This window comes from Dolichospermum heterosporum TAC447 (assembly GCF_024584745.1).
Taxonomy (GTDB): domain Bacteria; phylum Cyanobacteriota; class Cyanobacteriia; order Cyanobacteriales; family Nostocaceae; genus Dolichospermum; species Dolichospermum heterosporum.
The window spans coordinates 5,661,094-5,718,764 of sequence record NZ_CP099464.1 but is presented as its reverse complement, the minus strand read 5'-3'; the positions used below and the strand labels follow the sequence as shown (position 1 = coordinate 5,718,764).

The window sequence follows — 57,671 nt, the reverse complement described above, 5'->3', positions numbered from 1 at the left end:
CATTTGTATTGCTGATAAGCTGTTGTGCATTTAGTTTGTATAATTCTAGCGGGCAAGATGCCCGCACTACAAAGTTCAAGTAAATTATGGTTATCAAATTTAGCTGCGTAACAGCTTATTATATTGCACTTATGGAAAAACTGACAGTAAAAAACTTTTTAAATATCAAAGATATTGAATTTAATTTATCCAAGATAAATATTATTATTGGACAGCAAGCTAGTGGTAAAAGCATACTTGCTAAATTAGTTTATTTCTTTAAAGATTTTTTCATTAAATATCGTTCTTCCATCCAGAATAAGCAGAAAAAAGCAGAATTTGATAAAAGTATAATTACAACGTTTAAAATTATATTCCCTGAATATTCTTGGAAAAATCAGGAGTTTCAAATTTTATATGAGTTTGATAGTTATTCCGTAGCTTTAAATAACCAAAAATCAGATGACAATAAGTCTAAATTATCTTTGATATATTCTGAATATTTAGTTAAAGTTCGCAGAAAAATCTTAAGCGAATACAACAAAAAAACTCTTGAATATGCAGAAAATAATCCTGAAAAAATAGAAGAATATTACAATACAATTTTCACTGAACATATTCTGAAAGATAATCACTTTAATAGTCTTGAATTGATAACTTTTATTCCTGCTGGGAGGTCGTTTTTTGCTAACTTACAAAATAATATTTTTTCTTTTTTATCAGGAAATATAGTTATAGATTATTTTCTACAGGAATTTGGTTCAGCTTATGAAAGAGTAAAAAATATTTATCAACTTAGAAAATTGATTCATGCGTTAAATCTAAATGATTCAATTGATGAATTAATTAATCAGATAATAGTTGGTAATTATTCCTATGAAAAAGATCAGGACTGGATATTATACACTAATGAAACAAACAAAAATAGAAGGACTAATTTATCACATTCATCCTCTGGACAGCAGGAGGCTCTACCTATGACACTTATATTAGCTATTTTGCCTTTTATTAGCTCAACAACACGCCTTTTTATTATAGAAGAACCAGAAGCACATTTATTTCCTACATCACAAAAACATATTGTAAGTTTAATCAGCCAGGTTTTTAATACAACTGAAAAAAAGCATAAATTTTTTATTACGACTCATAGTCCTTACATACTAACAGCTTTTAATAACCTAATTCAAGCAGGTAACACTCTGAAAGCATTAAGAGAGAAACCTGAACAAAATGATTTACTAGAAGCTTTATTCAAAATAGTTCCAGAAAATCAAACATTAGATATTAATGATGTTGCTGCTTACACCATCAAAAATGGTATGATTGAGAGTTTGATCAATGAAGATAATAACTTGATTGATACAAATATCATTGATGAAGTATCCAACGAATTTAGTCAAGTGTTTGAAAAATTAATAGAACTTGAATTTGGAGAATAACATCTGTGGATTTAGATAAATGTTCCGAAAAAATAAGCCATAAAAATATATTAATAGAAGAAAAGAAAAGTAGTATAATAGTCTTTATAAATGAAAATTCAATAGAACTGACTAAAGTTCAAGTAGATGGCTGTTTAGATATTCAAGGAGTTAAATGTGATTGGTTACTAATTATCAATGAACCTTATATTGAAATTTATATAGAATTAAAAGGTTCTGATGTAGAACACGCTTTTGATCAAATTGAAAATACTATTAAAATTGTCTCCAAAAATTATAAAACAGTCCTCAAGTATTGCTATATAATCACAACTAGATGCCCTATAACATCAACACAAATCCAAGTTAGAGCAAAATCATTCAAAAAGAATTATAATGCAGTGCTAAAGGTTAAAAAAACAGGATCTAATGAAAGTTTTAATACGTTCATTGTAGATAAATAAATGTATTATTTATGATATTGTATACTATCACATGGAAATCTAGGATTTAGATTTCAAGAGATTAATAATTGAAACGAAGTAAAATAATCAATATAAAATAAACCCTAACCTTCACCCTATGCCCACTGAAACAGTAACTCTCCAAATTCCAGAAATTATCTATCAGCGATTAGTTAATACTGCTAATGCTACTCAACGTCCCTTAGAAGAAGTAATGCTTCATGCTTTGCAAGTTGGTAGTCCACCCGCTTGGGATGATGTCCCAGAGGAATTTCAAGCTGGAATTGCCGCATTAGATAAGCTAGATGACAATACTCTCTGGCAAATTGCCAATAGTCGAAAAACAGCAGATGATATGGACAGATATAACATCCTGCTTGATCATAACTCTAGGGGTATACTTACAGAAGTAGAACAATTAGAGTTGATGTCACTTCGACATGAGGCTGATTTATTTATGTTATGTAAAGCCCAAGCAGCAGTATTACTCAGTTGGCGAGGGTATAGTTTATCAAATTCTTAAATTGTTGTGTCTACATATATTTCTGAAAGTTTAAGACAAAAAATCATAGAGAGGGATAAATCACGCTGCTGTTATTGCTTGACATCTGAAGCAAATAGCGGTATTCCTATGACTTATGATCATATTCACCCAGTTTCTAAGGGTGGAGAAACAACTTTTGAAAATCTTTGTTTAGCTTGTCGTTCATGCAACGAATTCAAAAGTGATGCAGTTGAATCTATAGATCCTTTGAGTGGTGAAACTATACAACTTTTTAACCCTCGCCAACAGAAATGGACTGACCATTTTGGATGGAGTGCTGATGGTAGAAGATTAGAAGGTATAAATGCTATTGGTCGGACTACAATAGTTAAGCTACGAATCAATAATCCAGTAATTCTGATTGCTCGAAAGCGTTGGGTAATTAGTGGTTGGCATCCTCCTCTTGATTGATAGCATATAAACAAATAACTTATAAAGCATCTCATTTATTATAAAGACCAACACTTTTGCCTATATTCCTACTGACTACCGTTTCTGTAACCCGATAAATTCTGCTTCATAAATAGTCCTAAAAAAGTAGTACATTAAAAAGTGCATCTAGTAACATTAAAATTTTGATTAAATCACCTGTGCGGAAAATCGTTATTGCTGGTAACTGGAAAATGTTCAAAACCCAGGCAGAATCCGCAGAATTTTTAAGCGGATTTTTGCCTCACCTGGAGGAAACCCCCTCAGAACGAGAAGTGGTATTATTTCCCCCCTTCACCGACCTAAGCCTGGTGTCTAAATCTTTGCATGGTAGCCGTGTAAATTTGGGCGCACAAAACGTCCATTGGGAAGAAAGTGGAGCATATACAGGCGAAATCGCCGCCTCTATGCTAACAGAAATCGGTGTACGTTTTGTCATTGTGGGACATAGTGAAAGACGGCAATTCTTCGGAGAAACAGATGTAACTGTCAATCTCCGTCTTAAAGCTGCTCAAAAGCATGGACTCACACCCATTCTCTGTGTTGGGGAAACTAAACAACAGCGAGATACGGGGGAAACAGAATCAATAATTAGCGCCCAGTTAAAAAAAGACTTGGTAGATATTGATCAAACTAACTTGATCATTGCCTATGAGCCAATCTGGGCTATTGGTACCGGTGATACCTGTGAATCGAAGGAAGCAAATCGGGTAATTGGCTTGATTCGTAATGAATTGACTAATCCCCTCGTTCCTATCCAATATGGCGGTTCAGTCAACCCGAATAATATTGATGAAATTATGGCACAACCAGAAATTGATGGCGCTCTCGTTGGTGGCGCTAGTCTAAAAGCTGATAGTTTTGCCAGAATTGTCAATTATCAATAATGGGGATTGGGGATTGGGGATTGGGGAATAAATCAATTAGAAATTAAAAGTTCAAAAATTTCATGTCTAACAACTTAACTATCCGAAGTCATTGTTTTGATTGGGGAAAGCGGACTTATCTCATGGGAATTTTGAATGTCACCCCGGATAGCTTTAGTGATGGTGGTAAATTTAACACCACCTCAGCCGCTTTAACCCAGGCACAAGCAATGGTGGCGGCTGGTGCTGATATTATTGATATTGGTGGACAATCAACTCGTCCAGGGGCGGAGCAAATATCCCTAGAAGCAGAACTGGAGAGGGTGCTGTCTGTTTTGGAATTGCTACGTCCAGTCGTTGATGTCCCTATTTCTGTAGATACAACTAGAGCAGAGGTAGCCAAAGCAGCAATTATTGCTGGAGCAGATATAGTTAATGATATTTCAGCGGGGACATTTGACCCCCAAATGTTGCCAACTGTTGCTAGTTTAAATGTGCCGATTGTGTTAATGCACATCAAGGGAACTCCCCAAACTATGCAAAAATGTACTGATTATGAGGATTTAATTGCTGATATTTATAAATTTTTATTTGAGCAAATTACAAATGCTAGGCTTTTAGGAATTGATCAAAATAAAATAATTATTGATCCTGGTATTGGTTTTGCTAAAAACCATCAACAGAATTTAGAAATTTTTCGCTGTTTAGAATCACTAAAAACTCTTAATTCTCCCATTTTAGTGGGAGCATCTCGTAAAAGTTTTATCGGTAATATTCTTAATCAACCAGATCCAACATTACGGGTTTGGGGAACAGCCGCAGCTTGTTGTGCGGCTATTTTTAATGGTGCGGATATTCTCCGAGTCCACGATGTTCGAGAAATGCAAGAAGTTACTCTAGTCGCAGATGCTATTTTTCGTGATAGCGCAGCGTGGCGTTAGCCATAGGTTAGGAGGTAGGGGCCCGCGCCCAGTTAATGGTAAGTAGTGAGACAGAATTAATTACACAATGTCATTGCGTTAGCGCAGCGTGGCGTAGCCATATGGAACAAAGTGAAATCAAGCAATCGCCAGGGTTGTGATTGCTTCCCTTCGCTCGCAATGACTGTAAATATTTTTGTCCAATTACTTATCAAGCTCTAATTAGATCCATTCCCATTACCTTTACCATTACCCTTTCCATTAGTGGGATTTTTACCATGATTTTCTTGTACTGAATCAGAAATCAATTCCTGAAACATTTCTGTTGAGTTAGCAGGATCTACAAATACAATTTTGGCATTATTGCTTTCACCAAGTTTCTGACTAGCATCTACGTAATCCTGGGCAACAAGATACCTTAAGATATCCTTACTTTCAGGGTGAGAACGCAAGGCTTCAGAAATTATTTCTATTGATGTTTTAGTTCCTTCAGCCCGTTTAACTGCTGCTTGTCGCTCTCCTTCTGCTGCTTCTATTGCTGCCTTTTTTTTAATTTGTGCTGTTTGTTGTTCTTGCATTGACTTGCGTACAGCTTCTGGTGGGGTGATACTTTGAATATCTAAACGGATAATTTCAATTCCCCATGCGGATGTAATTGGATTTAATACACCTAATATGCTTCCGTCCATCTCGTCTCTGGACATATTAGTATCCTCTAAGGAATTTTGAGCAATATTTTCCCGAAGGGTGGTTGTGGCTAAGTTAGCTAAAGCTGTTTCTAAGTCATCAATAGCATAAAAGCTTTTTTCAATGTCTTTGATCCGCCAGTAAAGAATTGCATCAACTTCTAAGTAAACTCCGTCTTTAGTAATTACATTTTGCGGTTTTATATCTAATAACTGCTCTCTGGTTGTATCCTCCATCACAATTTGATCAAGAATGGGAACTATGAAACTTAGTCCAGGATTTAGTTTGCGATGATACCGCCCCAAGCGTTCAACTAAGGCGACATTTCCTTGATTTACCATCTTTGCAGATGCGAAGGCATAACCTACTAGAGCTAAAAATATGATAAAAATTATTGGGTCCATTCAGTTATTCTCCTCTTTCGGCTTTGGGCAGAATTGATTGTTAGGGTTATGGCTGGCATTAACTGTAAATTAAAATGGGTTAATTGCGTAATTTCCCGATTGTTAACTATAAAAATGATAAACCTGCGATCGCATTATAGGCGATCGCTACACCTCTAATCATGAGTTGCCGAAAAAAATAACCTAAGATGTATAATAATTATGTTTTGGGTCTAGATTTTTTGAGTGGAAACCTAGAAAACCAACCTTTCAACTTAAACTAAAATCCAGTAGTAAATAGTCTGATAATCCCCAAGATAGTACCTAAAGGACCGGCTACAGTATTAACTCTATCACCAGTTTTAGCTAACCCATTGCGATCAACTACGACAACATCATTGTTACGAAGGATCGGATTGGTTTCCTCATTAATTCCCTTAGATAAATCCACTTTAATTGGACGTTTAGTAACTGTACCATTGGTATTGAGGCGAATTAATTCTACAGTTCCTTTACTGGCTCTACTATCATTAAAACCACCAGCGGCTAATAATGCCTGATTTAAAGAGCTATTTGGTTGTAATCTTACCGCCCCTGCTCTTTTGACTTCACCCACTACACCCACTTCAATAGTATTTGGGGACAAAGTTGTTGTTGCTAATTGGGTAGATTCGGCGGCACTAATATCCGTAGCTGTAGGAATGATGATAGTATCGCCATCTTGCACCACTATGTCTTGATTGATATCACCGCTTTGTAGTAATTCCCATAGGTTAATATCTATAGTTTGTTCCGTACCAGTTCGGGTAGGACGGCGTAATTTAATCTTCCGAACATCCGCAATGGACGTAATTCCCCCTGCTAGTTGTAAACTCCGCATGACAGTGGGTAAACCACCACCAGCACCACCACCCTCTGCCCCACCGGCATTTCCAGCAGTAACAAGATAAGAACCAGGACGGTAAACTTGACCAATTACCACCACTGTGCGGGGTGAACTTTGACTAGCGGCAAAGTTAGCTGCAAATAAATTCCGGGCTTCAGCCACATTCAAACTGGCAGCAGTGGGGACAATTATGGTGTCTCCATCTCGTAAGGTAATCTCCTGAGATATTCTACCTGTTTGCGTCAATTCCTTTAAATTTAGGGAAACTGTCTGCTCTCCAGAACGTCCTACCTTGCGGCGTAATTGTACTTGAGTTACATCTGCTGCCAGTGTCACACCCTGGGCTATGGTTAGGGCGGCTAATACCGTTGGGTATTGGACACCAGGGTTATTTCCTGCTCCCCCTTCTAAGCTGAGGGTGTAAGCACCTGGTCTTGTTACTTCCCCAGCAACAAACACATTAATGGGACGGGGTGATAATAAGTTGACGGAAATGAGCGGACGTTTGAGAAAGCGAGCATATCTTCTGGCGATTGTATCAGCAGCTTGTTCTGTGGTTAAGCCCGAAACGGGGATACTGCCAATTAAAGGCATATTAATTGAACCACCAGGAGGAACTTGATATTCACCCGTATATTCTGGTACTTCAAATACATTGACACGGATGCGATCGCCGCCGCCTAATAAATAATCTGTAGCGATACTGGGTGTTGATTTTACTGGCTGTTTTTGCGCTAAACTCACCGATGGCAAAGCGATATTCACTGTTGTTAACAATGCTAAACCCATAGTTGAGTGGGTGAGAAATTTACACAAATCTTTATTAAGCATATTTACCTGAGAATTGAAAATGACGATATTTAGAGTTATTCCGAAACATTTTAACATCGAGTATACTGAAGAATCCTAGTGACTCAACAATTTTATTTTCTAATAAATCTTTAGTTTTCCGGACATAAATAATTTGTTGCGTAAGGAATTTGATTTTAAATCTTCTCTGATGTTAGGAAAAATTTTCAGTGCTTTTTGCGAGTTATTGTTTCTCGCTGATAACAATTTTCAATCCTATGTCAACAACTAATTCATCCGCTGATGGTACAGTCATAACACTAAATTGATCAGGAATTATTAACACATAAGTAACTGACTTTTAGAATCATCAAATAATTCGCAAAAATTACTACTTATGGGTGATTTATCTCTCTTATTCTCCACCTGTTTGTACTAATTAAGCGGATGATTTCGGATTTGAATTTGATGGATGAAAAACTCTTCTAGAGACTGACGTGACAGATTCATAGTGATAACTTTCCCCCCCATTAACCTTAAACTAGACAGAAAATCATAATAATCTTCTTGGAGTATACCCTGCCAAGAACCATCAGACCTAAATTCTAAATTACCTATCCATTTTCTCAAGATTTCCCCGTCTCCGCCTTGACCTTTAACATGATAGGTGTTTTGATTACCCAAAAGTTCATTGAGAGAACCGCAACAGATTAATTCTCCTTGATCAAGAATAGCCACGCGATCGCAAATTTGTTCCACTTCACTCAATACATGACTATTAAAAAATATGGTTTTACCAGATGCTTTCAAAGCAAGAATAATTTCTCGCATTTGGTAACGTCCCAGAGGATCAAGTCCAGACATAGGTTCATCCAAAAAAACTAAATCTGGATCATTGATTAATGCCTGAGCCATACCCACGCGCTGAAGCATTCCCTTAGAATAGCGCCGCATTTGCTTTTTGCGAGCATCGGCTTGGGATAACCCCACTAATTCCAACAATTGGGGAATGCGTTGACGTTGTAACCTTTGGGGAATTTGAAATAAACCCGCTGTTAACTGCAAAAATTCCCAACCACTCAGATATTCGTATAAATAGGAATTTTCTGGGAGGTAGCCAATATGCTGCTTGACTTTAGCGTTGCCTATAGGTTTACCTAACAATAATCCCCTTCCAGACGTAGGGCGGATAATTCCCAACAATAATTTTAACAACGTGGTTTTACCCGCACCATTAGGACCCAACAGACCAAAGGTTTCTCCTGGGTACACTTGTAAAGAACAGTTTTTGAGCGATACAACCTTTTGATTGAGCCAAAACCCCGTGCGATAGACCTTTCGCAATTCAGAAGTCAGGACTACGGGTTGTTTATCTAAGGGATTTTGCTGAGAATCGGGGTTGTCTACAACAGAATTCATGGCGATGAAACTACCAACTACTGACTATTTAGAGATAACTACAGATTAACCGATGCTGAGGATTTTTATAACACACCTTTAGAACTAGGAATTGTTTCTGCCCGCCGGGGATCAATTTCCACCGCTATTCGCATGGCTCTAGCAAAGGCTTTGAATGTAGCTTCAATAATATGATGGGAATTAATTCCATCCAATTGGCGAATATGTAAAGTCATTTGACTATGATTCACCAAAGCTACGAAAAACTCCCGCACTAACTGAGTATCATAAGTCCCCACCCGTTGAGTAGGAATTTCTAAACCATAACTGAGATGAGGTCTACCAGAAAAGTCTAAAGCAACTTGTACCAAAGCTTCATCTAGAGGTGCAAGAAAATTCCCAAACCGGACAATTCCCTTTTTATTACCCAAAGCTTGGAATAAAGCTTGTCCCAAGGTAATCCCCACATCTTCGTTAGTGTGGTGATCATCAATTTCCAAATCACCTTTAGCTTGAATGTCCAAATCAAAAAGCCCATGAGAAGCGATTTGATGGAGCATATGATCTAAAAAAGGAATACCTGTAGAAACTTTACATATCCCTGTACCATCCAGATTGATAGTAACGTGAACATCTGTTTCACCAGTAGTGCGGTGAACTGAAGCTATCCGATGAGTTTGTTTATTAGTCATTTGTCAGTTGTCAGTTGTCAGTTGTCAGTTGTCAGTTGTCAGTTGTCAGTTGTCAGTTGTCAGTTGTCAGTTGTCAGTTGTCAGTTGTCAGTTGTCAGTTGTCATTGGAAAAATTCTTTCTCCCCACCTCCCCCACCTCCCCCACCTCCCCCACCTCCCCCACCTCCCCCACCTCCCCCACCTCCCCCACATCCCCCACCTCCCTACATCCCCATAATTTCATATCCCCCATCTACATACAGGATTTGTCCAGTAATACCGCTTGCTAAATCACTGCATAAGAAAGCTGCTGTATTACCTACCTCTAATTGAGTGACGGTGCGACGGAGTGGTGCTACTTTTTCAACGTGATGAATCATATCCAAAATTCCACCAACTGCTGAAGATGCTAAGGTGCGAATCGGACCAGCAGAAATACCATTGACGCGAATATTATCGGGTCCGAGTTCCGCTGCCAAGTAGCGGACACTGGCTTCTAAACCAGCTTTAGCCACACCCATGACATTATAGTTAGGAATTGCTCGAACTGCTCCCAAATATGTAAGAGTAATAATACTTCCGCCTTCAGTCATTAAAGGTTTAGCTGCACCGCTTAACTGTACCAGTGAATAGGTGCTAACTTCCAGAGCCGTATTGAAACCAGAACGAGAAGTTTGACTAAAACCTCCGGTCAAATCTTCTTTTTTTGCAAAGGCTAAACAATGCACTAGAATATCTATTTTCCCCCATTCTTGCCGGATGGTTTCAAAAGTAGATTGAATTTGCTCGTCATTTTCAACATTGCAGGGCAGAAATAGGCTAGGACTGAGCGTTTCTACCAATTCAGAAACTTTTTTTTCCATTTTACCCTTGTCATCTGGCAAGTAGGTAATGCCCAAATTAGCCCCGGCTTTGTGTAGTTGTTGGGCAATTCCCCAAGCGATAGAACGGTTATTGGCAATACCTGTAACTAGGGCATTTTTTCCAGATAGATTGAGCATAGAAATTGCTAATTTAATTCATCATTAGGAGCATACTAGAATCTGAGCCTAGTTTGACTGCATCGGGCTAGGGATTTTCCAAAATGCTCCATAAGCAGGCGGTAAGCCCCAAAAAACCATGCCCATGTTTACAAAAATTCTCAAGAAATTGACAATTTTTAGAGGCAAAACTTTTAGAGTATAATTGGTGAAACTACTTATCAATAATTACTAGCTAAACGGAACAACAATTATGTATCATTATAAACGGAAGTCCAGGAATTCCGCGTTTGGGTATAGGAAAAAACAGCAAGGTTAATGGTGATTTATTGATTTTTCGGGTGTATTCTTAGGTAATTAGTTTTTGTTTTTCTGGCATTGGGTAGGGGAAGGGAGAAATGATAGTGACACAAGATAAAGCCCTAGCAAATGTTTTTCGTCAAATGGCGACCGGGGCTTTTCCTCCGGTGGTGGAAACATTTGAACGGAACAAGACGATCTTTTTTCCGGGAGATCCTGCTGAACGAGTTTATTTTCTTCTCAAGGGTGCTGTGAAACTCTCAAGGGTGTACGAGGCAGGAGAAGAGATAACGGTGGCTCTGCTGCGAGAAAATAGCGTCTTTGGTGTGCTGTCGTTGCTGACAGGCAATAAGTCTGATCGATTTTATCATGCAGTGGCATTTACTACTGTAGAATTACTTTCAGCCCCAATTGAACAAGTTGAACAGGCACTGAAGGAAAACCCAGAGTTATCAATGTTAATGCTGCGAGGTCTTTCTTCGCGGATTTTGCAGACGGAGATGATGATTGAAACTCTTGCTCACCGCGATATGGGTTCAAGGTTAATTAGTTTCTTGTTGATTCTTTGTCGAGATTTCGGCGTTCCTTGCGCTGATGGTATTACCATTGATCTGAAGTTATCCCATCAGGCGATCGCTGAGGCAATTGGCTCTACTCGCGTTACAGTCACTAGACTGCTGGGAGATCTACGCGAGAAGAAAATGATTTCCATTCATAAAAAGAAGATTACTGTGCATAAACCTGTTGCTTTAAGTAAGCAATTTACTTAAAAGTTATGGGTAAATGGAGTTGGCACGGCTTCTATTTTTGAGGTAATGCGGTCTTAGGGTCTCCCTAAGTAGCGTCACTACCATAGAGATTAAACCGTTAATTTGGAGGAAAGTCTTAAAATTGTATAATTCCTACTTTTGCCTAACTCCATTTACTCACAGACAATGGTTAAACGTAGTAGGCTGTATCGGTCAGCATTGCGGTAGTTAAAAATGGCCACCGGGTACATCCTTATTGCAGCAATTCTTATTTTGGGAGGCGTAATTGCTACCGTTGGCGATCGCATCGGCACACGAGTTGGCAAAGCTCGTCTCTCACTTTTCAATTTACGTCCGAAAAAAACTGCTGTAATTGTGACTATTTTTACAGGCGGTCTAATTTCTGCATCAACTTTAGCAATTCTCTTTGCGGCTGATGGCGGATTGCGAAAGGGCGTATTTGAATTAGAGGATATTCAAAGAGATTTAGGGAACAAGCGGGAACAACTAAAAATCGCAGAAGCGCAAAAAAGTCAGGTTGAGAGTGAGTTAAATAAAGCAAAACAAGAACAAAGTCAAGCACAGGAAGAATTACAGAAAATTAATAAGTCATTACAGGCAGCAAATACTAAACAAAAGACCACACAAGCTCAACTCAATCGCACTCTTAATCAGCAAGCTAAGACCCAAGCCCGACTGAATGCAACTCAAAGCCGTCTGGGTGGAATTGTGATTCAGTATCAACAGGCAAGAAGTGAATTACAAACTCTTTATAATCAGCGAAAAACATTACAAACGGCAGTAGAAGAGTTAAAGGCGGAACGAAAAAGATTATACGCTGAAGCCAAACAGGCAATTGATGAAGCGAAGACGGTAATTGAAAAACGCGATCGCAAAATTGTTAAATTAGATAAACTTATTCAAAATCGTAACCTCGAAATTAAACAGCGGGAAGAAGTTATTATGACTAGAGAATCTCGCTTAAAAGAATTAGAGAAACAACAACAATTTTTAGAGCAGGAAGTAGCCAGACTAGAAAAATATTATCAGTCCTATCGTGACCTCCGCTTGGGTAAACTAGCCTTAGTAAAGGGTCAAGTAATAGCGGCAGGATTAATTACTGTAGACAAGCCTGATGCAGCACAGCAGGCAATTATCCAAATTCTTCAGGAAGCTAACCGCAATGCCAATATTCAATTAACTGAACCTGGTGCTATTCCGGCTAACAAAGAAATACTCCGTGTCACTAAAGATCAGGTTAAAGCCCTAATTGCACAAATTAAAGATGGTCGAGAATATGTAGTCCGAATTTTCTCCGCAGGTAACTATGTCAGAGGTGAAAAACAAATAGAATTTTTTGCAGATGCCGCGAGAAATCAACTCGTATTTTCATCAGGGGAAGTGCTGGCTACTACTACAGCGGATTTACAAAATATGACATCTGAACAAATGCGTCAACGCTTAGACTTACTAATTTCCGCTTCCCAGTTTCGCGCCCGCAATGCGGGAATTGTCGAAAGTGTCCAAATAGAAGGAACTTTTCTGCGCTTTGTTACCCAATTACAGCAAGCGGAACAGGAAGTAGAAATCAAAGCTGTAGCCGCAGAAAATACTTATACTGTAGGTCCACTAAGAGTCAAGTTAGTAGCCCTCTTGAATGGACAAATTCTTTTTAGTACCTAACAACTGACCAATGACCAATGACTAATGACCAATGACTAATGACTAATACACAACCTGTAATTTTAGGATTTGATCCCGGTCGTGATAAATGCGGGATTGCGGTGATGGGATTGGATAGACAACTATTTTATCATCAAGTTGTTTTGGCAAATGAGGCGATCGCTAATATTGAAACACAACTGCAAAAATTCCCTGTATCCTTAATGGTGATGGGAGATCAAACAACGGCTAAAAAGTGGAAACAGCAACTTAATCAAGAATTAAGCAAACCCACCAATATCATTTTGGTTGATGAACGTTATTCCACTTTACAAGCACGCGATCGCTATTGGCAGATGTATCCACCCCAAGGCATCACTAAACTATTACCCAAGGGTTTGCGTCAACCCCCCCGGCCAATAGATGACATTGTGGCCATTCTCCTGATTGAACGATATCTTAACCGACTAACTGACAACTAATTTACAATTCAGCCCGAATTGTAAAAGCATAATCCCCTCCAGGTTCTAATTGATAGTCCTGTTGTTCCAAAAAACGTCCTAGAGGTTCTTTGATTAAAGCACGACCTTGGGAAGGCTTCACAGAAAGTTCTCCCCGGCGGAAATGCCACTGGAAATGCCACTGAAAATTACCGGCGCTAACTTCACCTTCAAGAAAGCCTTGTTGCCAAGATTGGCGGGTAACTCTCACATGAGCAGTAGTTTCTGGCAGACGTTTAGCACTCACGCTTATTTGATGTCAAGTATGGGATAAAAGCCAATTATTTATGTAGGCTACTTATTCTATGTACCAAAAATAGCTTAATTCTACAAACTAATAAAAACAAGATAAGTTAGTAAAGTCCAGTTTCGTAACTGCTCTTTTGTTGTCAATTTACGATAAATGCAAAATAAAAATGCAATTATTACATAAAACTATTTGTGAAGAGTGTGCTTTTTATATCAAATTAGAATGCACTCACCCCGATGAGTTGGGAGTTAATTGTGCTACTGTCACTTTCTGTAATTCATTCACTCCAGCAGTAGAAATTGATAGTCCTTGTGTGTCTTTTGGTAATGATGATGAATATTAATTTATACAGTGCGTAAGTCCTATAAACTTACGAATCTCTAAGGGACTTCCAATTAAAAAAATACCCAAAAATGTCTTGTGGTGCAGGCCGAAAAGCCTGCTAATCATCAAGGACGGGCAGGATGCCCATCCCACAAAATTGGGTAATTTATTTTTTGGTGTTCCCTAAGTCCAAATCAATAAACTCGCAATTTTCTAATAAATAATGTACAATATAATGTATGCACTAAGTATACTTCTAAATTGTGTCAACTAAAATTCGCAAACAGATTTATATCCAACCACGTCAAGAACATCTACTCAAAGAGATTGCACAACAAACAGGTATAAGTGAAGCCGAGATTATTCGTCAAGCCATTGACCTTCATCTTAGTGAAATCACTGTCCCCCAAACCGATATCTCATTGTGGGAAGCCGAAAGAGAATTTATTGCACAAATCAAAACTCGACCTGTTCAAGCTGGAGGTAGGGACTGGAAGCGGGAAGATCTTTATGAACGGTAGAGTCTTTATTGATACGAATATTCTAGTGTACATCTACGATTCATTAGACACGATAAAACAGGAAAAAGCGATCGCAGTTGTTGATAGGTTAATTCGTTCGGGGAAAGCAGTAATTAGTCCCCAGGTGATAGGGGAGTTTTTTATGGCTACAACCCGCACTAGGCGATCGCTTTTAACTCCTGCTGAGGCATTGGTGCGAATGCGTAACTACTTAGCTATTTGCCATATTGTTGATATGACAAAATTAATCTCCCTAGAAGCGATTCGTGGACTAGAAACCCATAACTTTAGTTTTTGGGACGCGCAAATTTGGGCAACAGCAAGACTCAATCAAATTGAAGAAATTTACAGTGAAGATTTTCCATCAGGTGCAACTGTTGAGGGTGTAAAGTTTACAAATCCTTTTAAACTGAATGATTAATTATCGAAAGTCCAAGTTTACCAGAACAACATTGATTTTTCCTGATCTTCCTTTGCGTCTTTGCTCCTTTGTGCCTACCCTGCGGGATCTCTAAGAGAGATTGCGCGAAACAAAACTAAACTTATGCAACTACCATTAATTAAATATCCCATCTTGGGGATAATCAATTTTTTATTATTAAGTATTAATATTCAACCCGTATTTTCCAGTTATTACCCTACTCTAATACTGGCACAAAACTCAAATAGCAAAGCAGCTACAGAATCTTTAAATCAAGGACTACAAGCAATTCAACTAGGACAATTAGAAGCAGCAATTACCGCTTTTCGTCAAGCTATTAAACTAGAGCCTAAATTAGCAGCAGCGCACTATAATTTGGGTTTAGCACTACGACAATCGGGACAGTTACAACCTGCGGCAGATGCTTTTTATCAAGCTACCCAAGCTGACCCTCAATTTGCTTTAGCTTTTGCGAATTTAGGTGGGGCGCTATTGGAAGGAAATAATTTAAAATTGGCGCAAGATTATTTAAATCAGGCTTTGAAGTTAAATCCAAATCTGGGTTTTGCCCATTATAACATGGGGTTAGTTAAGAAACAGGAGAAAAATTGGTCAAGTGCGATCGCTTCTTTTGAAAAAGCCAGAACAATGAGTCAAAATGCGCCCGAACCTGCCTATTATTTAGGTGTATGTTATTTACAACAAGGAAAATTTGAACAAGCCAAGGCAGCTTTTAAACAAGCAATTATAATCAATCCTAAATATGCAGAAGCACACTATGATCTGGGTTCAATTTTGTTTAATCAAGGAAAATTAAATGAAGGTTTAGCAGCTTTCAGAAAATCGGCCGCAGCTAATCCTAATTACGCTAATGCCTATTATGGTGCAGGATTAGTTTTCATGCAGTTAAAACAGTACAAGGAAGCTGTGCAAGTCTTCCAATATGCTAAAGATTTATATAATATTCAAGGTAATTTACAGTGGGTGAAAAATTCCCAGCAGTTATTACAACAAGCACAAAAATCCAAAAATTAGAGACGTTTCAGCGAAGCGTCTCTACTCAGAACATGGTATTTTCTCAGCTTTTGGACAGATGAATAAATCTAGAGAAATAAGTAGAAGTTAATTAAATAAGTAACGGAGTAGAGACATGACTAAAACTAAAACTCAAGAACCTATTAGCAATTTAGAGTATGATTTTATCAGCGTCCTGCATACTAAAGCCGTAGCAGTTCAAGCTTATGAAAATTATATCAAAGATGCCAAAGAAGCTAATTCTCAACCCTGTGTAGAACTTTTTCAAAAATTACGGCAATCGGAAATTGAACAGGCGCACGAAATTCGTCATCATCTCCAAGAAGTGATGCAGAAAGGCAAGATGTAATTAATGATAGGGGCAGGTTTAAGAGATTAATGACTTAAACCCACCCCTAACAATTAACGAATATACTCTTTCAATACACTATTCCGATTGGGATGGCGTAATTTACGGAGTGCTTTAGCTTCGATTTGGCGAATGCGTTCGCGGGTAACGTTGAAAATCTGACCGATTTCTTCCAGAGTTTTCATGCGCCCATCATCTAAACCATAGCGAAGTCGGAGAACGTCCCTTTCCCGAGGACTGAGACTATCAAGGACTTTTTCTAGGTCTTCCCGCAGCAAGTTCTTAGAAACTTGATCTTCTGGAGTTTCACCATCAGATTCAATGAAATCACCTAAACGAGAATCTTCTTCTTTACCGATAGGTGTTTCTAAAGAAATTGGTAACTGGGCAGATTTGGCAATAAACCGCAGTTTCTCGATGGTCATTTCCATACGAGTTGCAATTTCTTCTTCTGTGGGTTTGCGCCCCATTTCTTGAGATAGGAGTTTGGTAGTTTTCTTAATCCGAGAAATGGTTTCGTATAGATGAACCGGTAAACGGATAGTGCGGGACTGATCAGCGATCGCTCTTGTAATTGCTTGACGTATCCACCATGTAGCGTAGGTAGAAAACTTATAGCCTTTTTCGTGATCAAACTTTTCAGCCGCACGAATCAAACCCAAACTACCCTCTTGAATCAAGTCTTGGAAGGACAAGCCCCGATTCATGTATTTTTTGGCAATGGAAACTACAAGTCTCAAGTTCGACTGTACCATCTTGTCTTTCGCTCTACGTCCCACGTGCAGACGGTAACGAAAGGTTGGTAATGGTAATGATACTTCTGCCGCCCATTCGCTGTCTCTAGGATCGCGTTCTAGGCGTTCACAAAGCCTTTCCCGCGCCCGTTCTAATTCCAGTAACTCAGCGATTTTCCGCGCTAGTTCAATTTCTTCGTCTGCGCGTAACAAACGAATCCGTCCAATTTCTTGCAGGTACAGACGAATTGAATCTTCTGTATAGTGCTTTTTCTTGGCGATTGGTGTCCGACGACGCGATTTAGCGGCTTTTCCAGACTTTGCGTCGTCCTCATCAGACTGAGGCTCTAAAAAATCATCAATTTCGCCGTCATCAGTCAGCAATAAGTCCTCTTCTTCTATTAAGAGTGCTTGTAATTCGATCTCAGGCGGATTTATCATTTCTAGGTCAGGCTGATAAATATTATCGAGTACGTTGTTAGCCTGGTTCATGCCGCGTTCCTCATGCTCCTTGCAGAATCAGTTACTGAAGACATTGCGATTACTTTTAGTGTGGAGTAATCTGTGAACCGAAAATCGAGTTTTGGCTGGTTAACCTCAGATATTTTCGGTGATTTTTTTCCTGTTTGATGCAGGATTGTTGAGTAAAAGTGGCAAATATCACTTTGAAAGCGAATTGGCCGCTTTTTTTAATTGCCATACCCGATCATCCTACATATCACTTTTGATTAACCGAATCTATAAACCTAGATCCATCTTTTTCAAAAAGTTTCCCGGTGCGGATACAGTGTATGACATTTAACTGTAAATACTGTTCCAATTGTAGCCTATTTCACAAAAATTACACTCTTTTCGTGCATTATTTATGAACTTATTTACTAAGATTAAGCCACCTTTATCAAAAAGACATTAAAAATGGTGGTAATACCATTAAATCTTGTCGAAAACTTTTGGTTTGGTCAGTGGCATTCTTATTAAATTAAAAGGTAGGCACACTTGCTGCTTTATAAAACTTATACAAATTGTTCCTAACTGAACAAATAGTATTTATGTTCTGCTTGAACTTAGTCCGAAGGCGGATATTTGTTTACAGATATTAGTTCTGGTTGAACTAATTGTACATATTCACTATTAGCTAGTGATTGGTGTTTGTTTCCAGGCACTAACTCTTGTATATGCTATACCAAGAACTTGAACTAAGGAGTTAAAGTTATGGCATATTTTTAGCGAGGTAAGAGATGAATTAAGATTTCTCTCGATTTAGCCTTATTCACACATTAGCGCAGAGTTGAGATTTCTACCCTGTGCAACTTGACAAACTGTTCTTATGGTATACAACGATATTTTAATCAGGTGATAAATAATATTGCTGCTAAAGTTGCCCAAAGGTATATTTGGGTAAATTAACGTATGTCAATTGTAATTATGAATACTTCGGATTTCAAGAAGGTGGCTGTCATCTGGTTATGAAAAGTTTTGTGTATACTTACTAAGCTTTGCTTTGTAGATAATATCTAGTTGAGCTTTATAAGCATAGCAAATGCTTTCCCCCTTTGTGGAGAAAATTTATGATTTTTAGGGAAAAATTGATCGAGAAAGGGAACGGGGAGGTAAATCCGTAATTACCAATCACCCATTACCCATTACTCATTACCTTAGATATCTAAATCTGTCATATTCAGTTTAGAACCATAGGTTTCAATGAATTCCCGGCGGGGTGCAACGCGATCGCCCATAAGAATGGTAAAAATCCGATCAGCTTCGGCTGCGTCTTCAATTTCCACTCGTTTGAGGGTACGGGTTTCTGGATTCATGGTGGTTGTCCAGAGTTGTTCTGGCATCATTTCTCCCAAACCTTTAAAACGTTGAATGGTATAGTTAGCATTACTAGGAAGAGTACCTAAATGCTGTTGCAATTCCCGTTCACTATAACAATACTGGTAATTTTTACCCCGTTCTACTTTGTACAAGGGAGGACAAGCGATATAGATGAAACCTTGTTCAATCAATGCTCGTTGATAGCGATAGAAGAAAGTTAACAACAGCGTGCGAATGTGCGCTCCATCTACGTCAGCATCAGTCATTAATACTATATGATGATATCGTAACTGCGAGGCGTTGAATTCTTCACCTTTGACACCTAAACCCAGTGCCGTAATTAACGATTGAATTTCGTTATTTTTATAGATTTTGGCATCGTCGGTTTTTTCAATGTTGAGGATTTTACCACGCAGAGGCAGAATTGCTTGGGTTCGGCGATCGCGTCCCTGCTTTGCACTATTGTGAACAAATACACCACTGGCTAAAGCGAAGTTATGTGTTTGCGGAACTTCGATATCGTAAACGTCTACCTGTTCTGCTAAACGTTCAATACTGACAATGCGGTGATTGTAATTAGCAACAGCTTCATAGGCTAACGCTGGATTACCATCAAAGTAGCGTTGACAAAAATTATCAAACCGTAATAAAGACTTGTCTTTTGTTTGTTGACGGTACGTATTATAAGCTTCTAAATCAAGCTTACCTTGCTCAACTTCAATCTGCTTGAGGACAGTAATAGTTTTGCGATAGTAGGTTTGCTGCAAAGTAGCATGACGTTGGGCGCGAAATTCAGGTGTCCATTGCTGCTGTGTTTTTTCTCGCCGCCATGCCAATAAAGCTTCATGGCTCTTGTCAATTACATCTTGACGATGTAATGTTTTTTCAATATGAGCGCGATGCAAAGCTAAGTGTGACTCAACGGATAACCGCTGTAAATTCGTAGGGTTATTGTTACGCTTGTTGAAATCAAGATGATGGCAGTGTTCTCCATCTGTTAGCTGATAAACACCTAAATAACGGTTATACCAATCCGCTAAGGTATGGGTAAACAACCAAGAATCAGAACGGGGATTCCAAGCCATTTCATAACCATCAATGGTAATCCCTGGATTGCTGATATCAGATATTTGCCGATATAGAGGCATGAGGGAATCATCAGGGGTTAATAATGCGGCTTGCTTGTAACTGCCATCGCGTAACATGAAGCGATGATCTGGTGTGCAAACAATTGTTTCGCCATTATCCAATGTCACCTTAATGACTTCAGCATTGGCTTTAGTCATGCGGGGGTTAATAATCCGTTCTACCCCAATAGTGCCATCATTACGAATGGTGTAGCAAAAATGCTCTTTGCCGATTGCTTGTTCGGCGACGATTTCTTTGAAACTGAGCGATCGCCCATCAACTAATGCTACTAATGTATCACCATGAAAACAGCCTCCCGCTGAATCGCCTTCCACGATGTATATTTCAGACTCAGCAGGATCACGAGAACTACAATCTGCTAACTTACCAGGTAGAGGAGAGGATTCTAATACTGATTTCCGACGGACTAATTCCCGCGCATGACGGGCAGCTTCAGCAGCTTTAAACGCTTGGATAGCTTTATCTAAAATAGCATCAGCGATCGCCGGATGAAAGTCTAGATATTCAGTGAGAACTTCCCCCACAAAAGAATCAACGATACCGCGAACTTCTGTATTTCCCAATTTAGTTTTAGTTTGTCCCTCAAATTCAGGATCAGGGACTTTAACAGAAATTACAGCAGTTAGACCTTCACGGACGTGTTCACCACTGAGGTTAGATTCATTCTCTTTAATTTTATTCCGTTTGCGAGCGGTTGCATTTAATGTCCGAGTTAAAACGGCTTTTAAACCTTCTAGGTGTGTACCACCATCAATAGTCCGAATATTATTAGCAAAGCCGAGGACATTATCTGTATAAGCATCAGTACACCACTGTAAAGAAACTTCTACCTGGACGTTATTACGTTCCCCTTGGACATAGATAATTTCTTCATGAAGAGGTTGCTTCTCACGATTCATGTAGGCGATATACTCTTTAATACCACCCTTGTATTCGTAGGTTTCTATTCTTGGTGTATCGCTTTTTAAGATATCTAAACGATGATCCGTAAAAATAATTCTTACGCCTGCATTTAAGTACGCTAACTCGCGCAATCTTCCTGATAAAGTAATGTAATCAAATTCTATGCTGGTGGTAAAAATTTGTGTATCTGGCTTAAAAGTAATAGAAGTACCAGTTCTATCTTCTTTGTAAGGCGTTGCTACCAATTCCGTAACTGGAAAACTCCGTTCATATCGCTGCTTATGTACCTTATGATCTCGCCAAACCGTAACTTCTACAAACTCAGAGAGGGCGTTAACAACAGAAATTCCCACTCCGTGTAAACCACCAGAAACTTTATAGCCACCACCACCAAACTTACCACCAGCATGGAGAACAGTTAACACAGTTTCTAAAGCTGATTTTCCGGTTTTTGGGTGAATATCTACGGGAATACCCCGACCATCATCTGTTACTGTAACAGAACCATCAGCATTAATATCCACTTCAACATGGGTACAGTGACCCGCCAAAGCTTCATCAACAGAGTTGTCCACTACCTCGTAAACTAAATGGTGGAGTCCTCGCGGACCTGTAGTACCAATGTACATCCCTGGTCGTTTGCGGACGGCTTCCAGACCTTCCAGAACTTGAATCTGATCGGCGCTGTAACTGCTCGTCATGAAAATTCTCCTGATGCTTGGGGTTAATATCGCCAAAAGGCTAAAAAAGTCAAATCACCCCGCTATTATAACACAAAAGCCTTCCTGCCGTCTGTAGGGCAATTTTGTGAGAAGTTTATATAGGGGTTGTAACCCTAATGGGAATTCAAGAGACAATTAGTCTGTTCCCAGTTCTGCTTCCCAATGACTAAGTAGGTTGGCGTTGAAAATTGTCGTTATGGCAAGGCAAGAGGCAAGAGGCAAGAGGGAAGAGGGTTTGGGCGATTTTACGTTTCTTTACACAGTTTGGTTTTATTGTGTTCACCTACTTAATGACTAATAACTAATAACCAATGACTAAATTAATTGTAATTTGTGGAGCGACAGCAACGGGGAAATCTGGTTTGGCTTTGAGTTTAGCACAAAGGTTAAATTCTGTAATTCTTAGTGCTGATTCTCGTCAAGTATATCGTGAGTTTGATATTGGTACGGCTAAACCAAATGTGGTTGAACAAAAATCAGTTCCCCATTATTTAATAGATATCTGTGAACCAACTGAAATAATGACATTAGCAAATTATCAGGAACAAGCACAAGCTTTAATTGCTAGATTGGGGGGTGAAACACTGTTGTTAGTGGGTGGAACTGGTTTATATATTCGTGCCATTGTGCAAGGAATGAAGATTCCCAGAGTTTCACCACAACCAGAATTGCGATCGCAATTAGAATCTTTAGGACAAGTTCAACTTTACCAGATATTACAACAAGTTGATGCGATCGCTGCCCAAAAAATTCATGCTCACGATTTGGTGCGAACTTTAAGAGCTTTGGAAGTTTATTATACAACTGGTATACCTATTTCTGAACAGCAAGGAGAAAACCCACCGGATTATCCAATTTTGCAAATTTGTTTAGATTCTGATGCAGAACATTTAGACGTGAGAATTCGCAAGCGAACTGAGCAAATGATAGCAGATGGTTTAGTTGGTGAAGTTGAATATCTTTGTCAAAAATATGGTACTGATTTATCTTTATTAAATACTTTGGGATATCAAGAAATCAAGCAATATTTAGCTGGTGAACTTTCTTTAGAAGAAGCAAAAGAATTAATTGTTTTACATACCAGACAATTCGCTAAACGTCAACGGACTTGGTTTAGACAATCTCCTAATCTTGAATATGTTAATATGGATAATTCTGATTTATTAAAAAGTGTTTGGCAACGAATTAATCAATTGTTATAATTAATTCTCAATTACCGTTGAACGCTTTGCAACTCTATGTCCCAGGTATTGCTCCCCCAATCGCTTCAGCAAGACTTACCACTTACTGCGCTTGCACCTATGCAGGATGTAACCAATCTCTGGTTTATGAAAGTCATTGCCCACTACGGTAGCCCTGACTACTTCTTTACTGAGTATTTTCGTGTCAATGATACCTCACGACTCAATCGGAAAATCCTGGCAGCAATTACCGAAAACGATACAGGTCGCCCGGTTTTTGCCCAAATGATTGGCGAAAGTATCCCCGATTTAGCCAGAACCGCAAAGGAACTCTGCGGCTATAATATCGCTGGAGTAGACTTAAATATGGGCTGTCCTGCGCCAAGAATCTATCGCAAAAATGTTGGAGGTGGATTACTCCGAGAACCGGAAAAAGTCGAGCGGATTTTGGGAGAACTGCGTTCTGTGGTTAATGATAGACCCTTAACGGTGAAAATGCGCGTAGGTTTTGAAAATACAGATAACTTTTATAAAATCCTAGATATAATTGCTGATAACAATATTGATTTATTGAGTTTGCATGGTCGCACGGTGAAAGATATGTATCACGGGGAAGTTAAGTATGATTTGATTGCGGAAGCGGTGAGACGGCTTAACTGTCCAGTGTTGGCTAATGGCAATATCAAATCGGCGACAACTGCCTTAGAAGTGCTTTCGCAAACAGGTGCAGCGGGGGTGATGGTGGGACGTTGGGCGATTGGAAATCCTTGGCTGTTTAATCAAATTCGTCAGGCTTTACGGGGAGAACAGATCACACCAGTGCCGTTAGCAGAGGTACGCAATTACATCGATCGCTTATGGCAAACCCCTACAGCTTCCACTATGCCAGAACGAGCGCGGATAGGCTACCTGAAAATGTTTCTAAACTACATTGCTTTAAATGTTGATACTGACGGTCATTTTCTGCGGCTGATGCGACACACCTCTACAGAGATAGAATTATTTAAACTCTGCGATCGCTTTCTCCTGACAGATTTAACGAAAACTTTAGCCCTAACACCCTCAACTTTACGGGATTTGAGTCACCAAGTACGCCCGTGAACGATTACCCTTCGCAGAGTTATTTTTTGGTATTTTCCAAATTAAATTTCATAATACCAAATATCCTCTTGTCGGACAATAATTCGATGTAGAGGAAGTCTATCAATCAATCCATCCTGTTCCAATTGTCCCAGCAGACGAGTGATAGTTACACGAGTAGAACTGATCAGCGCTGCTAAATCTTCATGAGTTAGACGCATATCAATTAAACGTCCTTGTTCTACTTCTGAGCCAAATTTTTTTGATAACCATCCTAATAGTTGAATCAGCATAGTCTCTACTTTTTTATGACTGCGAATTACCATTAATTCTTCCGCTTGTTGAATGTGATAAAGCAAAGTTTCTGTGAACTGATGCAAATCATCCACAGGTAAAACAGTTGCTTTGACTGTGGTTAAACATTCCATCCGATAGGGCTTCATTTTCGAGAGAACTTCACCAACCACATCTCCCGGACCCCATAATCCCAAAGCTACTATCGTACCGTCTTCTAGATAAGTGTATGTCATCACAAAACCGCTTTCTATTCGCCATACAGCATTTTTTTTAACGGGTAATAGCGATCTTCTGGTGAAATGCTTGTGAGTATTGTCAGTAAATGATTGAGTTAGACCTGTGTATAATGACATTAGTGTGTATATTACTAATTTCCGATGTAGTAACCGTAGTATAGATTATTCTTGATCTAAAAAGTATTGTGTTCGGATAGTTTATGGAAAATATTCAGCAAATTTGACAATCTTGCACATAATCACCTTAAATCCGATAGAGTTATGGTATTTTACTTATTATAGGTGTTACTATATCACATCTAACACCCAAAAGTAAAATCATTGCGGTTAAAAACCGATAAATCTATCAATGTACAGTAGTATTCTGAATACAGATTTGAATAGTCAAAACTACGCTCTTCTGGATCTTTCGGCAAAAGTGGAATACGCACTCTTAGCACTGTTAGAACTCGCCAGCCATCACGATAAAAAAGTTCCTTTGACCATGAACGAGATTGCGGCCAAGCAACCCATACCGGAACGCTATCTCGAGCAGATTCTCACTCAAGTGCGGCGTGCGGGTTTGGTCCAGAGTCAACGTGGCTCAAAAGGCGGTTTCCTGTTAATGCGTGAGCCTTGGCAAATTACTTTGCTAGAAATTGTCACCTTGGTGGAAGGTGAACGGAAAGAGAAAGAAAGCTCTGAGACTCCGACGATAGAAAAAACTTTAGTTGTAGAAATCTGGGAACAAGCTAACGCGGCTGCAATTGAGGTTTTGCGTAGCTATACACTCCAAGATTTGTGTCAGGAAAGAGAGACTCGCGCTCAAAATAATCCCATGTATTACATTTAGTTACTAGGAGGTCTAGCAATGCGAATAGCGAAAAATATCACTGAATTAGTGGGTAAAACGCCCTTAGTGCAGTTAAACAAAATTCCTCAAGATTCAGGAGCATTGGCGCAAATTGTTGTCAAACTAGAAAGTATGAATCCGGCAGCTTCTGTAAAAGATAGAATTGGCGTGAGCATGATTCAAACGGCAGAGGAACAAGGCTTAATTATTCCCGGTCAAACTACTTTAGTTGAGGCAACTTCTGGAAATACAGGCATTGCTTTAGCAATGGTTGCAGCCGCTAAAGGCTATAGGCTGATTTTGACGATGCCGGATACGATGAGCCAGGAAAGAAGACTTATGCTAAGAGCCTATGGGGCGCAATTAGAGTTAACACCAGGGGTAGAGGGAATGCGGGGAGCGATCGCTAAAGCCACAGAAATCGTCGCCATCACCCCCAATGCTTATATGTTGCAACAATTCAGCAATCCTGCTAATCCCCAAATTCACGCTCGCACCACCGCTGAAGAAATTTGGCATGATACGGATGGGGAAGTTGACATCCTTGTCTCAGGAGTAGGAACTGGAGGAACAATTACGGGCGTATCTGAAGTAATCAAACAACGCAAACCCAGCTTTCAAGCAGTAGCAGTTGAACCAGTTAACAGCCCAGTGTTAGCAGGAGGAAAAGCCGGACCACACAAAATTCAAGGTATCGGACCCGGATTTATTCCCGCCATTTACCGTTCTGAATTGATAGATGAAGTCATTCAAGTCTCAGATGATCAAGCCATTATCTACAGTCGGCGGTTAGCAAAAGAAGAAGGACTGCTATCAGGAATTTCTGCTGGTGCGGCTTTATATGCAGCGTTGCAACTAGCTAAACGTCCAGAGAATGCCAATAAATTGATAGTTATGGTCCAGCCTAGCTTTGGTGAACGCTACCTCAGTACCTCGTTGTTTAAAGATGCGGATGAGAATGAATGGTTAACTAAACTTTGAAAATTTAATCATTGGTGATAGAAATAATTATTTTTTTATCTCCTGTCTTTCCTGTTAATTAACCCTCTTCTGTCATTCTCGCCAGATCAAAATCTGAAACCCTTATTTATCAAGGCTTTTGGTGATTTATTAATCTTTCAAAATACTCGCCATATTTTGTTAGTAATAAACGGTTCAAACCTTGAAGATATATGGATTTGAAAATTAGGAAATTATTTTTTGATTCCCAGTTTGACAGAAGAGAGTTAAGTAGGCTAGTGTTGAGAATCGTCGTTATAGCAAGGCAAGAGAAAAGAGTAAAGAATTTTTCAGCGATTTTACGTTTCTTTACACAGTTTGGTTTTATTTTGTTCATCTACTTACTATCATTTTTTTCACCAAAAAAAATAAACAAATACAACTACCAAAAAGTTTTAGCGGACTTAAAGCTTGACTTTTACAGACAATTACAACCCCTAAACCTATCAGTACAAATGGCACAAGATAATTACCATATTTGGTAAAAAAATTAGCTATTTTTTGTTGATGGGTTAACTGATATGCTGCATAACACCAAATGGCTAACAGGAGAAAAAATAACCCGATAATTATGAAAAAACTCTCTAATCTAACACTAGAAAATAACGGTATATAAATGCTAATATTATCACTACCATTAGCCACCGTTATCGCTGCCACAGTGTAAATTTTTGGTGTTAAAAAAGATGGTGTTATCTCCTGGATTCCATCAGCTAATTGTTCTGTTTCCTTATTCACCAAACTACTAATACCAATAGCAATAGGAATTAAGCCTAGTAAACCAATCCATGATTGAGGCAGAATCAATCCACCAAATAATCCAGGTAAACTGAAGATGACGAGAATAGTAAAACCTAAATATTGACCAACAACAATTTGCCAAGGGCGAAAATTATCATTTACTTGAGCAAAAAACACTAACAAAATTAAAATATCATCAATATTAGTGGCTATGAAAGCAACTAACCCGGTAATAATTGCTGTCAATAAATTATTCATTTTGGATGATTTCAACATTTCTGACTTAAATCATGTAGGTTGGGTTGACGTAAGGAAACCCAACATTTTCAATATTTCCCATATTTTCGGTATTTTGTTGGGTTGCGCTGTCGCTTAACCCAACCTACATTTTTTTGCTTTATTTCTGACATTTTCAGTATTTCCCACATTTTCGGTATTTTGTTGGGTTGCGCTGTCGCTTAACCCAACCTACATTTTTTTACTTTATTTCTGACATTTTCAATATTTCCCACATTTTCGGTATTTTGTTGGGTTGCGCTGTCGCTTAACCCAACCTACATTTTTTTGCTTTATTTCTGACATTTTCAATATTTCCCATATTTTCGGTATTTTGTTGGGTTGCGCTGTCGCTTAACCCAACCTACATTTTTTTGCTTTATTTCTGACATTTTCAATATTTCCCATATTTTCGGTATTTTGTTGGGTTGCGCTGTCGCTTAACCCAACCTACATTTTTTTGCTTTATTTCTGACATTTTCAGTATTTCCCACATTTTCGGTATTTTGTTGGGTTGCGCTGTCGCTTAACCCAACCTACATTTTTTTACTTTATTTCTGACATTTTCAATATTTCCCACATTTTCGGTATTTTGTTGGGTTGCGCTGTCGCTTAACCCAACCTACATTTTTTTACTTTATTTCTGACATTTTCAGTATTTCCCACATTTTCGGTATTTTGTTGGGTTGCGCTGTCGCTTAACCCAACCTACATTTTTTTGCTTTATTTCTGACATTTTCAGTATTTCCCACATTTTCGGTATTTTGTTGGGTTGCGCTGTCGCTTAACCCAACCTACATTTTTTTGCTTTATTTCTGACATTTTCAATATTTCCCATATTTTCGGTATTTTGTTGGGTTGCGCTGTCGCTTAACCCAACCTTGTATCTTAGAGGTATGTTAGAAGAAGTGGTAGACCGTCCCAACCTGGGTCAGAAAAGACCGCTTTGTAGCAAGGATCACCACAACAATCTCCATGACAGAACTCGAACAGTCGCCTGGGGTAAAAACTATGAACAAAGACATAGATAATATAGCCCGTATCGTGCAAGGATGAGTGAAATCAAGGGGATGAATAAAAACAAAACAAATTAAAAAGAAGTAATTGAAATTGGAGAGTTAAAAATGGATTATATCTCCCAATGGGTAGGCATTGACGTAAGTAAAGCAACACTTGATGTTTATATCCGTCCAATGGGTAAAGCATTTCAATTTGCTAATACTGAAACAGAAATAGCTAATCTAGTTAAGCAACTTCAATCTAACGATTTAAACCTAATCGTACTGGAAGCAACAGGAGGACTAGAAACAGAATTAATCATTCAATTGCAAGCGGCTCTTTTACCAGTAGCATTAATCAATCCTCGTCAGGGAAGAGACTTTGCTAAAGCTACAGGTAAGTTAGCCAAAACCGATGCCATTGATGCACAGATTTTGGCGCATTTCGGTGAAGCAATGAAACCGGAGGTGTTAGCAATCGAAAGTGAAATGTCACGTCAATTAGGCGAATTAATTAGTCGCCGAAGACAATTAGTAGAAATGTCTACAGCGGAAAAGAATCGCCGTGACCGCGCTCGTGGTAAAGCTTTGACAGATATTGAATCCCATATTGATTATCTTGAGCAACATCTTCAACAACTCAATCAAGAAATTGAGACGTTGACCCAAAATAATCAACAATGGATTGATAAAGTCAATCTACTCAAAACTACTCCTGGCGTTGGTCAAGTAATTTCTACCACTTTAGTTTCTGACTTACCAGAATTAGGTCAATTAACTGCCAAACAAATCTCTCGCTTAGTTGGTGTTGCACCAATTAATCATGATAGTGGTCAGCACAAAGGTAAGCGCATGATTAATGGTGGTCGCGCCCATGTTCGTGCCATTCTTTATATGGGTGCTGTTGTTGCCATGCGTCATAATCCTGTTATCAAAACTTTTTATGAGCGCTTGGTTGAACGTGGTAAACCCAAAAAATTGGCCATTACTGCTTGCGTTCATAAAATGTTAGTTATTTTAAATGCGATGATTCGAGATCATCTTCCTTGGTCTATTTCTCAAGACTCACAACCAATTTCTGCATAAAGTTCTACTGTCGTTTTTATACCTCCAATCTAGTTTGGTAATTTATGGCAATCTATAATTTACCTGTTTTGTTCTGTTCTGTTTTTCTCCTCTATTTTCTGACTTTTTTCCTAGACTTTAAATTTTTCCTTAACGATCGCTTGACAATCAAGACAGTCGCTACATTTTTTTGCTTTATTTCTGACATTTTCAATATTTCCCACATTTTCGGTATTTTGTTGGGTTGCGCTGTCGCTTAACCCAACCTACATTTTTTTAATTGAACCTGAAAGATATTAGATTGAATTTAGTGTTCCAAATATTGCTATCTTGATAAATAGTGTTATATTATGAAATTTTACCATGAATCAGGTTGCTACTGCTTTTACAGAAAGCATAATTGCCTTTGCTGCCACTAATATTGATGACATTATTATTCTATTGCTATTTTTTTCGCAAATAGATAGCAATTTTCGGCGTAGACATATTTTTATCGGTCAATATCTTGGCTTTACAGCTATTATTATCCTCAGCTTACCAGGTTTTTTCGGTGGCTTAGTTATCCAGCGAGAATGGATTGGATTACTAGGAATATTACCAATTGCTATTGGGATTAAACAATTAGTAAATCGGGAAGAAGAAGGGACAGAAGTTCAGACAGTAAATACTGAATATAATAGCCCTCCATTTTCTTTTTTATTAAGCATTTTACATCCCAACACTTATAAAGTTGCGGCTGTGACAGTTGCTAATGGCGGTGATAATATTAGTATTTATATACCCCTATTTGCAGGTCAAAGTATTGTGGGTTTAGGAATAATTTTGGCGGTATTTTTTGTCATGGTAGGGGTTTGGTGCGGTATCGCTTATTTATTAACTCTTCAACCTAACATTAGTTATATTTTAAGTCGTTATGGTCAGGCTATTGTTCCTTTTGTATTAATTGGTTTGGGGTTATTTATTATGTATGAAAGAGGAACATTTAATTTATTATTTGGATAAGTAAATTAAAACCCAGAGAGATATAGAGTTAATTATGCTTGTCCGACTAATTTCCAACTTACCATCATTAAGATGCTGTAGATAATAAATCTGAGTGGACGTTGAGGGGTAATTTCGCAAAGTTTCGCACCAATGAGAACTCCGGGAACAGAACCTATCCAAATAGGTATGACTAAACTCCAATCAACAGTTCCTAAAGTCAGATGTCCCAGGGATGTAAATATTAGTAAAATGGCGGCTTGTGTAATATCTGTACCTACTAATTTTCGGGCATCTAACCGAAAAAAAGCGATTAATGCTAGGGCGAACATAGAACCTGATGAAACACTTGTCATTCCCACACAAAAGCCTAAAATTGCGCCAATAAGTAAGGATAAAAAACGTCCTTCATTCGTTTTTAAATTTAATTTTGGCAATTCGGGTAAATTAATTTTGGGGAAAAATGTCATCAACAACATTTGGATTAATGCTGCTAATGTAACTATCAAAATCATTATTCCTAGTAACCGCAGTAAAAGGTTATCTAGGTTATGTTCTCCACTTTGTCTGAGTTGGTGTAAAACCCCTACTCCCAATAGCGAACCAGAAACACTACCCATTGACAACCATTTAACTACTTCTAAATCAAGGGTTTTCTGTTGCCAGTGTTTTACTCCCCCTACTACTTTCATTAATGTAGCTGCAACCACATCAGAACTAATAGCAATAGAAGGTGGTACTTGAAAAACAAAAATCAACATAGGAGTGATCAAAGATGCACCACCTATACCTGTTAAACCCACAATGATGCCAATGAAAAAGCTGAAAGCTGGTAGTAATAAGTAGTCCATACTGGTGTTAGTGTAAGTTAATTGAGAATTGAGAAAGATAAGCTCGAGTAGACTCAATTTTATGAATACAAAAAATCGCTGTCTAAGTTTGTTCAGGATGACTTTTTATAAATCTGGTAAGTAGACTTTTATTACTCCTGAAGGGTAATTTTTTAGCTTAAGTGTTGAAAGATACCCTAGTTTTGGCAATTTTTCATAAAACTACAGCATCTCTATCAATTTACTGTATTATAAACTTATAAATAATAAAATGTCTAGTAAGTAGTGAGACAGAATTAATTACACAATGTCATTGCGTTAGCCATATGGAACGAAGTGAAATGAAGCAATCGCAAGGGTTGTGATTGCTTCCCTTCCCTCGCAATGACTGTAAATATTTTTGTCCAATTACTTACCAGTATCTATATGTCTTAGTGAGAATTTCCTGATTTTCAGGACTCCGCAGACAATTATTTCTCTTGTCTGGACTACGATAGTTGATTTATTCTCAGTATTTTGATAGAAAATGATACTTGTATACTGGATGGAATTATGAAAAAACTAAAAAAAAGTCGGGGTGAAAGCAAGTCACCGCTTAATTTTCTGAAAAACCTGTTACTTTCCCATTGGCGTTCTTTGTTGCTGATATTTATGGGTGTGTATTTGCCTTTGCAGGTTGTGGAAATCCTGGCGGTGAGGATTTGGCAAAATGACGGTGGTTTTCTCTGGGATATGCCAATTTTGTTGGCAATTCACTCTACAGCTAATCCACAACTGGATATTTTTGCCGTATTGCTGACTAAATGGGGATCATTCTGGACTGTATTACCTGTATTAAGTGCTATCGCTCTAATATTATGGAAGCAAAGAAAATGGAGAACTCTTGCTTACTTACTGACTACAGCTTGCGGGAATCTGCTTATTAACCGCACAGCCAAAGAATTTATGCACCGAATACGTCCCCATTTATGGATATCAAAAGCACCTGAATTTGATTATGCTTTTCCTAGTGGTCACGCCATGACAAGCATGACACTAGTAGCAATTGTAGTAATTTTAACTTGGCATCGTCCTTGGCGTTGGTTAGTTCTAACTATTGGTAGTTTGTACCTGTTAACTATTGCTTGGACACGCCTTTATCTTGGGGTTCACTTTCCTAGCGATATTCTCGCCGGTTGGATGGTTGCACTAGCTTGGGCTATTGGTGTCAGTCTAATTATTCAGCCTAATTTGCATAGAGTTACCGCTATTAATAGCAGTATAGAGACTGAAACTACTCTGCTGTCTGAAGAAACCCGGTTAATTAAAAATGAGTTGAGTCGGTTGGGTTAAATAGATATCTCCAAAAATTAAAGATACTTGACCTGAAAACCCTGTAGAGACGTTCCATGGAACGTCTCTACAATCTTTTTTGGAGATGTCTAATGACAAGCGCAACCTAACCAAGTCTTGATGATGTTGGGTTTCCTTGCGTCAACCCAACCTACTCAACTAATGACTATTAAGCTTTTTTAGTAGGTGCGTTAGTAATTTTGGCATCTATAACTGCTTGGGTAACATTAGGAACAAACCAGTTAATCTCACCAGCTTTAGGAATTTGTGTTCCCACTTGGTTAAATTCAATTGCACTTGTATCTGGGTTGGTTTTCAATACCACTTTAGTGCCATTAAAAACTTTAATGACAACACCATCAGTTAATTCTTCCTTCTCCCCATTCAACCCTAAAGCTACAGCTTTAACATCTGTGGGTAGATAGATTCCTTTGCAATTCCATTTATCTTTTGTCGTTTGACCATCAGCTAAAAAATATAATGCTGCACCATTGGAATAATCATCATCTTCCAAATTTGGTTCTGTGCCATATATAGCTAGAGTTTTTCCTGTTTGATTACTACATTGTCCCCAGTCAATTCCTGACTCAAAAGCAGATTTTTGAAATTCTAAATCATGGATTTTTTGGTCAATTTCCTCTGGTGTATAACCAGTTAACGGGGTTTGTGTAGCTTTCGCCGTTTGTAATTGTTGTAGTTTTTGATTCAGTGTGATGTAATCAGGATTTTTCTTGTATTTTGGCGGATCAGCTAATGCAGAGTCAGCAAATACTAAACTCAGACATAACAATGCAAGAACTAATATGGACTTCCAGCTTTTCATGGTAGTAGTTTCCGGTTTGAGAATATTTAGCTGATAACTATGAGAAAAAGTAGTCAAGATGATAATCAGATGTAAAGATTGATGTTCTTTAAAAAAATCTGTGAAATTTGAGTTTTTTTTCTGATCATAAATTAATTTCGTATTCCAAGTTACCATTATTAGATTACGTTGGCAACAATATCATACTATTTATTTTTATACTCGTATTTTTAGAGGTGAATAAATACATAGGCTATGAAAACTTTGTAAAGCAAGGCTTAATGGTAATCTTCCCCTAAATCACCTTTAAAGTCTGTGCAATTAGGGAGTATTATATACAACTTAAAGTTTAAAATATAAAAAAGTAATTTATCAAAATCAAATGGCACTAACTCCGATGTACTTTTCGGAATTTGTCAATGATGTATAAAATCTTAAAAAATATTTTTTATCTAACACTTGCTTACTAGGAACACATAAGGTAGTATTTAATTTGTCAAGATAAATACAGTTCGTGACCTCAAATGTATTCATAGATGCAAAAATTATTGAACCTCGGCATTTAAAGGATACAGGTTACAGAATAGTGATCATTATGACTTTCCTGAAATTGGCATTGATAGTCTCAAATATTTAACTAAAAATAGCCAGATTGTCATAGATATGCGAAGTTAATTACTGTACAATCTGATTTTAAATGACCACATAAAAGGAAAAAATTTAGATGGGGTTTGTCCACAATCAACATAAACAAATGTGCCTTATATATTCATCACATAAACATGAATAATTCCCCATAGTCTATCGAGTTATGTGTCATTTACCACTATAAAAATATAAAAATGAGTAAAGAAATATCTTCTTGTCAAAGTATTCATGGATTACGGGCAAATTGCCTGTCTTTTTCGGAAGTATTAGCGCAATCATTTGCTGTAATTGCACCCACAACTGTACCAGCATCTAATATTGGTTTAATTATGGCACTTTCAGGAAATGGTACTTGGCTAAGTTTTGTGATTGGGTTGATTGGACTAATGTTAGTCAGCATTAACATTAACCAATTTGCTAGTCGTTCCGCATCTCCTGGTTCTCTCTATTCCTACATCACCCAAGGCTTAGGACCAACAGCAGGAGTAATTTGTGGTTGGAGTTTAGTGCTGGCTTATTTATTTACAGGAATGTCCGTTTTGTGCGGATTCGCTAATTTTAGTGGAATGCTAATTGGTCATTTGGGTATTCATCCTTCTAGCATCACACTGTTAGCTATTGGTGCAGGAATTTCCTGGTATGCAGCTTACAAAGATATCCAACTTTCGGCTGTAGCCATGCTTTGGTTAGAAGGTGCTTCCCTTGTTTTGATAAGTATCTTATGTATAATTATTTGGGCGCATAAAGGTTTTGCTGTGGATATGTCCCAAATCACCCTTTCTGGAGTTACTCCCGGTAGTGTAGCTACGGGACTTGTATTGGTGATGTTTGGTTTTTCCGGCTTTGAAAGTGCCACTAGCTTAGGTGATGAAGCCAAAAAGCCATTACGGACAATACCTAGAGCCGTTATGGGTAGTGTTATTCTTGCCGGGCTATTTTTTATTTCCACCACCTACATAGAAATTCTGGGTTTTCAAGGTACAGGCATCTCGATTAAAGACACCGAAGAACCTTTGGGTTTTCTGTCTCGACAAGCAGGAGTGGGTTTTTTGGGAGAATTGGTAGCGTTAGGCGCGTTGTTTAGTTTCTTTGCTTGCATTCTTGGCAGTATTAATCCTGCGGCTAGAGTGGCTTTTTTAATGGCTCGTCATGGTTTGTTTCATGCCTCTTTAGGTAACGCTCACGCAGCTAATAGAACTCCTCATGTTGCCGTCACGATATGTTCACTATTGACATTTTTGATCCCGGCAATAATGTCCTTCTTTCATATCAAACTATTCGATTGTATGGGCTATTTAGGGGCTATTTGTAGTTATGGATTTTTAACTGTTTATATTCTGATTTCTGTTGCTGCTCCAGTCTATCTATACAAAATCAGAAAACTTCGTTCGATAGATGTGGTGTTTGCGGTTTTAGCTGTGGCGTTCATGATGATCCCAGTTGTCGGTAGTGTGGGGATTCCTGGTAGTAGCCTGTTTCCCATGCCGGAAGCTCCTTATAATACCTTTCCTTACTTGTTCTTGTTGTATCTTTCTGTTACTTGTGGCTGGTTTTTTATTAAAAAACAACGTTCTCCTCACTTAGCAACAGGAATTATTCAAAGAGTTGATGATATTCATGCTCGATTCGCAGAAAGAAATAACTATTAAGGGGTGGTAATGGGTAATGGGTGATTGGTAATTGGTGATGGAGAAGAATCAACGTCAATTGTTACTTAATAATCCTCAATCAATATCTCTTGATAGTCAAAAATTCAAAATCTAAAATCTAAAATCTAACAACATTATGAGTATAGTAACTGCAATTAGTACCGGAGCAATGGCTTTTAGTGCCACGAACATTGATGATTTAGTCATTTTGACCTTGTTTTTTTCTCAGGTAAATGCTAAGTTTCGCCGTTGGCATATTATTATCGGTCAGTATCTAGGTTTCACCGCTTTAATTTTGGCTAGTTTGCCAGGTTTTTTTGGCGGTTTAATCTTACCCCGTCCTTGGATTGGGTTATTCGGTTTAGTCCCAATCATCATGGGGATCAGAAGTTTAATGAATCAAGAAGAGGATGAATCAGAGGGTGTGGAGACAGATACAGAAGTTTCAAAGCGATCGCTATGGGCGAAGTTTTTCAATTTGCAAACTTATAGTGTGGCGGCTGTGACATTTGCCAATGGAACAGATAACATTAGTATTTATGTGCCGATATTTGCCAGTAGTAATTGGCAAAGTCTATTAGTAATTTTGGGTGTTTTCTTTTCATTAGTGGGGGTGTTGTGTTACATAGCACATAAGTTAACTTATAATCAAGCCTTGGCTAACATTTTTACCAAATATGGTAATCGTTTCATGCCCTTTGTCTTAATCGGATTAGGTACTTTTATCTTCCTGGATAGTCGTAGTTTTAGTCTTCTCAATCTTATCCATAGATAAATTTCGGTTTCTGTTTACGTCCTGCTGACAAAAATTATCAAGGTTCATAAATATAGATTAAACAAAAGGGGGAATTTAAATTGAGCATATTAGCATTTTCTTTACTGGTTTGGTTGGGATCATTTAGTGCCGGCTTAGTCGGAGCATTAACTGGTTTAGGTGGTGGAATCGTCATAGTTCCATTATTAACTTCCGTCTTTGGTGTTGATATTCGCTATGCCGTTGGGGCATCATTAGTATCAGTTATTGCGACATCATTAGGTTCAGCATCTACATATATTAAAAAAGGCTACGCTAATCTGCGCTTGGGAATGTTTCTGGAAGTAGCCACCACCATTGGCGCTCTTATTGGGGCTTTAATAGCCACTCATGTAACCGTAAAAATACTTTCCTTGATTTTGGCAATTGTGCTAATTTATTCAGCATACTTGTCTCAACGCCCCAGACCAGAACAAACAGAAATTTCTCCACCAGACCCCTTAGCAGAATATCTCCAACTTAATGGGACTTACCCCACTCCTGATGGTGTAATCCCTTACCAAGTTCATGCTTTACCTGCTGGGTTCAGTATTATGTTAGTAGCAGGAGTGCTTTCTGGTTTATTGGGAATTGGTTCGGGAGCATTCAAGGTATTGGCTATGGATCAAGCCATGCGTCTCCCTTTTAAAGTTTCCACTACTACCAGTAATTTTATGATTGGTGTCACAGCCGCAGCCTCAGCAGGTGTTTATTTAACACAGGGATATATAGATCCAGGTTTATCTATGCCAGTAATGTTGGGAGTGTTACCAGGTGCTTTTTTGGGGGCCAGAATTTTAATCGGTGCTAAAACTCAAATTCTCAGAATTATCTTCAGTTTTGTATTGGTAGTAATGGCATTAAAAATGGTCTATAACAGTCTAATAGGAGGGCTGTAATTATGTATAAATTAAATTCTGGTTTTCGGTGGACTTGCACAACAGAGATAGAAAGAAAAGTTGGAAATTTCACTTTTCAATTAGAAGAGCGAGATTGTGATATTCAACAACTAGAAGAACAGCGTCTCAGTCATCATGATGAAAATCTTAATCATCAAAAATTCACAAAATCAGCCAATGAAAAACAATTAGAATATCTACTCAGTAACCTCCTTAAATATGGAGTTTTAATCGCTAGTTCTATAGTATTATTCGGAGGTATTTTGTACTTGATTAATCATGGTTCTGAGCCTGCTGAATATCAAATATTTCGAGGTACACCATCTGAGTTTCATTCCCCAACAGGTGTAGTAAATGCTGTTTTGGCAGGTAGCCGCCGGGGAATTATTCAATTAGGATTGTTGATACTCATTGCTATTCCTATTTTGCGCGTGATCATTTCTTTCTGCACTTTTCTTTTACAGCGAAATTTTGTCTATGTAATTATTACGTCATTAGTGCTTGCTAGTTTAACTTATAGCCTACTTGGGGCATATTACTAATATTTTTCACCAAAAATCAAAATATTTTTGAACTAAATAGTTAGTTTAAAAACTGGACATTTTCTCGCTTTCTAGGTTAAACTACACTAAGAGGATGTTTTAAAAGTATTAGATGAAACCGATAATCTCCAAAAACCTAACCCCCCTGCCCCCTTCCCTACGAGGGAAGGGGGTTTTCAAAGCCTCTCCCCGCTTCGGGGAGAGGTTTGGAGAGGGGTTTGTTTATACATTAAAAACTTCTCAAACACCCTCTAAGACTATAAAAATAGTGTAGTTTTATGACTAATCTCCAAACAGAAAGCTCGACAGTCAGCATGAATAGCGAAAATACACAACTCTACTTAGCGCAGCCAAACGTGAATATTTGGAAGAAACTCAGGGGTGGATTTTTGTTAGTGTTGGGATACTTGCTTTCTCCTTTATGTTGGTGGAATGATTTATTATTTAATCTACCCATTGCTTACTTTTTTGGGTATTTATGTAGTTTATTATCGCCAAAATTACTGTTTCCTTGTACTATTCTTGGCTACTGGCTATCAAATATTATAGGCATCCTGTTGATGCAATATGGCTCAGTAGATATGTTTCAACAAGAAAACAAGGAACGTAATCTCAAAAAAGAATTATTTAACAGTCTCGTTTCTTCAACTGCATACACATTAGTGATTGTACTTCTAATTCAATTGAAGATTATTGATACTCCCATTTTCTTTACTAATGGGTGATTACTAGAATTATTTACCATATTCTACAGAAGTTAATTTTCACTAGCTGTAATTAACTTCTGAATATCCCAGATATTTAAACTATCTTTACCCATAATTAGCGGTAGTTTTCCATTCCATTTTTCTATCGCTTGCCTTTGCAGTAATTCCGGTGTCAAACTCTCTCTGAGTAAGTTTTGAGCTTCTGCTTCCCCTTTGGCTAAATTGACTTTTACTTCTGCTTCTTTCACTGCTTTTAAGGCAATAAATTCAGCCCGTTTTGCTTCCTGTGCGGCAATTTGTTTGGATTCTACTGCTGCTCTGAATTGGTCAGAAAAGCGAATATGAACTAAGGAAATATCATCAACTGCTATATTATAATTTCCCAATCTTGCCGTTAGGGCTTGATCTAACTCTCTCTTAACATCCCCGCGTTTTGTAATTACTTCTTCAGCAGTATATTGGGCTACGACTGCTTTTAATACTTCTTCAATTGCTGGATTTATAATAGATTCAATAACCTGATCTTCATCACCAATTTGTTGAAATATTTTATTAACTTTATCTGGTAAAAAATGCCAATTAAGAGTTAAATCTGTAAAAACATTCTGTAAATCTTTAGAAGCTGCTTCAGTTGATATTTCCTGCTTATGAATTCTGATACTTAATTTTTTAACTGTATTAACTACAGGGATAATTAAGTGAATACCTTCTCCTAATATCTGTGTTTGGACTTGACCAAATTTCATTAATACACCACGTTCACCAGCATTAACTATCACACAAGGTGTGAGCAAAATGGTAAGCAAACATAGGAAAGCAGTCAGTTTACCAGCATTATTTAGCGGATTATATTTTTTCATCCCTAATTTCCATAACTAAGAGAATTTTGATTCGTGAGCTAGAATTTTATGCAGTTAGATAGAACTTACCAGAATTTCTGGCTAATTAGCAATTACAATAGGTTGTTTTCACACAAATAGACGGTCTAGAAAATATTGAATTTGATCAAAAAAAACAGTAAGTAGGTGAACAGAAAAATTTAAAGGTATGTGAAGAAAAGTAAAATCACTCAAAACTCTCTTCCTGTTCCCTTACCCCAACGACAATTTTCAACGCCAACCTACTTATTGCTTTTGCAGAAACAAATGGACAAAAAAAAGGCTAGGTATTACCCTAGCCAAAAATCCATATCAACCGCAAACTGTTATTGCTAATTTTAACCAACCAGTTACCGCTAATTAAACAATTACCATCGGTTTAAAACCATTTTATAATCCCACCAACAAAGGTATTTATCCATTTTGAGTCCAGGTTATTTCCCCTGGAGAAAATGTAAATAATTTAGTTGTGGGAACTGCTCGCTTGCAATTCTACGACAATTTTGATGATGAAATATACAAACGATAGTAATTTTTTTGGGTTTATTAGTTGGGGTAAGATCCCCGACTTCTTATTTGATGATGTCAATTAAATTATTAACCAATGATAGAAGTCGGGGATCTACTTTTTTTTAGCAAATTAATATTTTTTTCTTGGTCATTTTTAAATTTTTCCAGAGAATATGTATTTGTTTATAAGCCTCTTCTGAGGAAAGTTTACCACCAGTTTGTAGACCAGAAATATAGCTCACTCGTTGCGAAAAATCTTGAAGTTGAGCATTAAATTCTAAATGTTCTGACTTCAAATCTCCATAATAAGGACTACGAGGATAAAGAAAATCAGAGAGTTCCGATAGTAAATCAGAGTATTGATTCATAGATACCTTTAGTTACTATATGCTAATTCTTTGACATCAGGTTGAGACTTATTAACAGCTTGGATAAATTCTGTTAAAACTTCTTTGAGGCGTTGATCAATTTCTTCATCCAATTGCAAACTACCATCAGCTTGAATTTGAATTTGCTTATCTACTGCGTAAACTGTACTTAAAATATGTCTTGCACCTAATTCACCTAAAACTGGTTTTAAGGCATATTCTATTGATAATAAATGAGCGATTGTACCACCAGTAGCTAATGGTAATAGAACCTTACCATTTAAAGCTTTTTGTGGTAATAAATCTAAAAAAGATTTGAGTAACCCAGTATATGCAGCCTTATAAATTGGCGTAGCAATAATTACCCCACTAGCTCGTTCTAGTAGTGCTTTTGGTTTTTCTAAAGCTGGACTATTGTAACGTCCATAAACTAAATCTTCCGCAGGTAAATCCCGTACAGAAATAATATCTGTTTCTAAACCTTGTTGGGAAAGAATTTGAGTTGCATATTCTAAAATTCCATAGGTTCTAGAAGGATGAGAAGGACTACCAGCGATCGCTAAAATATAAGTCATCTGACAAAAACCTCTTGATTGAATTAATTTTCAACTAATCTACGGTGGCTACTGTTGTTTCTCTAAGTTGTTCTTGAAGCTGTTGAGGAAATTCCCGGTTAGCAACAATTTCACCAAAAGGACTTAATAGTTGTGGTTCTATTGTTGGTAAATTATCCAAAGGTAAACGAGGAAAAAGCAATTCTGCTACCCGATAAGCTTCCTCTAAATGGGGATAACCAGAGAAGATAAAAGTATCAATTCCTATGTCCGCATATTCCTGCATTCTTTTAGCAACAGTATCGGGATCACCTACTAATGCAGTTCCCGCACCACCTCTAACTAAACCAATTCCTGCCCATAAATTAGGGCTAATTTCTAATGCTTCCCGACTGCCATTATGTAATTCCTTCATGCGGTTTTGTCCAACTGAATCCATTCTGGCATAAGCTTGTTGGGATTTTTTAATAGCTGCATCATCTACATAACGAATCAAATCATTAGCAGCATCCCAAGCTTGACTTTCAGTTTCTCTGACAATGACATGAAGACGAATACCAAAGCTTAATGTTCGGCCTTGTGCTTGTGCCAAACGTCTCACAGCAGCAATTTTTTCTGCTACTTGTTGAGGTGGTTCACCCCAAGTTAAATAAACATCAACGTGCTTGGCAGCAATTACTTGAGCAATGGGAGAAGAACCACCAAACCACAAAGGTGGGTGAGGTTTTTGGATATTAGGGAATAGGATTTTCCCCTCTTTAATATTGAGATAATCACCTTCAAAATTAGAAATTTCACCTCCAGCAATTTCTCGCCAAACTGTTAAAAATTCATCAGTTAGTTGATAGCGATCATCATGACCAAGATGCAAACCATCACCAGCTAATTCAACAGGATCACCACCAGTCACGACATTAATTAATAATCTTCCGCCAGAAATTCTATCAAAAGTTGCTGCCATTCTTGCTGCTACTCCTGGCGACATTAACCCCGGACGGATTGCTACTAAAAACCGCATTTTTTTAGTGTGCGTTACCAAAGTTGAAGCTAAAATCCAGGCATCTTCACAAGAACGACCTGTGGGTAATAAAGCCCCTGTAAACCCTAATTGATCAACCGCTTGGGCAATTTGTCGCCAATAATCAAAGTTAACTGAACGACCACCTGTAGCAGTTCCTAAATAACGTCCATCGCCATGTGTGGGAATAAACCAAAGAACTTGCATGATACTTAAGTGTAAAATTTTTCAATCAAAAACTACGTTAACTCTATCGGTAAACCGTACTATTTGGGTAATACTCAAGAGTATTACACAAAAGAATCAAGAAAAGCAATACTTTTACAAAAAATACTGTAACTCTATCGAGTATGAGTAGATTAACCCTTCAAATAACTGGGATTCCATTGCAACCAATAGTTTTCTAAAGTTTTAGCAACTATATCAGCCAGCTTGCCGAACAAGGCATATATTAAAATACTTAAAACTACAACGTCAGTTTGCATAAATTCTCTAGCATTTGTTGCCATATAACCAATCCCAGAATCCGCAGCAATTGTTTCTGCGACAATCAGTGTTAACCACATAATCCCTAAAGAGAACCGCACACCAACTAAAATTGAAGACATTGCCCCTGGGAGAATAATTCGCCAAAATAAACCCCAAGTATTTAAACCGTAAATTTTACCCATTTCAATCAATCCGTGATCAACACTGCGAATCCCATGAAAAGTGTTTAAATAAATAGGAAACATTACACCTAAAGATACCAGGAATAATCTCGCCTCATCACCAATGCCAAACCATAAAATTACCAATGGAATTAATGCTAAGTTAGGAATATTCCGCAGCATTTGCAGTGATGTATCTAGTAACTTTTCCGCAATCGGAGAAACACCATTAAGTAAACCTAAGCTAAAACCAATACTTCCTCCCACTAAAAACCCAGATATTGCTCTTATGGCACTAATACCAATATTTCTGAAAAGTTCACCTGTCTGAGTTAATTTAATAGCAGCACTAACAACTGCTAAAGGTGCTGGTAATATTCTAATGGGAATAACCCCAACAGAAGACAAGAATTGCCAGAATATAATTATTGTTATGGGTACAACCCAAGGTATGAATGATTGAAAATAGGGATTTTTGATAAACTTCAAATGGAACTTATTTTTTCTCATTGTATACTTTGATGAAAAACCAGGAGAAGAAAGTTTCATAATTATTAACCGGTGATCAGGATGATTAAGAGGTTGTTTGAAAACTTTTTCGTGTGGGATCTGACACCCGCAGATCCCCCTAAATCCCCCTTGAAAAGGGGAACTTTGAGGAATTTAGCCCCCCTTTGTAAGCTTTGTAAGGGGGGTTGGGGGGATCTCGATTAATTCTGATACTTTTCAAACATCCTCTAAGAGGGTGTTTGAAAAGTTATGGTTGATGTATCAAATATTTTTTACCCCTCCCTAACCCTCCCCTTGTAAAGGGGAAAGAAGTGGATTTTTATTGTTACCCCCCTTTACAAGGGGAAAGGGGGGTAACAATGTGATGAAAATTACGGGATACGACTTTTCAAACATCCTCTAAGGGCGGGGTTTAGCCGCCAAAGTAAAAATCAGAATAACTACAGGTTATTTCTTACTAATTCTTTGGGGTGTAATAGCTGCATACTGTTGAGAACTTAAAACCGACTCTTTAATGGCAACTTGTTTAGGAATAACCCCTTCCTTATAAAACAAATCTGCAATGCGTTGTTGTTCAGCAACAAGAGATGAGTTAATTGGGCGTATACGGAATGTCCGTCTCCGAACTACCACAGCTAAAAGTGCAGGATCAAGTTTTAGTTCAGGTGCAAGAATTTTCACAACTTCGTCAGGATTAGATTCTGCCCATTCTCCTAATTTATCTACCTCTTCTAAAACTATCCGCACAACTTCTGGATTTTCCACAGCAAAACTCCGTCTAGCCATATAAAATCCACCTTGAGTAGCAATTCTGGAAGCATTTCTCAAAATACGAGCATTAGCAGTTTTTTGGACAACCGCAATAAAGGGGTCCCAGGCTACCCAAGCATCAATTTTCTTTTGAATAAAAGCATCACGAGCTTCTGCTGGAGTTAAACTAACTGCTTGAATATCGCTATATTTTAAACCTGCTTCAGCCAAGGCTCTTAGTAGTAAATAATGTGATGCTGATCCTTTTTGAAAAACAACTTTTTTCCCTTTAAGATCCTTAACTGTCTTAATAGGAGAATCTGGCTGGACAACAATAGCACTACCTTCACCTTTACTAGGTTTACGTCCAGCAATATAAGCTAATTGAGCGCCAGCAGCTTGAGCAAAAATTGGTGGTGTTTCTCCTACAGAACCAATATCAACCCTATTTGCATTCATCGCTTCCATTAGTTGTGGACCAGCAGGAAATGGAGACCATTCTACCTTGATACCTAAAGGCTCAAGACGCTTATCTACCACTCCTTTAATTTTCACAATATCTCCAGAAGTTTGATAAGCAAGTCGGACTACTTTTGTTTTAATTCCTGCTTTATTAGTTGTATTTTGGGCTTCGACTATATTACTAGCAATGGGAGTAGAAAGAAAAACCAAAGCTAATGCTGAATATTGAATAAATTTCTGTAAAACTCTGCGGCGTTGTAGATTAAAGTTCATAATTATGTCTCCTCACTTAATTTCAATTCAAATCGGTTTATTCCAGAACCTAAAATGGGCGACTACCCGCTAAACTAATGCGTTTCATGACCCGACGTTGATGAGGATCAAAAGCTTGACGATAATGTAATGTAGATTGATTATCCCAGTAGACAATATCGCCTACAGACCATTTATGTTGATAATAAAATTGAGGTTGATGCAGATGATTTCTCAACTGTTCAATTAATTCCTTACCCTCTTGGGGTTCTAAACCAACAACTTCAACTTCTGTGGTGTAATCTAAATACAAAATCTTTTTACCACTCTCTGGATGAGTTCTCACCAATGGGTGGGGAAAGACAGGACTAATGAGAGTAATATTCTTATCCTCACGATACTTTCGGCGAGGTTCTCCTGGCTTATTTAAAAATGGATTATAAGTAATCAACTGCAAATCTGCAATTTGTTGTTTGGTTGATTCATCCAAAGTTTCATAAGCTAAATTGAGATTTAACCAAGAAGTATCTCCACCTTCAGATGGTACTTCTAAAGCATAAAGTAGAGAACCACTAGAAGGATAGGGTGTCCATTTATGATCAGAATGAAAAGCTAATTCACCTGTACCTGTGTAGCCACCATCAACATTAGAAACAGGGATTATAACTGGTGTTACTCCTGGTTGAGAAGCAAGAACTGGAATATTATCTGGTGGGACAAATAATGAACCAAAATTAAAACTAAAGTTCAAAAATTGCTCATCATTAAGATGTTGATTTTTGAAGATGAGAATATGATAATCTCTAAGTGCTTGTTTTAATTGTAAAATAACTTCAGGAGCGAGAGATTTTGTACCATCTAATCCAGTTACAACTGCTCCTAGTGGAGCATCAAGAGAAGTGATTTGCAAATTAGTTAAAGTCAGTGTCGGCATGGTTGAAAATCAGATTCATTCAAGTTATATAATGTCAAAGATCAATTTAAGTTTTATTCTTTTTCATTTTTTTTAATATAAAGAGAATAAAACCATTACAAAATGCTACTTTTTAGCAAGAACTTCTTTAGGAGTAAATGCAGCATATTGTTGGGGTGTTAAAAACCCATCTCTAACATTTACTTTTTTAGGTATAAGCCCCAGACTATACCATTTATCTGCAACTTCTTGTTGTTTTTTGATCACTTTTGCATTAATTGGTACTAATGCAAAATCATATTTGTCGTGCATTTTCTCTAAAGTTGGGGCATCAAGCTGAGTTGTAGCAGCTAGTAACTGAGCAATTTCTTTACGGTTATTTTTAGACCAATTTTGTGCTTTTTGTAATTCTTCAAAAAAGATTTTAATTACTTGAGGATTTTCTTGGTAGTATTTACGAGTGGTGGTATAAAAGTTATTAGTATCTCTTAAACCTTTACCACCATCTAATAAGACCCGACCCACTTTGTTTTGGACATTTCTGGTGACAAATGGCTCCCAAATAAACCAGGCATCTACTTTACCTTGGCTAAAGGCGGCATTAGCATCTGGAGGTGCTAAAAAAACTGAAGTTACGTCAGTGAGTTTTAAACCTTCTTTTTCCGCTGCTCTAACTGTGAGGTAATGTCCAATAGATGCTTTTTGGAAAGCAACTTTTTTGCCTTTCAAATCCTTAAACCTTTTAACAGGTGAATTGGGGGGAACTAGAAGTGAAATTGCTCTACCATCAGAGGAGTTAGCTGCTAAATATACGAGAGGAACTCCGGCTGCTTGAGAAAAAACTGGAGGTGATTCGGCTGTAGACGCAATATCAAGTCCATTTGCATTTAAAGCTTCTAACTGTTGTGGTCCAGCAGCAAATTCAGGCCATTCAACTTTATAACCTAAAGCTCCTAATCGTTTTTCTAAAGTGCCTTTTTTTTCTAAAACTGCTAAGGCTGTAAGCTGTTTAGAACGAACTATTCGGACTACTTTTTTGTCATTACTGGCAATTAGTTTACTATTTGTGTTAGTTGTACTGCCAGTAGATGAAATTGCTTGCTGTTGAGCGCTATTTTGGGGTGTATTCCAAGTGAATAACGCAGCAGATAGGACTAAACTAGAGCTAAAAGCAGATAAAGCAGAACGACGAGTAATCCGTTTGTTTTTCCAGGATTGAAATTTATTTTCCCAATTCAGCATGGTTGAATACCCCTTTTTTATGAAAATTTTTTATTTTTGTTAAATATTTAAGAAAGTGAGGTAGAAAAAATAATCTACCTCAACAAGGCATGAGGAAACCTAAAAATAACTGACAGTAATGCTTGGTAAGCTATGTAGAGAATATCAGTTATAAGTCAAATACCAAGATTGTTTAAACCCTAAGATTAGAAAAGAGAAGTTGAGAAAAATTGGCTTTCTCTATTTTCACCAATATCACCTACTAACTCTAAATAACCTCAGAAGCATCTGGAAAATTTCTGGGTATGAACTGCGGTGTTTATCTAAATCTAAGGATAGCCTAGACAACACCACAGGTTGACTAATTGAACGCCTATCTGTGCGAATTTGACTTTTTGTAGACTTTCTATGGCGATAGTCATAATTTTTGCTCCAAACAGTTTCTAGTAATGACATTTAGGCAGACACAGAACTCAATAAATAAGAAGATGAAAATCCAGTTTGTAGTGATTCTTGTTTACCCATAACTCTGTCTAAAATTATCTCTACAGTCTTGGCAAACTTTGCGTCTCCTCTAGCGCGTGGACGGGGAAGATCAATTTTTACATTCATACTAATTTGACCATTTTCAATCAAAATTACTCTGTCTGCTAATACCACTGCTTCTTCTACATCATGGGTAATTAACAGTGAGGTAAATCCTTGTTCTTGCCACAAACGTTCTAATAATTGTTGCATTTCAATTCTAGTTAGGGCATCCAACGCCCCCAAAGGTTCATCTAGTAGTAATAGAGAGGGTTTACTGGCTAAGGCTCTTGCTAAAGCTACCCGTTGTCGTTGTCCACCAGAAAGCACAGAAGGCCATTCTTGAGCGCGGTCTTCTAATCCTACTTCACGCAGCACTTGTAAAGCCGTTTGCTTGGCATAAGCTTTGGAATTAGCACCTATTAAACCTAACTCTACATTTGCCAATACTCGCTGCCAAGGTAACAAACGAGCATCTTGAAACATCATGCGGATAGCGGGATTAATGGGTTTATCAGAATATTTGCCATTTAACAAAACATCGCCGCCACTGGGAGCATCTAACCCCGCAACTAGACGCAACATTGTACTTTTACCACAGCCACTGCGACCAACAATAGCTACGAATTCTCCTGGCTGAATTTCTAAATCAATTCCTTGTAAAACAGTTTTATTTCCAAAAGACTTTTGCAGTCCTTCAAGGTTTAATTGCATTCCTTTTACTTGATTAGTCATGATCAAAACCTCTTAATTGTGGATGTTTGATTGGTTATTTAGAGTAAATCTGTCAAATAAAAATAGACAATGCTTGTGGATAATTTTTCTAAGCCGAAATCATGAGTAAATTAATATATTTATTTTCCGGCTTGAGGAAATTTTAAGATTGACAGAAATTACTCGTTTTTATTTACTTGAATCTCTCTGGACAGAAAGCTTTAGTAAACAAGCATCTGGCATTACTACCAGTCTGCTTGTTGTGCCAATCTGTGTTTCCCAGTTATAATCCACTATAAATCGGTAGGAATACCGTAGCTTTAATTTAGTGTGGCATAACTAGATAAAAATTGCAAGTCTATTTGAGAAGAAATTTATGAAAAATACCCATAAAAAAATCCCCACTTGTTTACGAGGATTTATTTCATAAAAAATTTGGCAATTAATATATTAATTGCTGACATCAAACAATAGGAAAAATTTATTTTTGACTATTTGTTAACAAATTCTTGTGATTTATATTCTTGTTACAAAAGTTAATTATTGTAATTTAAACCCCAAATTATTCAGAATTTCTTTTAATCTATGCCGACCAGATAATGATTCAGCCGATGCTACTCTTTTACTAGAATGTTCCGACCAATCACCAGGAATATTCATGTGTTGTGAATTGTAAAAATTTGCCATGATTTGGTTATATTCTGATATGCCTTGCTCTTGTTCTGCAAGTTGATATGTTTCTCGATGTACTACCACTGATTGTGGTAAACGTGGTTTAATTGCCACCTTGACAACAGGATCAGCATAGCCCACACATAAACCAAAAACAGCAACTACATGAGGTGGTAAATTCAAAATTTTGGCTACATCTTCTGGTTTATTTCGTAATGCACCGATATACACAGTTCCCAATCCAATAGATTCTGCTGCGACTACCGCATTTTGTGCTGCTAATGCAGCATCTATAGCCGCCATTAAAAACATTTCCAAATAATCTAAACCTTCATGAGGTAGTCCACGATTTTCGGCAATGTTTGTGAGTCTAGCTAAATCTCCTAACCATACTAAAAAGAGAGGACATTGGCGAATATGTGCTTGATTATTAGTTAGTTTTGATAATTCTTCTTTGCGATTTGCATCTTCAACTGCTACTACACTCCAAGTCTGGAGGTTGGAAGAAGTAGAAGCAGATTGAGCAGCAGCAATTAAAACTTCTAATGTTCCTGGTGGTAAAGCATCAGGTAAATAAGCACGAATTGAACGATGGGATAACAGAGTTTCTAAGGTGTCACTCCAGGGAATATCTGGATTGAAGTTACTATTACCATAACGATGATTAAATAATTCAGTTGGGTTAGTCATAACTTGCAGAAAAATGATTATGAAAATGTCAGAATCAGGATGTCCAGGATTAAAGGATTAACAGGATGAAAATGTCTGAATCAGGATGTCCAAGATTTAAGGATTAACAGGATGAAAATGTCAGAATCAGGATGTCCAGGATTAAAGGATTAACAGGATGAAAATGTCAGAATCAGGATGTCCAATATTAAAGGATTGACAGGATGAAAATGTCAGAATCAGGATGTCCAGGATTAAAGGATTAACAGGATGAAAATGTCAGAATCAGGATGTCCAGGATTGAAGGATTAACAGGATGAAAATGTCAGAATCAGGATGTCCAATATTAAAGGATTAACAGGATGAAAATGTCAGAATCAGGATGTCCAGGATTAAAGGATTAACAGGATGAAAATGTCAGAATCAGGATGTCCAGGATTGAAGGATTAACAGGATGAAAATGTCAGAATCAGGATGTCCAGGATTGAAGGATTAACAGGATGAAAATGTCAGAATCAGGATGTCCAGGATTGAAGGATTAACAGGATGAAAGATTTTTGATCAATACGAAATCCTGCAAATCCTCAAATCCTGATTTATGGGTTAAAATCTGAAGGTGGTACGCAGCCAACCCACCACACTACCAGGATTGGTAGTATCGGAATTTGGTGCTGTCACCCAAATGAATCCAGGTGTAACTTCAATATTGTCAGTAAGTTTATATTGATACCATCCCTCAACGTGCAGAGAGGTATCTTTGTCGGCTTGACCTTTACCCACTCCCAAATCTACATTTTTACTGAGTGCAGTTAGTGTTGGTGCTACACCCACAAAAATAGCTCCTATGCTACCTTTTTTCCCTAAATCGGGAGATGTTAGTCCTACTCCCCAGTTCCAGACTTGACCATCTCCTTGTCCCAAATAACGATGGGCTGAATAACCTACAAAACTATTGATTGCTAGTCGGGGATTAAGTTTATATAATGCCCCAAGTCCATAAAGATTTCCTACTGTGCCTTTATCAACAATGCCCCTAGCTGCGTTGGCTGGGTTAGTTGAAATAGTGCTGTTTGCTAGGTTACTCCCCGCAGCCGGACCAAAGTTTGTTCCCCCTTGACCTAAAGTACCCGCTGGACTATAGGTGTTAGCGTAACTTAAACCTAGCCGGAAATTCTTTTTGGGGCTAAAGTATGTTACCTGTCCAAATGCTACATATCTACCTGTAAATAAGCCATTATTAGGCGCAGGATTATCACCATTAGGCGCACTATATGATAATCCTAATTGAAACTGTTTATTTAGGTCGTGGAGTATGGCAACTCCTGGACCTGTATCTCCATAGTTATAGACCATATTCCGCCGGGAAAACCGAGAAATCCCGTTAGAAGCTGACCCTTCAAATGGGTTTGTTGGACCACTTAAACCAATCTCGTTTGCTCCGTCAGATTGGGCAAAAATGTTGAATTGGGTCTTTTTACCAACTGGAAAACGATAACGAATACCGCCAAGAACAATCTGATTAGCTCCAAAACTAGGACTGGCATTATCGGCAGTTCTACTGTCAAATGTACCAAAAATTCCCCCAGTGGGATTATTTGTGCTAAGTCCTGTTCCAGTTCCTCTAGGATTAGGTACTCCACCTAATGAGTTAATGTTTCCACCTGATAATGTTAACCGTAGTTGATCCTTCCCAGTAAAACTGGTATTCAATATTAAACGAACTCGCTCTGAAAATGTAATGGTGCGGGGTGCGGGTTGTTTGGTGACGACGTTATTACCTGCTAAAACTCCGCCAACTACAAACTGAGCTTCACCTTGTAGCTTAGTTGTTGTTGAAAATCGATTAGCTTCTAATTCTGTGGTTCGTGCTTCTATTGTGTCTAATCTTCCGCGTAATACAGTAAGTTCGGCATTAAATTCTTCATTTAGTCGCTGTATGGTTTCCAAATCTGTTTTTAGAGCCAAATCAGATGTAGATAAGGCAATAAGTTTATTGATTTGATCTAAACAAGCGTTTAATCCTGCGGCAAATTCATAGCGAGTCAAAGCCCGATTACCACGATATTTGGTATCAGAACCCACCAAACAATCATAACGTTCTATGAGGGATTTTAATGCCTCATACGCCCAGTCACTTGGTTGGACATCTGAAAGCTGGGATACAGATGTAAGTTGTGACTCCTCAGATGAAGAAGAAGGTTCTTTTTGGGCAATTATTTGAGCAACTTTGTCAGATTCAGGAATTATGCTGACGGGTGATAAGGTCTCTTTACCTATTGTCTCATTTTCTCCTCCTATTTCATTAGCAAGAGTTTTTGTACTAGCTGCTAAGACTAACAAAAATACAGACATTGGCAAAGTAAGCAATAAATTCCCAGTATTTTTTTTCATTTTGATTGATAACCCCACACACACAAAGAATTTGATTCAGTACGAAATCCGGGCTAGGAGTTCGCAGCACAAGGAAAAGAAGGGAAATTCTCAGAGAGAATTTTCCTGTCACAGGTCTATTTAGACTAGTTTTTTATTCGTAATGAGATTAAAGACTATAGTAATGACTAAATTACCTGATTTAGTAAAATACGGTATATCGGTCAGCTTACTGTAGTTAATCTTTGATGAATAGCAGCATCTCACAAAAAATCTAGAATTTGAGTATTGGTGGATACATTTTTTATAATTTTAAATTAATTGCTACAAAAGGTTGTATATTTCAATTGTGTATGATAGTATACGTTTTCACCCATTAACTCCGCTAAATCAATAGATTTAGTGTAGTTTAAGGCAATAGTCATATTTTTAGTTTTTGTAGCAAAATGAAATGAGGAGAATCATTTAAACATTATGGAATACAACCAACTTGGTGCAAGCGACCTCAAAGTTTCCGAGATTTGCTTGGGAACTATGACCTATGGACATCAAAATAGTATTGAAGAAGCGCATGAGCAACTTGACTATGCTGTAGCTCAAGGGATAAATTTCCTGGATGCGGCGGAAATGTATCCCGTCCCTCCTCGTGGTGAAACCCAAGGAAAAACTGAGGCTTATATTGGTGAATGGTTGAAGAGACAGCAACGAGATCAACTGATAGTTGCTACTAAAATTGCCGGTCCTGGTCGTCCTTTTTCCTGGTTGAGAGGTGGAAATAATAAAGTTGACCGTGAGAATATTACACAAGCGGTAAATGATAGTTTGCAGAGATTACAAACTGATTATATAGATTTGTATCAAATTCATTGGCCTGATCGTTATGTTCCTACATTTGGACAGACAAGTTATAATCCAGAATTAGAAAGGGAAACTGTGGCTATTGCGGAACAGTTACAGGCGTTTGCTGATGTAATTAAAGCGGGGAAGATTCGCTATTTGGGTTTGAGTAATGAAACGCCTTGGGGGGTGAGCGAGTTTGTTCGCATTGCTAATGATTTGGGATTACCTAAAGTTGTCACTACTCAAAATGCTTACAATTTATTAAATCGTAATTTTGAATCAGGTTTAGCTGAAGTTTATCGTTATACAGATGTGGGTTTATTGGCTTACAGTCCCCTGGGTTTTGGGTTTTTGACTGGTAAGTATATCGAAAACCAACAATTAGAAAATACGAGAATAACTCTATTTCCAGGTTTTGGACAACGGTATTTAAAACCCAATGTCCAAGAAGCGGTTAAGGCTTATGTGGAGATTGCTAAAAAGTATAATCTCTCACCTGCTCAATTAGCGATCGCATTTGTTAAAAGTCGCTGGTTTGTGAAAAGTACAATTATTGGCGCCACAACTTTGGCACAATTGCAGGAAAATATAGATAGTATCAATGTGGTTTTAGATAAAGAGATTTTTGCAGAAATAGATGCAATTCACACTCGTTATCCTAATCCAGCCCCTTAGAGGATGTTTTAAAAGTTTCCGGCGAATAGAAGTCGCAACTACACAAACAAAGTCCACCTGCGTGGACTAATGAAAAATTAAGGCTTTTGAACCCACGAAGGTGGGTTTTGTCTGTGTAGCTGCGAATTCTATTCGCCTGGTATTTATTTAATATTAATGATAGTGAGAGTTACTTTATGAAAAACAATGTTATTATCTGATTCTGTTACTATTACTGATGTAGAAGCAGCACAAAAAAGGCTTTTAGGTATTGCTCATCAAACACCAGTAATTACCTCTGATACCGTCAATCAACTGACTCAAAGCCAAGTATTTTTTAAATGTGAAAACTTTCAACGGACAGGAGCATTTAAGTTTCGTGGTGCTTATAATGCCTTAGTCCAATTATCAGCCAAGCAAAAAATCAAAGGGGTAATTACCTATTCTTCGGGAAATCATGGACAAGCGATCGCTCTTGCTGGCAAATTACTCAATATTCCCACAATTGTAGTTATGCCTGATGATGCACCGATAGTCAAACAAACTGCAACTCGCGGTTATGGTGCTGAAGTCATTTTGTACAACCGTGACACAACTAACCGGGAAGAATTAACCAAAAATCTCGCAGCAGAACGCCAATTAACTTTAATTCCCCCCTATGATCATCGTCATATAATTGCTGGACAAGGTACAACTGCATTAGAACTAATTCAAGAAGTAGGACAACTAGACTACTTATTAGTATGTTGCGGTGGTGGTGGGTTAATTTCTGGTTGTGCAGTTGCGACAAAAGCGGTTTTACCTAATTGTAAAATAATCGGTGTAGAACCGGAATTAGCCGATGATGCTACTCGTTCCTTTTATACCAAAACCCTGCAAATTGTCCATAATCCCCATACCATTGCTGATGGTGTACGAACTCCCAGTTTGGGTAGAATCACCTTTCCCCTAGTCCTGCGATACGTAGATGATATGGTGACAGTATCTGATGCAGGCATAATTCGCACCATGTTCTTGATTTGGGAACGCTTAAAAATCGTTGTTGAACCTACCGGAGTTGTAGCCGCAACAGCATTATTAGAAGGTGTATTTAAAGCACCGGGTGCGAGAATTGGCGTAATTATCAGTGGTGGAAATGTAGATTTATTGCAAGTTAGTCAATTGAAGCAACTTAATCATCTTTTGCATTACTAGATAAATAATTATCGGCTCTTGCGTCTCTTTTATGGTGATTGAGGATTGGGCGTTGCTGAATTGAGGTATGAAATTCCCAAATTGAACCTTTAAAAATCTTACCTTTGCGTCTTTGCGCCTTTGCGTGAGACTAAAATTCATACCCTTAATCAGCAACGCCGTGATTGAGGATTGATGATAACAAAACCCTTACGGGACAAGGGTTATAAACAATTATTTCCATATTTTCAATGAAATGCCTACACAATAGGGCTTTCAATGATTTTGAACCAGGGTTTCCATAAAAATAACCGAAGAACCTAATTATCTAACTACTTGATTTTTTCCAAATTGATATGGTAGTCTGTGTTTATATTTAATCTACGGTTTTTTGATAGACTTACCGTATTTTTATGTTATAGTGATGAAAGACACTGTTGAGAATCTGAATTTTTAGCAATCGGGAATCTTCTTTTATGCCAAAAGATTGGTTAGAATGGCACGATCTTTACAATAGCGAAGCAAAATTGCAGCAACGGCTAGAAATCGTGCGGGAATATATTTCCTACAGTTTGGATAACTCCCCAACTGGTACTATTCGAGTGGTTAGTGCTTGCGCTGGTGATGGGCGAGATTTATTAGGAACTTTAGGGATTCATCGTTATTTAGGTGAAAATCTACCTACACCCAAAGAAGAAAAATTATTTGTATTTTCTGGCGTTCCAAATAAGGCAAGGTAAGAAATGGCTATTGCAAGCACTACCATATTCACTTGGGATCAATTATTAGAAAAAGCTCGACAAAATACCTCCGCCCGTCGAGTCAAAAGACCAGGACAAGCACCTTCTACTGCTCCTATTCCTAGTGGTTTACATAAACTTCCCCCGGAGAAAAACCCATCGGTATTGTTATATAGAGATAGTAACTCTTGGTGTCCTTTTTGTGAAAGAGTTTGGTTTGCCTTAGAAGAAAAACAAATTCCCTTTGAAACAGAATTTATTGATCTGAGTAATAAACCGAAATGGTACACAGATTTAGTACCAACAACCCTTGTACCTGCTGCTAAAATTGAGGGCAAGTTAGTTTATGAATCTAAAGACATTCTTTTAGAATTGGAAGAACACTTTGGCGAAACGTTGTTACCTGAAAATTCAGAAGAAAATGCTCTAGCCAGACAATGGGTTGAAGATGCAGAAACTAATGGTTTTCGGGATATTGCCTACAAATTTTTGAGACAACCTCCAGAAGATGCCAAAGAATTAGCAAATTTACAGGCAGAATTTGAAGCTAAATTAGATGAAATAGAAAAAACTTTGGGTAGATATTCAAAACCCTATTTTTTATCAACATTTAGCCTGGTAGATATTATGTATAGTCCCCATTTAGATAGATTGGCGGCTAATTTACCAGTATATAGAGGATATCACATCAAAGAAAATCCTCGCTTTCCTCTCATTAATATTTGGTTTGCAGCACTTAAAAAACGTCCTGCTTACAACCGAGTTAAATCAGACAATATTACTAATAATTTACTTTTACGGCGTAGATTTGGCGTAGAACCTATTGGTAATCCCTTACCTTTAGATTTATTTGATGCTGAATTTATTGAATATCGGGCTGAAGCAGCAGAAAGATTAAGTGATAATCGAGAAGTTGCTATTGGCGATATTCTCAAAAATTCTGGAGTTCAATCTTTAGGTGATATCTCGATAATTAAAGAAGTTGTTGATTTTCACCTCAGACTATTAGCTGATTATCTCCTTAATGGTAATAACGAACTATTACTAGGAGGAAGAACTGGTGGAAAAGAAAGTATAGATCCCATTATCGCGGCTACAGGGGCTATTACACTGGCTTATGTGAGAAATAGAATTTGTGCGCCACGAGATATGAGTGCTGGTGCTGCAACTGCATTACGAGCCGCCGCAGATAAGGTTTTAGCATCTATTTATTAATTTTATTTCATTCAAAGAGGAATCGAAATGACTGATTTAAAAAAGGTTAATGATGATTTGAGTATCGCTGGACAAATTTCATCCAAGGAATTAAAACAATTGGCAATAGGAGGTTTTAAATCAGTTTTAAATTTACGTTCTTCTGATGAAAATGGTTTTTTCCATGATGAAAAGCAAGAAGCACAAATTGTAGGATTAGAATATGCAAATATTCCCTTAAATTCTCAAGCACCAAATCAAGAATTAACAGCAGAAGCAATTAAAGCTGTTGAGAATTTGTCTAAACCAATTTTAATTCACTGTGCTGGTGGTGCAAGAGCGGGAGGAATAGCCTTAATTGCAGAAGCAATTCAAGCAGGTTTAACTTATGAACAAATTGCTCAAAAAGCTAATGAATTGGGCATTAATTTAGAACAGCCACATCTCAAGCAATTTCTATTAGAAAAATTTGCAGCTAGACAAAATTAAGTTGTAGGCTTTGGCGCATATAGCAATTCCCATTCAAGTCAGGTACAAGCGTTAATAATCAAACGCAGATGGACGCAGATAAACGCAGATAATTTTGTACTTCATTAGACTAGGAAATGCTATTAATAAAAATTAAAAATCTACAACTTTGCTTCTTTCTTCGAAGTTTCTGATTTAGCTGCTTCTATCACTGGTGCAGAAATTCAAGTTGATGGTGGAACTACACCAGGAGTTTAAGCTACTGCGTAGGTTGGGTTAAGCGACAGCGCAACCCAACATTTTCAGAATTTTGTTGGGTTTCCTTCCGTCAATTAATGTTACAAAAAAGAGGAATTTCCATGACTCAAAAACAATTATTTTCCCAAGATAGCGATGTTGATCAAACCTTATTAGCTGATGTATTAGTAATTGGGGGCGGACCGGCTGGAACTTGGTCAGCGTGGAGTGCGGCTAATGCTGGTGCAAAAGTGGTTTTAGTAGATAAAGGCTATTGTGGTACAAGTGGCTGTGCTGCCGCATCAGGTAACGGTGTATGGTATGTTGCACCCGAACCCGACGGTCGAGAAGCTGCAATGGCTTCTAGAGAAGCTTTAGGAGGATTTTTATCTAGCCGTGATTGGATGCAGCGGGTACTAGATCAAACTTATGCGAATGTCAACCAACTAGCTGACTGGGGTTATCCTTTCCCTACAGATGAAGATGGTAAACCCTATCGGCGCAGTCTCCAGGGTCCAGAATATATGCGTTTGATGCGACAACAAGTAAAACGGGCAGGGGTGAAAATTTTAGATCACAGTCCGGCTTTA

General features: G+C 37.8%; 55 protein-coding genes (1 of these 55 running past the window's edge). 32 read left to right on the top strand and 23 right to left on the bottom strand.

The window, feature by feature from the left end; translation table 11 throughout:
* Positions 1–86 precede the first annotated feature (86 nt).
* The 6 genes from NG743_RS26070 (at position 87) to folP (ending at position 4,641) form a co-directional block, all read left to right on the top strand.
* Positions 87–1,418, top strand: a complete 1,332-nt coding sequence (locus tag NG743_RS26070; protein ID WP_051424230.1) for an AAA family ATPase — start codon at positions 87–89, stop codon at positions 1,416–1,418.
* Between the two features lie 5 nt (positions 1,419–1,423).
* Entirely contained in the window at positions 1,424–1,861 is a 438-nt protein-coding gene (locus tag NG743_RS26065) for a hypothetical protein (protein ID WP_257121179.1), read from the top strand.
* Between the two features lie 118 nt (positions 1,862–1,979).
* Positions 1,980–2,384 (top strand): hypothetical protein, encoded by a 405-nt coding sequence (locus tag NG743_RS26060; protein WP_027401165.1) that lies wholly within the window; start codon positions 1,980–1,982, stop codon positions 2,382–2,384.
* 6 nt (positions 2,385–2,390) lie between these two features.
* Positions 2,391–2,816 carry an HNH endonuclease gene (locus NG743_RS26055; RefSeq protein WP_027401166.1) on the top strand — a complete coding sequence of 142 codons (426 nt, stop codon included), beginning with the start codon at positions 2,391–2,393 and terminating at the stop codon, positions 2,814–2,816.
* 179 nt (positions 2,817–2,995) lie between these two features.
* On the top strand, positions 2,996–3,721 hold the full coding sequence (gene tpiA / locus NG743_RS26050) for a triose-phosphate isomerase (protein WP_035081932.1): 726 nt from the start codon (positions 2,996–2,998) through the stop codon (positions 3,719–3,721).
* 62 nt (positions 3,722–3,783) lie between these two features.
* Positions 3,784–4,641: a dihydropteroate synthase gene (gene folP, locus NG743_RS26045; RefSeq protein WP_027401168.1), complete on the top strand. Its 858-nt coding sequence runs from the start codon at positions 3,784–3,786 to the stop codon at positions 4,639–4,641.
* A gap of 197 nt (positions 4,642–4,838) precedes the next feature.
* On the opposite strand, the gene NG743_RS26040 is transcribed toward folP, so the two are convergent.
* The 5 genes from NG743_RS26040 to fabI form a co-directional block, all read right to left on the bottom strand.
* A complete protein-coding gene (locus NG743_RS26040) occupies positions 4,839–5,711 on the bottom strand; it encodes an SPFH domain-containing protein (protein ID WP_027401169.1) in 873 nt (290 codons plus the stop codon).
* Positions 5,712–5,970: 259 nt separating this feature from the next.
* Complete coding sequence (locus tag NG743_RS26035) at positions 5,971–7,407, bottom strand: polysaccharide biosynthesis/export family protein (protein WP_193963866.1); 1,437 nt, start codon at positions 7,405–7,407, stop codon at positions 5,971–5,973.
* Positions 7,408–7,800: 393 nt separating this feature from the next.
* Entirely contained in the window at positions 7,801–8,784 is a 984-nt protein-coding gene (locus tag NG743_RS26030) for an ABC transporter ATP-binding protein (protein ID WP_027401171.1), read from the bottom strand.
* Between the two features lie 65 nt (positions 8,785–8,849).
* A complete protein-coding gene (gene hisB / locus NG743_RS26025; protein WP_027401172.1) occupies positions 8,850–9,455 on the bottom strand; it encodes an imidazoleglycerol-phosphate dehydratase HisB in 606 nt (201 codons plus the stop codon).
* A gap of 203 nt (positions 9,456–9,658) precedes the next feature.
* Entirely contained in the window at positions 9,659–10,435 is a 777-nt protein-coding gene (fabI, locus tag NG743_RS26020; RefSeq protein WP_027401173.1) for an enoyl-ACP reductase FabI, read from the bottom strand.
* 377 nt (positions 10,436–10,812) lie between these two features.
* Between fabI and ntcA the strand changes: the two genes are divergently transcribed.
* The 3 genes from ntcA to NG743_RS26005 all read left to right on the top strand — a co-directional run bounded on the left by ntcA (position 10,813) and on the right by NG743_RS26005 (position 13,607).
* Positions 10,813–11,484 (top strand): global nitrogen regulator NtcA, encoded by a 672-nt coding sequence (gene ntcA, locus NG743_RS26015; protein ID WP_027401174.1) that lies wholly within the window; start codon positions 10,813–10,815, stop codon positions 11,482–11,484.
* 213 nt (positions 11,485–11,697) lie between these two features.
* Positions 11,698–13,146, top strand: a complete 1,449-nt coding sequence (locus NG743_RS26010; protein ID WP_027401175.1) for a DUF3084 family protein — start codon at positions 11,698–11,700, stop codon at positions 13,144–13,146.
* A gap of 38 nt (positions 13,147–13,184) precedes the next feature.
* The gene (locus tag NG743_RS26005; protein ID WP_027401176.1) at positions 13,185–13,607 is read left to right on the top strand and encodes a pre-16S rRNA-processing nuclease YqgF; all 423 of its coding nucleotides are present in this window, start codon (positions 13,185–13,187) and stop codon (positions 13,605–13,607) included.
* 1 nt (position 13,608) lies between these two features.
* Here NG743_RS26005 and NG743_RS26000 read toward each other — a convergent pair whose 3' ends face one another.
* Positions 13,609–13,872 carry a DUF3146 family protein gene (locus NG743_RS26000; protein WP_027401177.1) on the bottom strand — a complete coding sequence of 88 codons (264 nt, stop codon included), beginning with the start codon at positions 13,870–13,872 and terminating at the stop codon, positions 13,609–13,611.
* A 169-nt stretch (positions 13,873–14,041) separates the two neighbouring features.
* On the opposite strand from NG743_RS26000, the gene NG743_RS25995 reads away from it, so the two are divergent.
* From NG743_RS25995 to NG743_RS25975, 5 genes are all read left to right on the top strand, one after another.
* Positions 14,042–14,218, top strand: a complete 177-nt coding sequence (locus tag NG743_RS25995) for a hypothetical protein (RefSeq protein ID WP_190382451.1) — start codon at positions 14,042–14,044, stop codon at positions 14,216–14,218.
* Between the two features lie 244 nt (positions 14,219–14,462).
* Entirely contained in the window at positions 14,463–14,720 is a 258-nt protein-coding gene (locus tag NG743_RS25990) for a ribbon-helix-helix domain-containing protein (RefSeq protein WP_193962202.1), read from the top strand.
* Positions 14,710–15,141: a PIN domain-containing protein gene (locus NG743_RS25985; RefSeq protein WP_193962203.1), complete on the top strand. Its 432-nt coding sequence runs from the start codon at positions 14,710–14,712 to the stop codon at positions 15,139–15,141. The genes NG743_RS25990 and NG743_RS25985 overlap by 11 nt, the downstream gene beginning before the upstream one ends.
* Before the next feature lie 123 nt (positions 15,142–15,264).
* Complete coding sequence (locus NG743_RS25980) at positions 15,265–16,176, top strand: tetratricopeptide repeat protein (protein ID WP_257121177.1); 912 nt, start codon at positions 15,265–15,267, stop codon at positions 16,174–16,176.
* Between the two features lie 115 nt (positions 16,177–16,291).
* A complete protein-coding gene (locus NG743_RS25975; protein WP_027401182.1) occupies positions 16,292–16,525 on the top strand; it encodes a hypothetical protein in 234 nt (77 codons plus the stop codon).
* 53 nt (positions 16,526–16,578) lie between these two features.
* On the opposite strand, the gene rpoD is transcribed toward NG743_RS25975, so the two are convergent.
* The gene (gene rpoD / locus NG743_RS25970; RefSeq protein WP_027401183.1) at positions 16,579–17,751 is read right to left on the bottom strand and encodes an RNA polymerase sigma factor RpoD; all 1,173 of its coding nucleotides are present in this window, start codon (positions 17,749–17,751) and stop codon (positions 16,579–16,581) included.
* Positions 17,752–18,914: 1,163 nt separating this feature from the next.
* Positions 18,915–21,758: a DNA topoisomerase (ATP-hydrolyzing) subunit B gene (gyrB, locus tag NG743_RS25965; protein WP_306459859.1), complete on the bottom strand. Its 2,844-nt coding sequence runs from the start codon at positions 21,756–21,758 to the stop codon at positions 18,915–18,917.
* Positions 21,759–22,162: 404 nt separating this feature from the next.
* Here gyrB and miaA point away from each other — a divergent pair, with 404 nt between their 5' ends.
* The gene (gene miaA / locus NG743_RS25960) at positions 22,163–23,053 is read left to right on the top strand and encodes a tRNA (adenosine(37)-N6)-dimethylallyltransferase MiaA (protein ID WP_027401185.1); all 891 of its coding nucleotides are present in this window, start codon (positions 22,163–22,165) and stop codon (positions 23,051–23,053) included.
* Between the two features lie 36 nt (positions 23,054–23,089).
* Positions 23,090–24,133 carry a tRNA-dihydrouridine synthase family protein gene (locus tag NG743_RS25955; protein ID WP_257121176.1) on the top strand — a complete coding sequence of 348 codons (1,044 nt, stop codon included), beginning with the start codon at positions 23,090–23,092 and terminating at the stop codon, positions 24,131–24,133.
* Between the two features lie 41 nt (positions 24,134–24,174).
* On the opposite strand, the gene NG743_RS25950 is transcribed toward NG743_RS25955, so the two are convergent.
* Entirely contained in the window at positions 24,175–24,762 is a 588-nt protein-coding gene (locus tag NG743_RS25950) for a Crp/Fnr family transcriptional regulator (RefSeq protein WP_027401186.1), read from the bottom strand.
* Positions 24,763–24,994: 232 nt separating this feature from the next.
* Between NG743_RS25950 and NG743_RS25945 the strand changes: the two genes are divergently transcribed.
* Together NG743_RS25945 and cysK are read left to right on the top strand one after the other, a co-directional pair.
* On the top strand, positions 24,995–25,477 hold the full coding sequence (locus NG743_RS25945; RefSeq protein ID WP_027401187.1) for an RrF2 family transcriptional regulator: 483 nt from the start codon (positions 24,995–24,997) through the stop codon (positions 25,475–25,477).
* A gap of 18 nt (positions 25,478–25,495) precedes the next feature.
* Complete coding sequence (cysK, locus tag NG743_RS25940; protein ID WP_027401188.1) at positions 25,496–26,458, top strand: cysteine synthase A; 963 nt, start codon at positions 25,496–25,498, stop codon at positions 26,456–26,458.
* A gap of 351 nt (positions 26,459–26,809) precedes the next feature.
* Here cysK and NG743_RS25935 read toward each other — a convergent pair whose 3' ends face one another.
* Positions 26,810–27,475: a cadmium resistance transporter gene (locus NG743_RS25935; protein ID WP_257121175.1), complete on the bottom strand. Its 666-nt coding sequence runs from the start codon at positions 27,473–27,475 to the stop codon at positions 26,810–26,812.
* Positions 27,476–28,617: 1,142 nt separating this feature from the next.
* On the opposite strand from NG743_RS25935, the gene NG743_RS25930 reads away from it, so the two are divergent.
* Both NG743_RS25930 and NG743_RS25925 read left to right on the top strand, forming a co-directional pair.
* A complete protein-coding gene (locus NG743_RS25930; RefSeq protein ID WP_193965010.1) occupies positions 28,618–29,577 on the top strand; it encodes an IS110 family RNA-guided transposase in 960 nt (319 codons plus the stop codon).
* Between the two features lie 342 nt (positions 29,578–29,919).
* A complete protein-coding gene (locus NG743_RS25925) occupies positions 29,920–30,558 on the top strand; it encodes a cadmium resistance transporter (protein ID WP_257121174.1) in 639 nt (212 codons plus the stop codon).
* Positions 30,559–30,590: 32 nt separating this feature from the next.
* On the opposite strand, the gene NG743_RS25920 is transcribed toward NG743_RS25925, so the two are convergent.
* The gene (locus tag NG743_RS25920; protein WP_027401191.1) at positions 30,591–31,388 is read right to left on the bottom strand and encodes a sulfite exporter TauE/SafE family protein; all 798 of its coding nucleotides are present in this window, start codon (positions 31,386–31,388) and stop codon (positions 30,591–30,593) included.
* 531 nt (positions 31,389–31,919) lie between these two features.
* Here NG743_RS25920 and NG743_RS25915 point away from each other — a divergent pair.
* Entirely contained in the window at positions 31,920–32,699 is a 780-nt protein-coding gene (locus NG743_RS25915) for a phosphatase PAP2 family protein (RefSeq protein WP_257121173.1), read from the top strand.
* 169 nt (positions 32,700–32,868) lie between these two features.
* Here the strand turns inward: NG743_RS25915 and NG743_RS25910 are convergent, their stop codons facing one another.
* On the bottom strand, positions 32,869–33,678 hold the full coding sequence (locus tag NG743_RS25910) for a hypothetical protein (RefSeq protein WP_257121172.1): 810 nt from the start codon (positions 33,676–33,678) through the stop codon (positions 32,869–32,871).
* Between the two features lie 665 nt (positions 33,679–34,343).
* Between NG743_RS25910 and NG743_RS25905 the strand changes: the two genes are divergently transcribed.
* From NG743_RS25905 to NG743_RS25885, 5 genes are all read left to right on the top strand, one after another.
* Complete coding sequence (locus tag NG743_RS25905) at positions 34,344–35,798, top strand: APC family permease (protein ID WP_257121171.1); 1,455 nt, start codon at positions 34,344–34,346, stop codon at positions 35,796–35,798.
* Between the two features lie 136 nt (positions 35,799–35,934).
* Positions 35,935–36,573: a cadmium resistance transporter gene (locus NG743_RS25900; protein ID WP_035081331.1), complete on the top strand. Its 639-nt coding sequence runs from the start codon at positions 35,935–35,937 to the stop codon at positions 36,571–36,573.
* 80 nt (positions 36,574–36,653) lie between these two features.
* Positions 36,654–37,490, top strand: a complete 837-nt coding sequence (locus NG743_RS25895; protein ID WP_027401196.1) for a sulfite exporter TauE/SafE family protein — start codon at positions 36,654–36,656, stop codon at positions 37,488–37,490.
* Between the two features lie 2 nt (positions 37,491–37,492).
* Complete coding sequence (locus NG743_RS25890) at positions 37,493–38,032, top strand: DUF1634 domain-containing protein (RefSeq protein ID WP_027401197.1); 540 nt, start codon at positions 37,493–37,495, stop codon at positions 38,030–38,032.
* Between the two features lie 314 nt (positions 38,033–38,346).
* Positions 38,347–38,757 carry a DUF7980 family protein gene (locus tag NG743_RS25885; RefSeq protein ID WP_080683827.1) on the top strand — a complete coding sequence of 137 codons (411 nt, stop codon included), beginning with the start codon at positions 38,347–38,349 and terminating at the stop codon, positions 38,755–38,757.
* 32 nt (positions 38,758–38,789) lie between these two features.
* Here the strand turns inward: NG743_RS25885 and NG743_RS25880 are convergent, their stop codons facing one another.
* The 11 genes from NG743_RS25880 to NG743_RS25830 form a co-directional block, all read right to left on the bottom strand.
* Positions 38,790–39,599, bottom strand: coding sequence for a prohibitin family protein (locus NG743_RS25880; protein WP_027401199.1), 810 nt, complete (start codon positions 39,597–39,599; stop codon positions 38,790–38,792).
* Between the two features lie 650 nt (positions 39,600–40,249).
* Complete coding sequence (locus tag NG743_RS25875; RefSeq protein WP_027401200.1) at positions 40,250–40,495, bottom strand: DUF7219 family protein; 246 nt, start codon at positions 40,493–40,495, stop codon at positions 40,250–40,252.
* Positions 40,496–40,503: 8 nt separating this feature from the next.
* A complete protein-coding gene (ssuE, locus tag NG743_RS25870) occupies positions 40,504–41,070 on the bottom strand; it encodes an NADPH-dependent FMN reductase (protein ID WP_027401201.1) in 567 nt (188 codons plus the stop codon).
* Between the two features lie 34 nt (positions 41,071–41,104).
* On the bottom strand, positions 41,105–42,274 hold the full coding sequence (gene ssuD / locus NG743_RS25865) for an FMNH2-dependent alkanesulfonate monooxygenase (protein ID WP_193963412.1): 1,170 nt from the start codon (positions 42,272–42,274) through the stop codon (positions 41,105–41,107).
* Between the two features lie 152 nt (positions 42,275–42,426).
* Positions 42,427–43,227, bottom strand: a complete 801-nt coding sequence (ssuC, locus tag NG743_RS25860) for an aliphatic sulfonate ABC transporter permease SsuC (protein WP_071992748.1) — start codon at positions 43,225–43,227, stop codon at positions 42,427–42,429.
* A 447-nt stretch (positions 43,228–43,674) separates the two neighbouring features.
* Positions 43,675–44,712: a sulfonate ABC transporter substrate-binding protein gene (locus NG743_RS25855; RefSeq protein ID WP_027401204.1), complete on the bottom strand. Its 1,038-nt coding sequence runs from the start codon at positions 44,710–44,712 to the stop codon at positions 43,675–43,677.
* A gap of 49 nt (positions 44,713–44,761) precedes the next feature.
* Positions 44,762–45,625, bottom strand: coding sequence for a TauD/TfdA dioxygenase family protein (locus NG743_RS25850; RefSeq protein ID WP_257121170.1), 864 nt, complete (start codon positions 45,623–45,625; stop codon positions 44,762–44,764).
* Positions 45,626–45,730: 105 nt separating this feature from the next.
* Positions 45,731–46,846, bottom strand: coding sequence for an aliphatic sulfonate ABC transporter substrate-binding protein (locus NG743_RS25845; protein WP_027401206.1), 1,116 nt, complete (start codon positions 46,844–46,846; stop codon positions 45,731–45,733).
* 435 nt (positions 46,847–47,281) lie between these two features.
* Positions 47,282–48,085 carry an ATP-binding cassette domain-containing protein gene (locus NG743_RS25840; RefSeq protein WP_027401207.1) on the bottom strand — a complete coding sequence of 268 codons (804 nt, stop codon included), beginning with the start codon at positions 48,083–48,085 and terminating at the stop codon, positions 47,282–47,284.
* A 519-nt stretch (positions 48,086–48,604) separates the two neighbouring features.
* On the bottom strand, positions 48,605–49,426 hold the full coding sequence (locus tag NG743_RS25835; RefSeq protein ID WP_193962567.1) for an NADPH-dependent oxidoreductase: 822 nt from the start codon (positions 49,424–49,426) through the stop codon (positions 48,605–48,607).
* A gap of 582 nt (positions 49,427–50,008) precedes the next feature.
* Positions 50,009–51,796 (bottom strand): iron uptake porin, encoded by a 1,788-nt coding sequence (locus tag NG743_RS25830; RefSeq protein ID WP_257121168.1) that lies wholly within the window; start codon positions 51,794–51,796, stop codon positions 50,009–50,011.
* A 453-nt stretch (positions 51,797–52,249) separates the two neighbouring features.
* Here NG743_RS25830 and NG743_RS25825 point away from each other — a divergent pair, with 453 nt between their 5' ends.
* The 6 genes from NG743_RS25825 to NG743_RS25800 form a co-directional block, all read left to right on the top strand.
* Positions 52,250–53,290 (top strand): NADP(H)-dependent aldo-keto reductase, encoded by a 1,041-nt coding sequence (locus tag NG743_RS25825; RefSeq protein ID WP_257121167.1) that lies wholly within the window; start codon positions 52,250–52,252, stop codon positions 53,288–53,290.
* Positions 53,291–53,476: 186 nt separating this feature from the next.
* On the top strand, positions 53,477–54,463 hold the full coding sequence (locus tag NG743_RS25820) for a threo-3-hydroxy-L-aspartate ammonia-lyase (protein ID WP_257121166.1): 987 nt from the start codon (positions 53,477–53,479) through the stop codon (positions 54,461–54,463).
* Between the two features lie 455 nt (positions 54,464–54,918).
* Entirely contained in the window at positions 54,919–55,182 is a 264-nt protein-coding gene (locus tag NG743_RS25815) for a hypothetical protein (protein ID WP_193962563.1), read from the top strand.
* Positions 55,183–55,185: 3 nt separating this feature from the next.
* The gene (locus tag NG743_RS25810) at positions 55,186–56,397 is read left to right on the top strand and encodes a glutathione S-transferase family protein (protein WP_257121165.1); all 1,212 of its coding nucleotides are present in this window, start codon (positions 55,186–55,188) and stop codon (positions 56,395–56,397) included.
* Between the two features lie 27 nt (positions 56,398–56,424).
* Complete coding sequence (locus NG743_RS25805; protein ID WP_027401214.1) at positions 56,425–56,865, top strand: protein tyrosine phosphatase family protein; 441 nt, start codon at positions 56,425–56,427, stop codon at positions 56,863–56,865.
* 338 nt (positions 56,866–57,203) lie between these two features.
* Positions 57,204–57,671: the 5' end (the start) of an FAD-dependent oxidoreductase gene (locus NG743_RS25800; RefSeq protein ID WP_257121164.1), read on the top strand. 1,158 nt of this gene lie beyond the right edge of the window; only the first 468 of its 1,626 coding nucleotides appear in the window; it begins with the start codon at positions 57,204–57,206; its stop codon lies beyond the right edge, outside the window.

Excerpts from the sequence above, each read along its gene's own strand:
- ssuC (WP_071992748.1), bottom strand. The coding sequence starts at position 43,227 with ATGAGAAAAAATAAGTTCCATTTGAAGTTTATCAAAAATCCCTATTTT.
- NG743_RS26070 (WP_051424230.1), top strand. The coding sequence starts at position 87 with ATGGTTATCAAATTTAGCTGCGTAACAGCTTATTATATTGCACTTATG.
- NG743_RS25890 (WP_027401197.1), top strand. The coding sequence starts at position 37,493 with ATGTATAAATTAAATTCTGGTTTTCGGTGGACTTGCACAACAGAGATA.
- NG743_RS25925 (WP_257121174.1), top strand. The coding sequence starts at position 29,920 with ATGAATCAGGTTGCTACTGCTTTTACAGAAAGCATAATTGCCTTTGCT.
- NG743_RS25835 (WP_193962567.1), bottom strand. The coding sequence starts at position 49,426 with ATGACTAACCCAACTGAATTATTTAATCATCGTTATGGTAATAGTAAC.
- NG743_RS25985 (WP_193962203.1), top strand. The coding sequence starts at position 14,710 with ATGAACGGTAGAGTCTTTATTGATACGAATATTCTAGTGTACATCTAC.
- NG743_RS26035 (WP_193963866.1), bottom strand. The coding sequence starts at position 7,407 with ATGCTTAATAAAGATTTGTGTAAATTTCTCACCCACTCAACTATGGGT.
- gyrB (WP_306459859.1), bottom strand. The coding sequence starts at position 21,758 with ATGTACATTGGTACTACAGGTCCGCGAGGACTCCACCATTTAGTTTAC.
- NG743_RS25945 (WP_027401187.1), top strand. The coding sequence starts at position 24,995 with ATGTACAGTAGTATTCTGAATACAGATTTGAATAGTCAAAACTACGCT.
- NG743_RS25900 (WP_035081331.1), top strand. The coding sequence starts at position 35,935 with ATGAGTATAGTAACTGCAATTAGTACCGGAGCAATGGCTTTTAGTGCC.
- fabI (WP_027401173.1), bottom strand. The coding sequence starts at position 10,435 with ATGCTCAATCTATCTGGAAAAAATGCCCTAGTTACAGGTATTGCCAAT.
- NG743_RS25855 (WP_027401204.1), bottom strand. The coding sequence starts at position 44,712 with ATGAACTTTAATCTACAACGCCGCAGAGTTTTACAGAAATTTATTCAA.
- NG743_RS25950 (WP_027401186.1), bottom strand. The coding sequence starts at position 24,762 with ATGTCATTATACACAGGTCTAACTCAATCATTTACTGACAATACTCAC.
- NG743_RS25820 (WP_257121166.1), top strand. The coding sequence starts at position 53,477 with ATGTTATTATCTGATTCTGTTACTATTACTGATGTAGAAGCAGCACAA.
- NG743_RS25880 (WP_027401199.1), bottom strand. The coding sequence starts at position 39,599 with ATGAAAAAATATAATCCGCTAAATAATGCTGGTAAACTGACTGCTTTC.
- NG743_RS26005 (WP_027401176.1), top strand. The coding sequence starts at position 13,185 with ATGACTAATACACAACCTGTAATTTTAGGATTTGATCCCGGTCGTGAT.
- NG743_RS25920 (WP_027401191.1), bottom strand. The coding sequence starts at position 31,388 with ATGGACTACTTATTACTACCAGCTTTCAGCTTTTTCATTGGCATCATT.
- NG743_RS25830 (WP_257121168.1), bottom strand. The coding sequence starts at position 51,796 with ATGAAAAAAAATACTGGGAATTTATTGCTTACTTTGCCAATGTCTGTA.
- NG743_RS26010 (WP_027401175.1), top strand. The coding sequence starts at position 11,698 with ATGGCCACCGGGTACATCCTTATTGCAGCAATTCTTATTTTGGGAGGC.
- NG743_RS25840 (WP_027401207.1), bottom strand. The coding sequence starts at position 48,085 with ATGACTAATCAAGTAAAAGGAATGCAATTAAACCTTGAAGGACTGCAA.
- NG743_RS25850 (WP_257121170.1), bottom strand. The coding sequence starts at position 45,625 with ATGCCGACACTGACTTTAACTAATTTGCAAATCACTTCTCTTGATGCT.
- folP (WP_027401168.1), top strand. The coding sequence starts at position 3,784 with ATGTCTAACAACTTAACTATCCGAAGTCATTGTTTTGATTGGGGAAAG.
- ntcA (WP_027401174.1), top strand. The coding sequence starts at position 10,813 with ATGATAGTGACACAAGATAAAGCCCTAGCAAATGTTTTTCGTCAAATG.
- NG743_RS25885 (WP_080683827.1), top strand. The coding sequence starts at position 38,347 with ATGAATAGCGAAAATACACAACTCTACTTAGCGCAGCCAAACGTGAAT.
- NG743_RS25810 (WP_257121165.1), top strand. The coding sequence starts at position 55,186 with ATGGCTATTGCAAGCACTACCATATTCACTTGGGATCAATTATTAGAA.
- NG743_RS25825 (WP_257121167.1), top strand. The coding sequence starts at position 52,250 with ATGGAATACAACCAACTTGGTGCAAGCGACCTCAAAGTTTCCGAGATT.
- NG743_RS25905 (WP_257121171.1), top strand. The coding sequence starts at position 34,344 with ATGAGTAAAGAAATATCTTCTTGTCAAAGTATTCATGGATTACGGGCA.
- NG743_RS25980 (WP_257121177.1), top strand. The coding sequence starts at position 15,265 with ATGCAACTACCATTAATTAAATATCCCATCTTGGGGATAATCAATTTT.
- hisB (WP_027401172.1), bottom strand. The coding sequence starts at position 9,455 with ATGACTAATAAACAAACTCATCGGATAGCTTCAGTTCACCGCACTACT.
- NG743_RS25875 (WP_027401200.1), bottom strand. The coding sequence starts at position 40,495 with ATGAATCAATACTCTGATTTACTATCGGAACTCTCTGATTTTCTTTAT.
- NG743_RS26030 (WP_027401171.1), bottom strand. The coding sequence starts at position 8,784 with ATGAATTCTGTTGTAGACAACCCCGATTCTCAGCAAAATCCCTTAGAT.
- NG743_RS26040 (WP_027401169.1), bottom strand. The coding sequence starts at position 5,711 with ATGGACCCAATAATTTTTATCATATTTTTAGCTCTAGTAGGTTATGCC.
- cysK (WP_027401188.1), top strand. The coding sequence starts at position 25,496 with ATGCGAATAGCGAAAAATATCACTGAATTAGTGGGTAAAACGCCCTTA.
- NG743_RS25915 (WP_257121173.1), top strand. The coding sequence starts at position 31,920 with ATGAAAAAACTAAAAAAAAGTCGGGGTGAAAGCAAGTCACCGCTTAAT.
- NG743_RS25805 (WP_027401214.1), top strand. The coding sequence starts at position 56,425 with ATGACTGATTTAAAAAAGGTTAATGATGATTTGAGTATCGCTGGACAA.
- ssuE (WP_027401201.1), bottom strand. The coding sequence starts at position 41,070 with ATGACTTATATTTTAGCGATCGCTGGTAGTCCTTCTCATCCTTCTAGA.
- NG743_RS25845 (WP_027401206.1), bottom strand. The coding sequence starts at position 46,846 with ATGCTGAATTGGGAAAATAAATTTCAATCCTGGAAAAACAAACGGATT.
- NG743_RS25975 (WP_027401182.1), top strand. The coding sequence starts at position 16,292 with ATGACTAAAACTAAAACTCAAGAACCTATTAGCAATTTAGAGTATGAT.
- miaA (WP_027401185.1), top strand. The coding sequence starts at position 22,163 with ATGACTAAATTAATTGTAATTTGTGGAGCGACAGCAACGGGGAAATCT.
- NG743_RS25815 (WP_193962563.1), top strand. The coding sequence starts at position 54,919 with ATGCCAAAAGATTGGTTAGAATGGCACGATCTTTACAATAGCGAAGCA.
- NG743_RS25995 (WP_190382451.1), top strand. The coding sequence starts at position 14,042 with ATGCAATTATTACATAAAACTATTTGTGAAGAGTGTGCTTTTTATATC.
- NG743_RS26060 (WP_027401165.1), top strand. The coding sequence starts at position 1,980 with ATGCCCACTGAAACAGTAACTCTCCAAATTCCAGAAATTATCTATCAG.
- NG743_RS25935 (WP_257121175.1), bottom strand. The coding sequence starts at position 27,475 with ATGAATAATTTATTGACAGCAATTATTACCGGGTTAGTTGCTTTCATA.
- NG743_RS25910 (WP_257121172.1), bottom strand. The coding sequence starts at position 33,678 with ATGGTAACTTGGAATACGAAATTAATTTATGATCAGAAAAAAAACTCA.
- NG743_RS25955 (WP_257121176.1), top strand. The coding sequence starts at position 23,090 with ATGTCCCAGGTATTGCTCCCCCAATCGCTTCAGCAAGACTTACCACTT.
- rpoD (WP_027401183.1), bottom strand. The coding sequence starts at position 17,751 with ATGAACCAGGCTAACAACGTACTCGATAATATTTATCAGCCTGACCTA.
- NG743_RS25930 (WP_193965010.1), top strand. The coding sequence starts at position 28,618 with ATGGATTATATCTCCCAATGGGTAGGCATTGACGTAAGTAAAGCAACA.
- ssuD (WP_193963412.1), bottom strand. The coding sequence starts at position 42,274 with ATGCAAGTTCTTTGGTTTATTCCCACACATGGCGATGGACGTTATTTA.